A 57671-nucleotide genomic window follows, 5' to 3' on the forward strand; every position below is an offset into this window, starting at 1 on the left:
ACAGCACGGGGCTGTAGCCGCAGCGGATCAGGAACAGGGCGAGGACCGGGCCCGTGATACCGCATCCGGCGATGAGGGCGCGTCGCTCACCGGGCACGGGGGACACGGGTGTTTCAGGCATGACGGACTCCTCATTCTCCGCGGACCGCGCCACGGGTGACGGAACTCCTGGGCATCGGCGGGGCGTTGGCCTCAGCCGGCGACGAAACCGCGGAACTTGCGCACTGTCACGAACGCGCACAGCACGCTCACGCCCACCGTCCAGGCGAGGGTGGCGAGCACGGGCACCAGCAGGGGCCCGCCCTGCGACAGCCCGACCAGCGCCTCGACGGCGGTCGAGACGGGGTTGGCCGCGACCACGGGGCGGATCGCGGAAGGGAAGGCGTCGGACGGCATGTAGCCGGAGGACAGCATGGTCAGGGCGAGCGTGGGCATCTGCACCCAGCGCATGATGACGGGCGGATACGGCGCGGACAGTGCCGCGACCACCGCGATGGAGGTGCACATCAGCCCGAACAGGGCGACGAGCAGGAAGAAGCCCAGCACGGCGGCCACACCCTGCCGGAAGCGGAACCCGGGCAGCTGTGCGATCAGCGCGACCAGGACGGCGATGCCCAGGCTGCGGACCAGGTCGCCGAGCATGCGGCCGAGCAGGACGGACAGGGCGTTGATCGGCATGGCCCGCAGCCGGTTGAAGACGCCGCTGCGGATGTCCACCCAGAAGGCGATGGCGCTGGAGCCGATCGCGGAGAAGGCGGTGACGAGGATGATCAGCGGGGCCAGGCGGACGACGTAGCTCTCCCCCAGGGTGTCCCGCACGATGATTTTGAAAGCGGCCAGCAGCATGAACAGTTGCAGCAGCGGAAACCCGAAGGTGGACAGCAGCATCATGGGGCTGCGGACGAAGTGCTTGAGCACCCGGCCACCGATGAGCGTGGACTGCGCCCACAGTCCCGTCGTCGACATCTGGACGGGGGTCGGGCTGGTCGCGGTCACTGGGTCACCTTCCGGAACGCGCGTGCGGTGGTCCATCCGAAGAACAGGGTTAGTCCCGCGCACCAGAGCACGGCCGGCACGATCCGTCCGGACGTGGGGTCGCCGGTGGACAGCGCGCGCAGCGCCTCGATCACGGCGGACACCGGCGAGTTGCGCACCACGGGCTGGAGCCAGCCCGGGAAGAGCGATGCGGGTACGAACCCGGTGGAGACCACCAGCAGGGGCAGATACGGCAGGAAGAGCGCGGCGGCCAGCGCCTCCTGGTTGCGCAGGCTCAGCCCGAGGGTGGCGGTGACGGCGGCCAGCGCGACCGTGAAGGCGATCGCCACCAGGAGGAAGCCGATCGCGGCGGCCGCCCCGGCGTGGAACCGGAATCCCGCGAGGTGCGCGACGAGGCAGATCACCACGGTGGAGGTCAGTGCCTCGGCGGCGACGACCAGCAGCCGGGCGGCGCCCAGGGCCGAACTTGCGATCGGCATGGTGCGCAGCCGGCTGAACAGCCCGCTGCCGCGGTCGGTGGCCAGTGACATCGCGGAGGCGATGGCCACGAACATCAGGGCCTGCACGATGATGGTCGGGGTGACGAAGCGGCCGTAGTCGATGCCTTTGGCGTCCAGCATCCGGCTGAAGGTGGCGTAGAAGATGCCGAAGAACATCAGCGGCTCCACCACGGTGCCGACGAGCGCGCCCCGGCTGAAAGAGCGCCGGAAGTCCCGCTCGGCGAGGACCCGTACGTCGTGGACGAGTCCGGGTGAGGAGACCGGGGCGGGCGCGAGGGCGGTCATGCGCGGGCCTCCGGGACGGGGCGGTCGGCCGTGGGACCGGTGGTGCCCTGGCGGTCGGCGGTGAGGGCGAAGAAGACGTCGTTGAGCGTGGGCGCGTGCACCGCGACGTCATCGGCGCGGATCCCGCCGGCGTTCAGGGCGTCGATGATCCCGCCGAGGTCCTCCATACCACCCACGGGTATGACGAGGCAGTCGTCGCGGACATGGACCGCGGTGGAGGCGCCCAGGAGTTCGGCCGCGCGGGCACGGGCGGAGTCGTCGGCGACGATCACCTCGCAGACCGACCCGCCCGTCTGCTGTTTCAGCTCCCGGGGGGAGCCTTGGGCGATGACCCTGCCGTGGTCGATGACGACGATCCGGTCGGCGAGGGCGTCGGCCTCGTCCAGGTACTGGGTGGTGAGCAGGATCGCCATCCCGTCGGCGGCGAGGGCCCGCACGGCGTCCCACAGGGTTTCGCGGCTTCGGGGATCGAGCCCCGTCGTGGGTTCGTCGAGGATCAGGACGGGGCGCGGGACCACCAGCCCGACGGCCAGGTCGAGTTTGCGTCGCATGCCGCCCGAGTACTGCCCCACGGGCCGGCCGGCGCTCTCCGCCAGCCCGAACCGGTCGAGGAGTTCCTCGGCCCGGGCCGCGGCGCGCGGCTTGGACAGGCCGAGCAGCCGGGCGAAGAAGACCAGGTTCTCGCGGCCGGTGAGGCTCTCGTCGACGGCCGCGAACTGCCCCGTGACCGCGAGGCACGCACGCACCCCGTGCGGGTCGGAGAGCAGGTCGTGACCGGCCACGCTGGCGGTGCCGCCGTCGGGAGTGAGCAGGGTGGTGAGGCAGTTGATGAGCGTGGTCTTGCCGGCTCCGTTGGGCCCCAGCAGTCCCACCACGGAACCGGCGGAGACGGAGAACGAGACGTCGTCGACGGCTGTGGTCGGTCCGAAGCGTTTGCGCAGCCGTTCGATGGAGATCACGGCGTCGGACACGTGAAAGCCCCTCTCTTCACGCCGGAAGTGCGCCGGTCTCGGGCGAGCGCACAGAGCCTTCCGAACCTAACGATGTGTGCATGTCCACTCCGGTCTCCTGTCAGAGTTCTTTCGGTGGCCGGCGTTCCGCGGGTCAGCCCGCCACCAGCTCGTTCTGCTCGCGCAACTGCCCTACCACGTAGGCGATCACGTCCTCGGAGGTGGCGATCTTGCGGCCGGTCTCCTCGTCGATGGGCGGCAGGTCGAAGTCGTCCTCGATCGCGAAGGCGAGCTCCAGCAGGGCGAGGGAGTGGTAGCCGAGATCGTTGACCAGATGGGCGGGGCCCTGTTCGGGGAATCCCTCGGCGTCCGGGGCGAGTTGGCGGATGATACTCAGGATGGTCTCGCGGACCGCGCTTTCGGTGTGGGCCATGTCTCTCCTAGGGCTGAGGGTGGTCTGCCGCGTTCTCGACGAGGGTGTGCCAGATCGTGCGGCGCCGCGGCTTGCCGCTCGGGGTGCGTGGGAGAGCACCACGCGCCACCCTGAGCAGCAGGGTGTCGGCTCCTGGGACCGTGTGGCGCAGCAGCCGGCGTACGGCGTCGTCCGCGGCCGGGTCCGGTGTGCCGGTGCCGTCCTCGACGACCAGGGCGGCGACCGGGCCGGTCGCGTCCTCGCCGAGCACCACGACGGCTCGCGCCGGCAGCAGACCGGCGCGGCCGAGGGCCTGTTCCACGTCCTCCGCGAACACCCACTGGCCGCGCAGTTTCAGGCCGTCTCCGATCCGGCCGTGCACGAAGAGCTGCCCGTCGGCGAGGAAACCCGCGTCGCCGGTGCGCAGTTCGCCGTCGGTGATGCGGGTGTCGCGGACGTCGTCGCCGAGGTGGCCGAGGGCGAGCTGCGGTCCGCGTACGGCGATCTCGCCCACCGTGCGGTCCGGCAGGTCCCGGCCGTCGTCGTCGACGATGCGCACGGTGGTGCCGGGCAGCGGGCTGCCGCAGCCGACGACCGACTTCTCCTCGGTCCACTGCTGCCCGTGCCGCAGACCGGTGACGGCGAGCGAGGCCTCGGCCAGCCCGTAGGCGGGCAGCAGCGCCCCGCGGCGCAGACCGTGCAGGCCGAGCAGCGCGTGGAAGTCGCGCAGGGTGGCCGGCGGGATGCGTTCGGCGCCGACCACCAGGGAGCGCCAGCCGGCGAAGTCCAGGCCGGTCAGGTGCTCGGGACGGACCTTGCGCAGGATGTGGTCGAGACCGAAGGCGGGGGTGGCGCTGATGGAGGCGCCGCGCAGGCCGAAGCAGCGCAGGTATTCCAGCGGCCGCCGCACGAAGGCCTCCGGCCGCATCAGCCACAGCTCGTCCTGGGCGAGGACGGCACCGAGCAGGCAGCCGACGAGTCCCATGTCGTGGTGGACGGGCAGCCAGCTGGCCCACACGGCGCCCGGTGCGGCCTCCAGCCAGTCACGGATGGCGGCGACGTGACCGGCCAGGGCGGTGGCGTCGAGGGCGACGCCTCGGGCGCGGCCGCCGGAGCCGGAGGTGAACTGCACCAGTCCGCGCGCGGCCGGAATCCGGCCGGGACCGGTGTCCCGCTCGTGCGCCGGGTCGAGCAGGCCGGCGCTGTCCAGCAGGTGTATATCCGCCGGGAGGTGATGTCCGGGGGTACGGTCGGCGATCACGGCTCGTGGCCGGGCGGCCGTCAGGAGTGCGGACATCCGGTCGTCGTAGCCCATCGCCGCGGGCGCTCCGTCGACCGGGGGTGCCAGCGGTGCGGGAGTGGCGCCGGCCAGCAGGGCGCCGAAGAACGCGGCGAGGAAGGCGGGCGACGAGGGCAGCACGAGGGCGACGATGTCGTCGCGGCCCACTCCGGCGGCGGTGAGCGCGTGGGCCGCCCGACGGCTGAGCCGGGCCAACTCGTCATAGCTGTACCGGTGCCAGCTTCCGTCCGGGGTGCCGAAGTTCACGCCGGTGCGGGTGCTGGGTGCTTCGAGCCAGGTGAGCAACGTGGGAGCGGACACGGCCGGTTCACCTCCGATCCGCCGTGGACATCGGCGAGCGTAGAGGCCGTCCGGACAGGGCCGGCCGATGCTGTTGGGTGTCTTTCACCCGGCTGCGCCACGCGCGCGCCGCGATGGATGCTGGTCTTCCCGCCGTGCGGGCTCTCGTACCGTGCCCGCCCGGGGCCGCATCCCGGTCCGGCCGGACGGGTCGCCTCATCGGCTCCCCGCCCGTGGCCCGCGACGCGCGCCGGCCGCGCCGGACCGGGCAGCCCCGCACGGCTCAGCACGTCCAGAGGGAGGCGTTCCATGCTGGAAGGCTTTGCACCGTGGCCCGCCGAGTTCGCCGAGCGCTACCGCAAGGAGGGTTACTGGCAGGGGCGTACTCTGTACGACCTGCTGCGGTCCGCGGAGCGCGGAGGCCGGGAGCGGACCGCCGTGGTCGCGGGCGACCTGCGGCTCACGTTCGGGCAACTGGTCCGCCAGGTAGACGAGTTGGCCGCGGGCCTGTACCGGCTCGGGGTGCGGGCCCGGGACCGGGTGGTCGTCCAGCTGCCCAACCAGGCGTCCTTCGTCGGCCTGAGTTTCGCGCTGTTCCGGCTGGGCGCCGTGCCGGTGATGGCGCTGCCCGGGCACCGCCGCAACGAGATCGTCCACCTGTGCCGGCACGCGGAGGCCGTCGCCTACGTGGTGCCGGACCGCTTCCAGGGCTTCGACTACCGGGTTCTGGCCCGGCAGGTGCGCGCGGCGGTGCCGGGGCTGCGCCACGTCCTGGTGGCGGGCGACGCCGAGGAGTTCACGCCGCTCGACGAGGTGCGTGGCGCCCCGGTGGACCTGCCGCCGGTCGACTCCTCCGAGGTGGCGCTGCTGCTGCTGTCCGGCGGTACGACCGGGCTGCCCAAGCTGATCCCGCGCACCCATGACGACTACGCCTACAACGCGCTGGCGTGTGCCAGGGCCCTCGAAATGGACGAGCGCGGGGCGTACCTCGCGGCCACCCCGGTGGCACACAACGCCGCGCTCGGCTGTCCCGGGGTGCTGGGCACCCTCCTCGTCGGCGGCAAGGCCGTACTCGCCCCGAACCCGAGCCCGGAGGAGGCGCTGCCGCTCGTGCTGCGGGAGGGCGTCACCCTGACCACACTGGTCCCGCCGCTGGTGATGATGTGGCTGGCGGATCCCGAGGTGGCCAAGGCGGACCTGTCGGGGCTGCTGCTTCAGGTGGGCAGCTCCAAGTTCCAGCCCGAGGTGGCCCGCCGGGTGACGGCCACCCTGGGGTGCCGGCTCACGCAGTGGTACGGCATCGGGGAGGGTCTGCTCACCCATACCCGGCTGGACGATCCCGAGGAGGTGGTCCTCACGACGGAGGGGCGCCCGCTCTGCCCGGCGGACGAGATCCGGGTGGTGGACGACGCGGGACGGGACGTACCGCGGGGCGAGGTCGGCGAGTTGCTGGCGCGCGGCCCGTACACGATCCGCGGGTACTACCGGGCTCCCGAGCAGAACGCCCGGGCGTTCACGCCCGACGGGTTCTTCCGCACCGGTGACCTGGTCCGGCTGACTCCCGAGGGGAACCTGGTGGTGTCGGGGCGGGTGAAGGACATCATCCACCGGGGCGGCGACAAGGTGTCCGCGGAGGAGGTGGAGAGGCATCTGCTGACGCATCCGGCCGTGCGGGACGTGGCGGTGGTCGGGCTCCCGGACGAGCGGCTCGGTGAGCAGGTGTGCGCCTTCGTGGTGCCGTCGTCCCCACCCCTGGACGGGCAGCCCCTGCGGCTGGGGCGCCTCAAGGCGTACCTCACCGAACGCGGGCTCGCCGCCTACAAGCTCCCGGACCGGCTGGAGCTCGTGGACGGCTTCCCGAAGACACCCGTGGGGAAGGTCGACAAGAAGGCGCTGCGGGCCCGTGGCGAGGGCTGAGGGACCGCTGCTGCGTGCCGTGCTGCCGCCCTGGGCGTGCGGTGCGGCCCGCGTCGGCGATGTGGCGCCCGGTGAGCTGTTCGAGCAGGAGGCGCTCGTCTGCGCGGACGCCGGACCGCGCCGCCGGGCCGAGTTCACCGCGGGGCGCTGGTGCGCGCACCGGGCGCTGGCCGCGCTGGGCGGGGCGCCTGCGGCGGTGCCGCGCGGTCCGCGTGGCGCGCCCGTCTGGCCCGCGGGTGTGGTGGGCAGCATCACGCACTGCGCCGGCTACCGGGCGGCCGCGGTCTGCCGCGACACGCGGGGGCTGGGGCTGGGGCTGGACGCCGAGCCGGCGGAACCGCTGCCCGCTCGCGTGCGTGCCCGGCTGCTGACGGCGCGGGAGAACGCACTGGCCGGTGAGATGGAACGGCGGCTGCCCTGGCTGCCCGTGGACCGCCTGCTGTTCAGCGCGCGGGAGGCGGCCTACAAGGCATGGCCCTCCCCTCGGGAAGGACCGCCGCCGTTGCGCGCCCTGAGTGTCGAATCGGTCACCGGGCCCGGACCCGGTCCGGCGTCGGGCGGCTTCGTGGTGCGGCTTCCGGACGGGTACGCGCTGCCGGGCGACCCGTGCTTCCACGGCAGGTGGCACGCCGCAGCGGGCCTGCTCGTGACCTGCGTGGTGATTGCACGGCGGTCGCCCGAGTGGTGAGTGTCGCGCGGGATCCCGGCCCGCGCGGGCCGGTCGGTCACGACAGGTCGGGTTGTGCCTCCAGCACATAGCCACGGCCCCACACGGTACGGATGGAGAGTCCGAGCGGCTGGATCCGGTCCCTGATCCGCATCATGTGCAGATCCAGGGCGTTGCGCGTCCGGGATCCGCTGACCTGACCCAGCCGGAACCGCAGGGCCTCGCGGGGCACCACCTCGCGGTAGCGTGCCACGAGCAGTTCCAGCAGCTCCGCCTGCGTGGGCGAGAGGGTGACGGAGCGGGAGCAGAAGTGGAGGACACCACTCTCGTCCAGGTAAGGCAACCGGTTCAACTGGTATCTGCGGCTCAGGGCGTCCACCCGGGCCTGCAGATCATGGGCCGGGATCGGCGCCCGCACCCAGTCCTCGCACACGTCCTCGCATATGGGGGCCGCCGCGCCCGCTTCGACGACCAGTATCCTGGGCAAGCCCTTGGACCTACATCGGTCACGCAATTCACGCTGTGCCGGCCATCGCAGGAGCCGGACTTCTTCACGTGCCAACTACGCGCTCCCTCCACGCGCTTGCTGATGCACCACACACCGGCCCCCGTGGCTCTTGCCGCCGGACATCTGGGCAGCGTTCAACGGGCACCCGCGGCACGTCAGGTGGGCATGCACAACCGTACTGCCGAATCCGGCGGATGAAACGATTCCGTCCCGTGCTCATCCCGACTGGATCGGGTAGGCACCTACGTCGGCACGCTCGTGCACCACCCGAGAGGTGGTTTAGTTTCGAATGAAATTGCCCGGCCTCGTGACGCGCAGGCGCGGGGGCGACAACGCACCGGCCAGGACTCCGCCCAATCCATGGCATGACCACACGTACACGGCCATCACTCCCCCGTGGACAACCGAATGATGATCAAGTCCCGCCGGGAATTCGGGACGGGGGCGCACGACGGCTGGTTCAGCCCGTCCGGCCTCCCTGGAATTCCCACAGCCAATGTACGGTCCGGGACCATTGCGGACGGTCAAATCTGTCAGTTGTGTTTCGGCCAGGTTCAGCGCAGCGCGACCGGCACGCTGCGATAGGAGCGGAAGGTGACGCTCGGCCTGCGGACGATGTCTCCCGCCGCTTTCAGCGCGGGCGCGTGCCGCAGCAGCCAGCCGATCGCCGCCTGCCCCTCGACCCTGGCCAGGTTGGCGCCGAGACAGTGGTGGGCGCCGCCGCCGAAGCTGAGGTGGGGATTGGGCGCACGCCCGACGTCGAGCCGGCCGGGGTCGGCGAACCGGCGCTCGTCGTGGTTGGCGGACCCCAGCAGCAGCACCAGAACCCGCCCGGGTCGCACGGTTCGCCCGCCCACCTCCACCGGCTCGCGCACGAGACGCGCGGTGGCCTGGATCGGCGCGTCGTAGCGAAGGAACTCCTCCACCGCGCTCGGCAACAGGCCCGGGTCCTGGCGCAGCCGGGCGGTCTGCCCGGGATGGTCGAGCAGCGCCGCGACGCTGGTGGCGATGAGATTGGTGGTGGTCTCGAACCCGGCGAAGAACAGGAAGACCGTGTTGTCGACGATCTCCTCGGCGGTCAGCCGGGCACCCGGCTCCTCGGCGTCCTCGGCGACGATCATCCGGGAGAGCAGATCCTCCCCCAGCGACGCACGCCGTTCGCGCAGCAGTTCGCCGATGTACTCCCGCAACCAGGCCACCGCCCCGTGGGCCGCGGCCCGGTCCTCTTCCGCGACGTACAGGGCGAAGGCCTTGGCGAGGTCGATGGCATGCGGTCGCACCAGGTCCCGGTCGACGGCCGGGATGCCGACCAGCTCGCACACGACGGTGACGGGCAGCGGGAAAGCCAGCTCCGTGACCGCGTCGAAACTGCCGCGGTCCAGAGCGGGGCGGAGCAGCAGGTCGACCTGCCGCTCGATGTAGTCGTGCATCCGCTGCAGCAGACGCGGGCTGAAGGCCTGCGCCATCAGCCGGCGCAGCCGGGTGTGGTCCGGTGCGTCCCGATCGAGGAGGATCCGCTGGAAGAACGTCTGGGCGGGCCCCTCACCCGTACTGAATTCGTGGTACTCGGGGGGGTATTCGTGACTGAGACGGCGGTCCCGCAGGAGCGGCGCGACATCGTCGTACCGGCTCACCACCCACTGGCCGGGGCCGCCCCTGCTCAAACCTCCGGAGGCGCGCAGCTCCGCGTAGATCGGATAGGGGTCCTTGAGTACCGCGGGGTCCCTGGAATCGAATTTCAAGGGCAGATCGGAAGACATTCCACTCCCCCAGGTCGAGAAATTCCTCCGGCTGGCGCAGCCTACCATCGGGAAGACGAGGTCACGACGTTCGGAACTGAACTTCAGCAGTGCGCGCAATTCCCTGTCCAACCCCTTTCAGAACGTGCCATGAATACTTCCGAATCAGGCATCCTCTGCCCTGTGACCGAGGCAATGGACACACAACTCCCCAGGTTCGTCCTGGGTGATCCCGAATTCCTGCGAGACCCTTACCCGGTTTACCGGGAACTGCGTGCGCGGGGGCCGCTGTGCCGGGGCGGCCCCGCCCAGTGGGTCGTCACCCGCCATGCGGAGGTCTCGGCCCTGCTGCGCGACCGCCGGCTCGGCAGAGAGTTTCCCGAGGAGTTCCAGAACCTGTCGGTGGGCCCGGGACCCGCGGTGGACTTCCTGCGGCGCATCGTCATCGACCGGGATCCCGAGGAACACACCCGGCTGCGCCGGCTGCTGACCCGGGCACTGAGCCCACCCGTGGTGCGCTCGCTGGCAGAGCCGATCGCGGCCATGACCGACGATCTGCTGGAGCGGGCCGTGGCGCACGGGACCTTCGACGCGGTCCGGGATCTCGCCCAGCCCCTGCCGGTGCAGGTGATGAGCACCCTCCTCGGCATCCCCCAGGAGGACCGCGACGCGGTGATGGAACGCTCGATCGATGTCTCGAAGGCCTTCGCCGTGTTCATCCCTGAGGCGGAGCGCGCCGCCGCGCACGCGGCGGTCGTGTGGCTTCGGGACTACTTCCGCGATCTGATGCGCCGGCGCCTGGCCGATCCGGGCGACGACCTGCTCACCGCCATCGCCACCGCACGGGAGGGCGACTGGCGGCTCACCGAGGAAGAGGCCGTCGACAACGCGCTGTTCCTCTACTACGCCGGCTTCGAGACGACGACGAACCTGATCGCGACCGGCTGCGCGGCCCTGGCCCGCCACCCGCGCGAGCAGAGCAGGCTGCGCGCCGACCGCTCGCTGCTGCCGACCGCGCTGGAGGAGTTCCTGCGCTGGGACGCACCCATCCACACCACGACCCGGCTCACCCTGGAACCGATCGAGGTGGGCGGACGCACACTGCGCCGGGGCCGGGTCGTGGTCCTGCTCCTGGCGTCGGCCAACCACGACGAGCGGCGGTTCACCGACCCCGGCCGGCTCGATGTGGGCCGGCACCCCAATCCCCACCTCAGCTTCGGCGGCGGGGCCCACCACTGCCTCGGGGCCATGCTGGCACGGGTGGAGGGCACGGCGGTTTTCGGACGGCTCCTCGACCGCTTCGCGGAACTCGAGCCCGCGGGGCCGGCGGACTGGCAGCCCAGCGGGGGCGGCTTCCGATTTCCCTATTGTGCCTATCGCAGCGTCCCGCTCCGGGTGCGCTGAAAACGCGGGACGGCCGGCGAGCCCCTTCGATACGGGTCTCGCCGGCCGTTTCACGCGGTGTGCGCCCCCGGTCCGTGGCGGGCGTCAGTCGGCCGGCACAATGTTGTGGTTCACCCGGAATACGTTCTCCGGGTCGTACTTCGCCTTGAGCGTCCGCAGGCGCGGATAGTTCACACCGTAGGCGTCGGCCACGCGCTGCGGACCGTCGTCGCCGAGGTGGTTCACGTACACCCCGCCGGTCGTGTACGGGAGGACGCGTTCGTACACGTTCTGCGTCCATGCGATGTTCTGCTCGTCCTCACTCTCGTCCTCCCACTGGCTGAGGACGCTGACGAGATATCCGTCGCGATGCGGGAAAGCCGTTGTCTCGGGTGGCAGTTGGGCCATGACGCCGCCCATGAGACCGCCACCGACCAGGGACAGGGGCGAGGGGTTGCTCGCGTAGCCGTCGCCGAGGATCTCCACGGCCTCGGGGTGCAGTTCGTCCATGTGGAAGGAGCGCGCGTAGAGCCTGCGGCCCGCCACCGTGTTGTCGTCCAGCATCCGCTGCACGGCGAGGTAGGGCATCCGGCCGACGTGGTTGAGAAGCGGCTTCTGGCCCAGCCCGGCCAGCGGCGCCACGGCCTCCTCCGCCCCGGCCGAGGTGTCGGCGTGGACGTATCCGAGACCGACCGCCGGTTCCCCGTCCACGGTGAGGAAGGCGAACGAGGTGGTCAGCGCGTCGGGCGCGGTCTGATTGAACTCCCCCAGCCTTCTGGCCACGGCGCCGGTCTCGGCGACGGGGAAGGCCAGCAGTCCGGCCAGGCAGTCGCCCTGCGGATGGAGCTTGTACTCGAAGGCGGTGGCCACGCCGAAGTTGCCGCCGCCCCCGCGGATCGCCCAGAAGAGATCGGCGTCGTCCTGCGGGCTGGCCCTGCGCACCTCGCCACTGGCCAGCACGATGTCGGCGGACAGCAGGTTGTCCACGAGCAGCCCCCGGTAACGGCCCAGCCAGCCCAGACCGCCACCGAGGGTCATCCCGCCGATGCCGATGTACGACTCCTGCGAGCCGGTCACCGCCAGCCCGAAGTGCATCGTCTCCGCGTCGAACTCGCCCTGCAGCAAGCCGGGTTGGGCCTGCACGGTGCGCCGCTCGGGGTCGACCCTGATCCCCTTGAGCGCGGAGGTGTCGATGACCAGTCCGCCCTCACAGCTGCCGGTGCCGGCGAAGCAGTGGCCGCCACCGGTCACCGCGAGCAGCACGTCGTGCTCCTTGGCGAACCGCACGGCGGTGATCACGTCGGCGGCGCCCCGGACCCGTACGATCGCACCCGGACGGCGTTCGAAGTAGGCGTTCCAGATGGCCTTGGCGGCCGGATACTCCCGGTCCTCCTCGGTGATGACGGAGCCGCGCAGCCGTTCGCGCAGCTCGATGACGGCGCGCTCCGGCACGCTTGCGCCCTGGGACGTGGTCAACCGCATCGCGTCTCCCGCACGGGTGGGTGTCTTGGCCTTGCCGGCCATTCAATTCCCGTCTGCGGTGTTCCGGCCGGGAGGGGACAGACCCCCGAAAGATGCGCCGGGCCGCTCGGTCCTCCGAGCGGCCCGGCGCCGCAACGACTAGGCTGGCCCGGTCCTCAGACGCGTCCGACCCGACCACCGGAGCCGCGAGATGCACGTCCGCCGAGTCGTCCCCAACGTCCAGTCAGAAGCCCTCGACGCGAGCTCGGAGTTCTACGGCGTCCTGGGCTTCGAGGAAGTCATGAACCACGGCTGGATCATGACCCTGGCGTCCACCGAGAACCCCGCCGTACAGATCAGCCTGATGACCGACGACAAGACGGCGCCGGTCGCACCGGACGTGAGCATCGAGGTCGAGGACGTGGACGCCGTGTACTCCGCCATGAAGGAGCGCGGCGCGGAGATCGTCCATCCGCTGACCGACGAGGAGTGGGGCGTGCGGCGGTTCTTCGTCCGGGACCCCAACGGCCGCGTCGTCAACGTCCTCAGCCACAGCTGACGCCGGGCGCCCGGCCGGCTCCGGCAGCCCCGAACGTCGCCGGAGCCGGTGGAACGCCTCCCCGCGCCTGCCGGCACGCCGAGCCCGAGAGGCCGCACGCAGCGCGAGGGCCGGACCGGCGGCCCGGTGACAGGGCGGCCTGACCGGCGAGGTCGTACCCGGGTACCCCACCGACCCGGGAAGAGCGCCGTGGTGGACGCCTGACCAGGCCTCTCGAACGCCTGCTCAGGATCGGCCGGTCGACAGTGGTTGTGCACGGGCGATGAGAAGGGCGACGTCGTCATGGCCGGCAGGGTGCCGCAGCTCCCGCAGGAGCAGGTCGCAGGTCGCCTCCGCGGACCGGTACGGCGGTGACAGCAGACGCAGGAGGTCTTCCAGGCGTTCGTCGATGGGGTCGTCGCGGGTTTCGACCAGCCCGTCGGTGTACAGGACGAGTTGGTCGCCGGGATTCAGGTCGAGGGTGGTGGCCTGGAAGGGTACGCCGCCGACTCCCAGGGGGATGCCGGTGGGCAGGTCGAGCAGTTCGGGTGGCCTGCCCGCCCGCACCAGTACCGGGGGCAGATGGCCGGCGGAGGCCACGTGCAACCGCGCGTGATGCGGGTCGTAGACCGCGTACACACAGGTGGCCAGATAGGGGTCCAGGCCCCGAGTGATCTTGTCGAGGTGGGTGAGGATCCGGGCGGGGTCGAGGTCGAGGTCGGCGAGGGTGGAGGTGGCGGTGCGCAGGCGGCCCATGGTGGTGGCGGCCGGGATACCGCTGCCCATGACGTCGCCCACCGCGAGGGCGGTGCGGTCACCGTCCAGGGGGATGACGTCGTACCAGTCGCCGCCTACCTCGCTGAAGGCCTGCGCGGGCCGGTACCGGGCGGCGACCTCGAGACCGGGATGCCGGGGTGAGAGCTGCGGAAGCAGGCTGCGCTGAAGGGTTTCGGCGGCGCTGCGGATGTGCTGGTGCAGGATGGCGTTGTCGATGCTCAGCGCGGCGGACGAGGCCAGTTCGCAGGCGAGGGTGAGGTCGTCCTCGTCGAACGGCAGGGGGTTGCGGGCACGGGCCAGGTCCATGACGCCGATGATCTGTCCGCGGGCGATGAGAGGGACGGCCATGTCGGTGTGCACACCGGCCTGGGCGAGCAGGCGGGCGGCGTCGGAGTCGGCGGCGACGCGGGAGAGGTCGCCGCTCTCCAGGTGGGTGATCAGCAGGGGGCGGCGGGTGCGGATGCAATGGGACGCCGGGTGGTCGGCGTGGTAGGCGGTGAGGCGGCCCGGCGGAACGATCGCTTGAGCGGCGTCGGTGGGGTAGGCGGTCTTCACTGCCAGGGCCCGGAACATCGCCGGACCCTCGCCCACGTCCATGCGCCCCGTCTGCAGCACGCAGTCCAGGAGGTCCACGGCGACCATGTCGGCCAGGTCGGGCACGAGGACGTCAGCCAGTTCCTGTGCGGTCCGCTCCACCTCGAGGGTGGTGCCGATGCGGGCCGAGCCGTTGGCCACCAGGCGCAGGCGCTGCTGGGCCCGGTCGGCCTTTCTGGCTGCCTCGTACCGGTCGGTGACGTCCACCACCACGTTGGCGATCCCCAGCACGTGCCCGTGGTGGTCCTCCAGCCGATAGAACGACACCGCCCAGGCGTGGTCATGGTCGGGGTCGGCGGCGGTACGGCCCACCACCTGCTGGTCCACGACGGGGACGCCGGTCTCCAGGACCTTCCGCATGGCCGCCTCCGCGGCCCGGAACCGCTGACCGGGCAGGACCTCGTGGAAACCCCGGCCGACGTGGTCGGCCTCGGGGGTGCCGTGCATGGCCGCCAGGGCCGGGTTGACGACCAGGTACCGCAGTTCGGTGTCCAGGATGGACAGCCCGATCGGGGCCTGGGTGACCAGCCGGGTGGACAGGGCCACGTCGCGCTCCACCTGGCGCAGCGTGGACCGGTCGGTGGCCAGCCCCAGGGCGTAGTGGTCGCCGAGGTTGTCCGTCAGCCGCATGTTGCGGAACTCGACCATTCGGGTGCTGCCGTCCTTGTGCCGGACGGGGAAGGACCCCGCCCAGCCCCGGCCGGTCTCCATGACCTCGGCGAACAGCCTGATCGCCGCATCCTGGTGTTCGGGGTGGAGGAGCAGCGGCCCCGCGTACTGCCCGACCGCCTCGCTGCGGGCATAGCCGAACAGTGCCTCGGCCTGCGGGCTCCACATGTCGATCCGGCCGTCGGCCTCCAACAGCACCGCAGCGACACCCAGCAGATCCATCAACCCACTCGGGCCCGACGCCTCGTCCTCCGGGCGATCCGCCTGCCCGGGCCGCTGCTTCGCTCGGCTCATCGCACTCGCTCCTTCCACCTGCCGGCCTCACCGGCGCGCCCGCCTCAGCGCGCGGAGCCGGCGAAGCGGTCTCTCGGCAGGTCAGCAGCCCCATCCACGATGCGGCACGGGAACTACGGTGGCCAGGTGGACGCGCCGGGGAGAGCACCGCGTCCGCAGTTGATCCCCGCATCCCGAACGACCATCACCAGATCCATGGTGTGCTCACCTCACTGCTGCGGTCATCACTCCACTCCTACCCCCTCCCCGCCGCCGACGGGCCGTTTCCGACGCCCTCATCGCGCCGGGCCGGGGGGAGGTGACGCCCGGCCCATCGCCCGAGTGGCACTCATCTCCAGGTGACCGCACGGGCAGCCCGTGGCCGACACGGGCTGCCGTGAGCGCTCAGATCTCGACGGGCTTTGCCGGACCGGGCACGTTACGGAAACGGAACGGCTCGGGGTCGCGGCCGGCCTGAATGAACCAGCACTCCCCGGTGCCGTCGCCGGTGACGATCCGCAGCACCGTGTCCGCCACGACCTCGGCCGGGATGACGGGCAGTCCCTGCCCGGAGAGCATGTCGCGCAGGTGATCGATGATCCGCGACTCGGCGAACCCCGGGCAGACGGCGTTGAAGCGCACGTTGTCCGGCGCGAGAGCCGGTCCCAGGGAGCGTGCGAGGCCCACGACCGCATGCTTGTTGGCGGCATACAGCGGATCCAGCGGTACCGCCGCCAGCCCGGCCAGGGACGCGGTCGCCACGATCGTGCCTCCGCCACGGGCCCGCAGCGCGGGCAGCACCGCATGGGTGCCGAAGACCACGCCGTCGAGGTTGGCCCCCATCGCGCGACGGTAGCGGGCCGGATCGAAGTCCTCGCCGACGCCGCATCCGGTCGCCACCCCCGCGTTGAGCAGTGCGATGTCGACACCACCGCACTGCTCCCGGGTGAAGTCCACCAGCGCACGGTTGGCATCGAGGTCGGAGACGTCGCAGGCACGGAAATGGCCGCCGGCCATCTCGGCCACCTCGCGGCCGCCGCGCGCGTCGAGGTCCGCGACCACGACGCGCGCCCCCGCCTTCGCCAGTGCCAGCGCCGTGGCCCGGCCCAGTCCGCTGGCACCGCCGGTGACGATCGCCACCTTGCCCTCGAGCGCGGCCCCGCCCTCGGCGGCCGTCACGCCAGCTCCAGGACGAGCTTGCCGACGTTCTCACCGCGGAAGAGCATCTGCAACGTCTCGGGGAAGTCGTCCACGGTCCCCCTCACCACGTGTTCCTTGACCTTGATACGGCCGGCGCCGATCCAGGCGGAGATCTGCTCGGCGGCCTCCGCGTAGCGCTTGGCGTAGTCGAAGACGACGAAGCCCTCCATGCGGGCACGGCGCACCAGCAGTGACAGGTAGTTCGAGGGGCCCTTGACCGGGGTGGCGTTGTTGTACTGGCTGATCGCACCGCAGACCACGACGCGCGCGTGCATCGCCAGCCGGGTCAGGGCGGCGTCGAGGATGTCGCCTCCCACGTTGTCGAAGTAGACGTCGATGCCGTCGGGGGCGTGCCGGCGCAGCGCCTTCCTGACGTCGTCGGCGTGGTAGTCGATCGCCGCGTCGAATCCCAGCTCGTCGGTGAGCAACGCGCACTTCTCCGGCCCCCCGGCGATGCCCACGACCCGGCAGCCCTTGGCCTTCGCGATCTGACCCGCGATGGTCCCGACCGCGCCGGCCGCCCCCGACACGACGACGGTCTCGCCGTCCTTCAGCGCCCCGACGTCCAGCAGGCCGAAGTAGGCGGTCATGCCGGGCATGCCCAGCGCACCGAGATACGTCGAGGGCGGGGCGAGGGAAGTGTCGATCTTCATGGCGCCTTTGCCGTCGGAGACCACGTGCTCCTGGACGCCGAACACTCCGACCACGTGATCACCCGGCTGGTAGTCGGGGTGGTTGGAGGCGGTGACCTCGATGACCGATCCGGCGCGCATCACCTCCCCGATGCCCACCGGCGGCAGGTAGGAGGGACGGTCGTCCAGCCAGCCCCGCATCGCCGGGTCCAGGGAGATGACCCGCGTTCGGCCCGCGAACCAGCCCGGTCCCGGCTCGTCGACGGGCCCCGCACAGTGCTCCCAGTCCTCGGGTTTGACCTCGCCCACGGGGCGGGCTGCCAGACGTATCTGGCGGTTGGTCGCAGACATCGCGCCTCCTGTCGTTCGCAGCTCCCCGTGACCATACCGACCAGTAGGTACGTGGGTAGGTGTGATTTTCACCATACGCCACCCGCCCGTCGGAGTACCCAGGGTCCGGAGGCCGCCGACCGCCGGCCCCGACCTGCTCCCGACCGGCTCCCGCATCGAACTCATAACAGGACGCTCAGCACTCTTATCAGCCATTCCAACCAGTCGGTACCGTGCGCCGCCGAACGTTCCGCACAGCCCACCTCCCACGGAACCGAGCCGCACCGGAAGGCCAGCGATGACATACCCCGACGACAACCGGTATCCGCCCCCAGCACCGCCGGGATGGTCGCAGCCGCGGACCGAGCCCCGTGGGCAGGCCCCTCGCTACGACTCGTACGGCTACGGCGCCTTCCCGTACGACGCGCACGAGGAACATCCGCGGCTCCAGTCGTACGCGCCCCAGGCCTCCGCCCATACCGCCGACCTCGCCGCCCTCCGCTCGGCCTACCGCGTGCTCCGCAGGGTCTCCACCCTCACCGCGCTCGGCTCCTTCGTGGTGTACGTGGTGCTGTCCTGCTGCGCGCGGGACCTGATGGGAGCCAAGGTCGCCGGAGAGATGAGCCTGGGCATGGCCCTGGGGATCCTCCAGCTGGTCGTCACCTTCGCGGCCGTCTGCTGGTACGGACGCAGCGCACAGCGCTCCGTGGACCCGCTGGCGCGGGTCGTCAGGGAACAGGCAGTCCGACCGGGCCGGGACGTGGGAGCGGCGCGATGAACGACTTCGGCTCAGGGACGCAGGCCATCGTCCTGATTCTGTTCAGCACCCTGGTCACCCTGACACTGCTGATGTGCGTGATGGCGGGACCGGACCGCGACGACCTGACGAACTTCTACACCGGCTACCTCTCGCTCACCCCGCTCAAGAACGGCCTTGCCATCGCCGGCGACTACATCTCCGCGGCCACGGTACTGAGCACCACCGGCATCATCGCGCTCGCCGGATACGACGGCTATGTCCTTGCGGTCAGCACCGCCTTGTCCCTGGTGCTGCTGATGTTCCTGCTGGCCGAACCGCTGCGCAACGCCGGCAGGTTCACCATGGGCGACGTCCTGGCCCGCACCATGCCCGGGCGGGCCGTCCGCATCGCCTCCTGCGTGGTGACGCTCGCGGCGACCCTCCCCTTCCTGGTCGTCCAGCTCTCCGGGGCCGGGTCGCTGCTCACCTTCATCCTCGGCATCCCCCACGAGGCGGGCGCCAGGACGACGTGCATCGTTCTCGTCGGCAGCCTGATGATCATTTACGCGGCGATCGGTGGCATGCGGGGCACCGCGCTCATCCAGATGATCAAGATCGCGGTCCTGCTGGCCACCAGCGTCACCGTCGCCGTCCTGGTCCTGAACCGCTTCGACTGGAGCTTCGGCGACCTGCTCCGGGCCGCCGAGCGCGGGAGCGGCGCGGGGCCCGCCTTTCTCCAGCAGGGCCTGCAACTGGGCACCTCGGCCGGCAGCCGGCTGGACTTCGCAAGTCTCCAGATCACCGTGATCCTCGGCGCGGCCTGCCTGCCGCACATCACGATGCGCCTGTACTCCGCGCGGGACGTGCCCGCCGTGCGCCGTTCCATGTCGTGGGCGGTCGGCACGGTCACCACGTTCTGCCTGCTCGTGATCATCATGGGTACGGGCGCGACGGCCCTGGTGGGATCGCAGTACATCGCCGCGGCCGACTCGCACGGCAGGACGTCGGTCCTCATGTTGTCCCGGGCGCTCGGCGGCGCCACCTCCGCGGGCACGACGATCCTCTACGCGGCCGTCGCCGGCACGGTGTTCATCACCCTGCTGTCCTCGGTCGCGGGCATGACCCTGGCCGCGGCCTCGTCGCTCGCCCACGACCTGTTCGCCCATGCGGCGCGACGGGGACGGGCGGCGCCGCGTACGGAGATGACCGTGGCGGCGTGGACGAGCGTCGCGGTGGGAACCCTCGCCATCGTGCTCGCCAGCCTGGTCCAGAGCTGGGACGTCGGCGTGCTGACCACGCTGGCGATCTGCATCGGGGCGTCGGCCGTGGCCCCCGCGCTGACCTACTCCCTGTTCTGGCGGGGACTCACGCGCACCGGCCTGCTCGCCGCCCTCTACGGCGGTACGGCCTGCGCGCTGGTGCTGATGGTCTTCTCCAAGGCCGTCTCGGGCACGCCGTCCGCCGTCTTCCCGAACGCCGACTTCCACTGGTTCCCCATGCAGTCCACCGGCCTGGTCTCCATCCCGTTCGGTTACCTGGCGGGCTGGCTGGGCAGCCGTCTGGACCACCGGCGCCGCGCCGCCGACAGCCGAGAGAGCCGGCAGATGTACGAGGAGAACGAGGCACGTCTGCTCGCCGCGGCCGAATGACACGGTGGCGAGGGCGGACCGGGCAGGCGGCCTCGGTGCCGCCGCCGCGGTCCGCCCCGGGGGCAAGACCATCGCCACGGGCCCCCGGGCAGCCGTATGCCGACGCGCACGCTGCGGTGCGTCGGCACCCGATGGCATGTGCGGTCAGGTGAGCGTGCCGGCCAGTGGTTGCTCGGCCCACACGGTCTTGCCCTCGCGGGTGTAGCGGGTGCCCCAGCGTTCGGTCATCTGCGCCACCAGGAACAGGCCTCGGCCGCCCTCGTCGGTGGTACGGGCGCGGCGCAGGTGCGGTGCGGTGTGGCTGGTGTCGCTGACCTCGCACACCAGAGACCGTTCACGGATCAGCCGCAGGGTCACCGGGCCACTGGCGTACCGGTAGGCGTTGGTGACCAGTTCGCTGGCGATCAACTCGGTGCTGAACGCCAAGTGCTCCAGACCCCATTCGGTCAGCTTGGCGGAGGTCAATTCCCTGGCGTGGGCGGCGCTGGCAGCCTCCAGCGGCAGCTGCCAGGAGGCGACATCGCCCGGTGGCAGCATGCGCGTGCGGGCGATCAGCAACACGATGTCGTCGCTGGGACGCGCGGACACCAGCGAGTCGACCACACCCTGGCAGGTCCGTTCCAGCGCGTCCGCGGGGCGGGTCAGCGCTGCGCACAGCTTGGCCAGGCCGATGTCCGCATCGAGGTGGCGTTCGCCGATGACTCCGTTGGTGTACAGGCACAGCAGGCTTCCCTCGGCCAGCTCGAGCTCCCGGGCCTCGAACGGCAGACCGCCCAGGCCGAGCGGTGGGCCCGTGGGCAGGTCGAGCAGTGCCGCCTGTCCGTCGGGAGCGGTCACCACCGGCGGCGGGTGGCCGGCGCAGGCCACGGAGCACCGCCGGGAGACCGGGTCGTACACGGCGTACAGGCAGGTGGCACCGACGACCTGCTCCCCCACGGGCCGCTCCCCGGACGCTTCCTGTTCGGCCGCCAGCAGGGCGACCAGGTCGTCCAGGCGGGAGAGGACCTCGTCCGGTTCCAGATCGAGGCTGGCGAGCGTGTGTACGGCGGTACGCAGCCGGCCCATCGTGGCAGCGGCGTGGATGCCGCGTCCCACCACGTCGCCGACGACGAGGGCGACCCGAGCCCCGGACAGGGGAATGACGTCGAACCAGTCGCCGCCCAGGCCCGGGGCCGCGCAGGCAGGCAGGTACCGCAGGGCCACCTCGACGGCCGACTGGTCCGGAACCGCCCGGGGCAGAAGGCTGCTCTGCAAGGTGAACGCGGTCTGCTGCTGCTGGGTGAAGCGCCGGGCGTTGTCGATGGCGACGGCGGCGCGCGAGGCGAGTTCCTGGGCGAGGGTGAGATCGTCCGCCTCGAAGGGATCCGGGTGGCGGGAACGCCACAGGGTCAGCACTCCCAGCACCAGGCCACGGGCGGCGAGAGGCACCACGATCAGCGAGTGGGCGCCCAGGTCCGGGGCGCAGGCCCCCTGGCGTCCCGCGAGCGAGAACGAGTCGGGCGGCAGAACCGCTTCCAGGACGGGACGTCCTTCGGCCAGGCATCGTGCCTGGGGTGTGCCGGGTGCGAACTCCACCGGCGCCCCCTGGGGGTGGGGCGGGCCGGGCTGCTGGGCGCCGACGCCGCAGGTCCCCACTCGTACCACAGGTCCTGCCACCGCCTGCGCCGGTTCGTCACCGACGGTCACCGGCTGAAGCAGGTCCACCGACGCGTGGTCGGCGAGGTGAGGGACCATCACCTCGGCGAGTTCCCGGGCGGTCTCGGCCACGTCGAGGGTGGTTCCGATACGGCTGCCCACCTGGTCCAGGAGCGCGAGCCGCCGCTGGGCCCGATGGCGCTCGGTGATGTCCTCGATCAACTCGGCCACACCCAGGATGCGGCCGGAGGGATCCTCCAGCCGGAAGGACGAGACCAACGCCACCCGCTCTCGTGCCGGATCCTTCTCGAGGCGAGCGAACTGCTCGGAGTAGATCAACGGTCTGCCGGTCTCCATCACCTGGCGTACCCGGTCCACGGCCCTGCGCGCGTCGTCGGGAAGGAGCATATGGCCGATGGGCACACCCCGAAAGTCCGCTGCCGGAACGCCGGTGAAGCGCTCGATGGCCCGGTTGACCCGGAGAACTCTCAGGTCGGGGCCTTGGACGACCAGGCCGATCGGGCACCGGCGGAACAATCCGTCGAGGATCGCGCGGTCCCTTTGCCACTCCAGGACGTCGGCCGCGAGTGCCCCGGCGACGAGCCACTCACGGACCCGGCCGTCGCGGGAGAACGCGTGGGCGCTGAGCCCCATCTCCACGAGCCGTCCGTCACGGTGCCGCACCTTGAGCACCCCGAACCAGCCGCCGGCCTTCCGGCAGCTCGCCGCGGCCTCCCTGACGGCCCGCAGATCGCGCGGATCGACAAGGGCCTCGCATGCCGGACGACCGATCACGCCCGTGCCCGGATGGCCGAGCAGCTCCTCGGCCCGCCGGTTCCACCCGACCACGGCCCCACGGTCGTCGAGCACCGCCAGGGCGGCGAGGTACGGGGCGAACGGATCGTCGTGGGTTGCGCTGAGTTCCGTCATCCGCTTCTCCACCGATGGCTGGCCTGCCGGTACACGTAAGCCTAGTGAACCCGGCGGGGCCACGGCGGCGCCCGCCGTGGCACACGGCGTGGCGGGCACGGGTGGTCACGGCAGGCCTGAGGGCCCGGTTCCGGTACCGGGGCGGGGGCGGTCCCCAGGTGTCGGGCATCGACGGGGACCGCCCCCGCCGGCTCACTTCGCCGCCGGGCCGAACTCCTTCCGGGTGTCGACCGGCTTGCCGAACAGCCGCCACCGCTCGCCCTTGAACCGCATCAGCTGCATCGTCTCGATCGGGAAGGCGTCGCCCTGACCGGTGGACATGGTGACCCCCGGCAGCAGCAGTCCCACCTTCACGTCCTTCAGACTGCGCACCGCGTCCCGCAGCCCTTCCCTGGTGGGGCACTTCATGGCGTCCAGGGCCTGGTGCAGGCTGGAGGCGACGGCCCAGCCGTAGGCGTTGAACTGGTTGGCCGGGTCGGCGTCGGGTGCGTACTCGTGCAGGGCCTGCTTGTACGTCCTCACCTCCGGATCGTCGGCCCACTGCGGATCGGCGGGGTCCTTGAAGTAGGTCGCCGAGACCACGCCCTGGACGTTCTTGAACCCGACGGGCTGGAGCACGGCGGCGGACGACGCCACGTTGTTGACGATGTGCAGCGGGTTCCACTTGGTGTTCTTGGCGTCGGCGGCGAGGGCCTGACTGCCGAACTTGGGGGTGGTGACGTCCAGCAGCACATCCGCCTCGGAGCGGGCGAGGCTCGCCATCTGTGCCGACACGGAGGGCGCGGTGACCTCGTAGCTCTCCTCGGCGACGACCTTGACGCCGCTGCCGGCGACGGCCTTCCTGAACCCGCCGAGCAGGTCCTTGCCGAAGTCGTCGTTCTGGTAGAGGACCGCGACCCTGGCCTTGGGCCTCGCGTCCTCCAGGTACTTGGCGTACACCCGTGCCTCGGCCACGTAGTTGGGCTGCCAGCCGATGGTCCAGGGGTGCTTGTCGTCCGTGCCCCACACGGAGGCACCCGTGGCGACGAAGGGCTGCGGCACCTTCTGCTTGTCGAGGTAGTCCCACACGGCTGCCGTGGACGGGGTGCCCAGGGTCTGGAACACGGCGAAGACCTTCTGCTGCTCGACGAGTCTGCGCGCCTCCTCGACCGCCTTGGGCGGCTGGTAGCCGTCGTCGCGGACGACGAACTGCACCTTGCGGCCGTCTATACCGCCCTCGCCGTTGACGTACTTGAAGTAGGCGGCCACGCCCTTGCTGATCGTGCCGTACGCGGAGGCGGGGCCGGACAGCGGGTAGATCCCGCCCAGCTTGATGGTCTTGTCGGTGATGCCGGTGGTCTGCTGGCCCTTGCACGCGCCACCGGCGGCGGTGGTCTGGTCGTCCTGCCCTCGCTGGCTGCTGCAGGCGGTCGCGGTGAGCAGGGCGGCGGTCGCGGCCGCGGCCGCCCGCAGAGCGGTCGTCTTGCGCATGTGATTCATTCCTTTTCCGTGCGGGGCGGTGCGCCCACGGTTTCGGCATCGACAACTGCGGGGTCCGCAGGGGTCAGGGGCGCGGAGGGTCCGGATCCGTCCCCGGACCCCGGCCCCGGGTCGGGGGCGGGGGCGGGGGCGGATGCGGCCTCGGGTGTCCGGTCGAGGGGGGCGGTGGGGCGGGGCAGGCGACGGGTGACCGAGCCCAGGACACGGCCCGGCAGACCGGCCAGTCCCGTCGGGGCCACGAACATCACCGCGATGATCAGCAGGCCGAACACCACTCCCGGTGCCGCCTCGCTGACGTCCTGGGACACGCTCGGCACGTACATCACGAACGCCGCGCCCAGCAGGGGCCCGTACAGCGAGCCGAGCCCCCCGACCACCAGGCCGGCCAGCAGGGTGATGGACAGCACGAAGCTGAAGGAGTCGGGCGAGACGAAGCCGATCACCCAGGTGTACAGACATCCGGCGACACCCGCGAACATCGCGCTCCACGCGAAGGCGAGGGTTTTGTGCAGCGACAGCCGCACGCCCATGACCTCGGCGGCGCTCTCGTTGTCCCGCACGGCGAGCAGTGCCCGGCCGACCCGGGACCGCAGCAGGTTGCGGGCGAGCAGCAGGACCAGCGCGGTGACGGCGAGGACGACGAAGTACATCCACTGGTCCTCGGCCAGCCCGCTCCACGCGGGCGGCCGCAGCTTGTCCACGGTCAGCCCCATGGAGCCGCCCGTCACCGGTTCGAGCCGCTTGAGCAGGGGCGGCAGGAACACCGCGAACGAGAGGGTGACCAGGGCCAGGTACAGCCCGCGCAGGCGCAGCGCGGGCACTCCGAACCCGAGTCCCAGCAGGAAGCATCCGGCGGCCGCGACCGGCAGCGTGGCCAGGTGACCGGTGTCGTACCGGTCGAGCATGACCGCCGCCGTGTAGGCCCCCGCCGCGAAGAACGCGCCGTGCCCGAGCGAGATCTGCCCGCCGAAGCCGACCAGCAGGTTCAGGCCGGACAGCGCCACGGCGTACAGCAGCACCATGGTCAGCTGGAAGACCTGGAAGGGGGCGAAGTAGAAGGGTGCCCCGACGGCGACCGCCGCCGCGACCAGCACGGTGAGCGCGGCCCGCAGCCACCGGCCCCGGTCGGTGCCGAGTGCCGCTGTGATCGTGTTCATGCGCGCTCCACCGCCGCCCGTCCGAACAGGCCCTGGGGCCGTACCAGCAGCACCGCCAGAATGATCACCAGGGGTACCCCCACCTTCAGATCGGCGCCGATGACGTCCACGTACGCCCCGGTCAGCGTCTCGGCGACGCCCACGAACAGGCCGCCGACGACCGCACCGACCGGGCTGTCGAAGCCCCCGAGGGTGGCCGCCGCGAACGCGTAGATCAGCACCCCGCCCATCATGTTGGGCTCCAGGAACAGCACCGGGGCGACGAGCACGCCCGACACCGCGCCGACCATCGCGGCCAGCCCCCAGCCGAACATCAGCACCCGGCCCACCCGGATGCCCGACAGCCGGGCGGAGGCCGGGTTGCAGGCGACCGCCCGCATCACCAGGCCGATGGAGGTGTGCTGGAACAGCAGATACAGCAGGCCCATCACGACGGCCACCACGCCGATGATCCCGAGTGTCGACCAGTCCATGCGCACGCCGGCCAGGTCGAGCCCGCCGTCGGGGAAGGGCTGTGGGAAGTCCTTCACGGTGAACGACCAGATCAGGCCGGCCAGCGCGTTGACGAAGATGAACAGGCCGACCGTGACGATGACCACCGTCAGCTCGGGCGCGCCCTGCACGGGCCGGATGACGATCCGCTCGACCAGCATGCCGCCGGCGAAGGACACCGCGAGGGTGACCGGCAGCGCCAGCCAGAACGGCATCCCGGACGCCACCAGCTGCCAGGCGACGTACGTCGAGAGCATGGCCAGCTCGCCCTGTGCGAAGTTGACGATCCCCGTGAACCGGTGGATCAGCACCAGGGCCAGCGCCAGGCTGGCGTACACCGCGCCGGAGCCCAGTCCTTCCACCACTTGCTGAAGCACATCGATCACGGCGCTCACCCGGTCTTCCGGGAGAGGACGGAGACACCCAGGTACACCTCGGCGACCTGCCCGTCCTGTCGGATCTGTGCGGCCGGTCCGGACAGCACCAGGCGGCCGGCCTCCAGTACGTGGGCCCGGTGCGCGATGTCCAGCGCGAGCTGGGCGTTCTGCTCGACGACGACCACGGTGGTGCGCTCCTCCTCGTTGACGGCACGGACGATCTCGAACAGCTCACGGGTGACCAGCGGCGCGAGCCCGAGGGACGGCTCGTCCAGGAGCAGCAGTGAGGGCCGCAGCATCAGCGCCCTGCCGATGGCGAGCATCTGCTGCTCGCCGCCGCTGAGGCTGCCGGCGGCCTGGCCGGACCGCTGACGCAGCTTGGGGAAGTAGCCGTGGATTCGTTCCAGGTCGGCCGCCACCGCCGCGCGCTCGGCGCGGCCCCGCCGCCCGGGGCCGGTGCGCAGGTGGGCGCCGATGCGCAGGTTCTCCTCGACGGTCAGATCGTTGAAGGTGCCCCGGCCCTCGGGCACATGCGCCACGCCGAGCCTGGCGGCCTGCTCGGGCGAGCGGCCCAGCAGTTCCGTGCCGTCCAGGGTGACCGAGCCGCGGCCGCGGACCATGCCGCACAGGGCCCGCAGCGTCGTGGTCTTGCCCGCGCCGTTGGGTCCGAGGATCGCGCACACCTCACCGCGGGCCACGGAGAAGTCGAGGCCCTGCAGCACGCGGGCCTGGCCGTAACCGGCGTGCAGGCCGGAGACCTTCAGGAAGCCCGGCTCCGCACTCACCGCCTCGGCGCGGTCGGTGGTGGGCTCGCTCATGCGGCCACCCCCAGGTACGCCTCGACGACCGCCGGATCACGCTGGATCTCCTCCGGCGAGCCCTCGGCGATCTTGCGGCCGAAGTCGAGGCAGACCACCTTGTCGCACAGGCCCATCACGAACCCCATGTGGTGTTCGACCACCACGAGCGTGAGGTCGAACTCCTGGCGCACCGACCGGACCAGATCCGCGAATTGGTCGACCTCGCCGTGGCTGAGCCCGTTGACGGGTTCGTCGAGCAGCAGCAGCCGGGGCCGTACCGCGAGTGCCCGGGCGAGTTCGACGCGTTTGAGCGTGCCGAACGGCAGGCCGGAGGCGGCGTGGTCGGCGACCTCCGCCAGGCCGAGCCGCCGTAGCAGGTCGTCCGCCTGGTCATGTAGTTCCCTCTCTTCCCGCCGGACGCGGGGCAGCCGGAGCGCCGCGGCGAGGTGTCCGGCGCGCCCCCGGCTGTGGGCGCCGACCATGACGTTCTCCCGGACCGTGAGCCGCGGGAACAGGCCCAGGTTCTGGAAGGTGCGGGCGATGCCGCGCCCGGCCACGGCGTGCGGGGGGAGGACCAGCAGGTCCTCGTCCTCGAACCGCACATCTCCCCCGTCGGGAGTGCAGCGCCTGGTGAGGCAGTTGAACAAGGTGGTCTTGCCGGCTCCGTTCGGCCCGATGAGCCCTACGGCGGTGCCCGGCTCGACAGTGAAAGCGACACCGTCCAGTGCCGTGATTCCGCCGAATCGCACGGTGATACCGTCGACCGCGAGCATGAGTGACGCCCCTTCCGACGTGCTGGGGGGTGGGAGAGCGTCACAGTAGGCGGGGGCGTTCCACGCGCACATTGGGTGTGAGCACCCAACTTCCCGGTCGCCGAACTGTGCGCCGCGCACAGGTGCCGGCAGGTGTCTCACGCCGAGCCTGTTGACGGCGCACGATGCGGGCGGCGACGATCGGCGTCATGCCTCGCGGTCCCGCCCTGGGCGCTCCCCCACTCTCCGAACCGCTCCGCCGGGAGCGGCAGCGGATCCTGCACGCCGTCCACGACCGGGTCGAGGAGGTGGCGGAGACCGCCGTCGAGGTGATGCGCGCGGAGATCCCGTCGTACGCACTGCAGGACGAACGGTTCTTCGACGACGTACGGGAGCAGGTGCTCGAGCACTACCGGATGCAGTTGGCGGCACTGGCCGGCGACCGCGACATGGCCCCCGAGGACCTGGTTTTCAGTCGCGCGGCAGCGCTGCGCCGAGCACGTGCGGGGTTCGCCCTGGAGGACTGGATCAGTGCCTTCCGGGTGGGCCGGCAGGTGCTGTGGGACGCGCTGCTGGACTGCGCGGGCACGTCCGCCGAGGCCCAGCAGGCCGCGCTGTCCCTCGTCACCCCGCTGATGCGGTACGTCGACTACGCCAGCACCCATGCCGCGCAGGCCTATGTCGAGTACCAGCAGCACGTGGTGGCGGACGCGGACCGGGAGCGCCGGGACCTGCTGGACCAGCTCCTGACCGGCGTGGTACCGACGCGCGGTCCGCTGTTCGCCGCGGCACAGGCGTACGGCATCGGACCGCGCTCGCCGATGATGGCGGTCGTGGCGGTGTGCGTCGGCGACACGCGCAGCGGGGACCTCACCACGGCCGAGAACGGGTATGCCACCAGCGCGTCGATCAGCGTCGCCGGGCCCTGGGCCGGCAGGACCCTGGTCGTCGTGCGCCACGGTGAGGTGGTGGCCGTGCCCGTGGTCCGGGCCGGCATGAACGCAGAGGACATATGCGCCCACTTCGAGGCCGTGCAGCGGCGGCTCGCGCGCGGCGGAACCATGCTCTCCATGGGAATCAGTACGGTCGCACAGGGCGCGTGTGAACTGCCGCGCGCCTACCAGGAGGCGCGGGCCGCCCTCGATCTGGTGCCCGGCGGGGGCGGGGTGGCGGCGCTGCCGCGGCTGTCCCCGTTCGACTATCTGGCGCTGCGCGCCGACGACCTCGCCCGTCAGCTGGTGGATCCCCGGGTGCGGGCGCTGCTGGAGGAGGACCGCGGACGAGGCGACCCGCTGGCGGCCACCATACGGGCGTTCGCGGAGGCGGACCTCAATCTTCGGCTGGCCGCCGACCGGCTGCGGGTGCACCACAACACGGCGCACTACCGGTTGCGCCGGATCGAGGAACGCACCGGCCGCAATCCGCGCCGGATCGCCGACCTCCTGGAACTGTTGGTCGCCCTCGCCCTCCGCGACGGGGCCGGAGAAGGTGGGGATTGCCAGTGAGCGGCATCGTGGAGTCCGCCGGGACCGAGGCGGCTCGTCCGCTGACGGGCGGGCAGGGCGGCGTGGGCCTGCCGGAGGGGCACGCCGGGCAGGACCGAACGGTCCGGCGCGCGCTGCTGGAGGCCGCGCTGGAGGTGTTCACCGAGCGCGGCTACACCGACGCCGGTCTCACCGAGATCGCGGCCCGCTCCGGCACCCCGATGGGCAGCCTCTTCCAGCACTACGGCGGAAAGCGAGGGCTCTATCTCGCCCTGTGGGAGGAGTTCCGGGAGGAGCAGGAGCGCCGGACGGCGGCCACGCTGGCCTCCGAGCGCGGCCGTGGGGTGGAGGATCCCATCGCCCTCTTCGTGGCAGGAGCCAGGGCGTATCTGGAGGGCGCCTGGGACAACCGGCGGCTCGGCGGACTCCTCGCGGAGGACGACGGCCCCGCGGGCTTCGACGCGCTGCGCCGCCAGTGGGACCGCGCATGGGTACGGCGCAACGCCCGGCTCCTGGAGGTGGACGAGCGGCGACGCGCCGGACGGGTCCGGGTGAGCGTGCTGACCACCGTCATCGGAGGGGCGGCGCGCGAGCTGGCCGACTGCGGGGACGAGACGGAGGCCCGGGAGATCGTGGACGAGGTGTGCGGCATCCTGATCCATCTGTCGGCACCGCCCGGCTGAGCTGCCCGTGCATGGCCGGAGCGACAGGACCGGCCACCGCCCGACGACCCCTCACTCCCCCCGTACCCGGCACCGGGTGCCGCGCCGGGGCGGCAGCGGCCACGGGGGGGGTCGGCCGGCGAGTGTGTAATTGAATCTGGCTTCATGTCAACAGCCGGGCGCGCGGCCGCACGCGGCGGGAACGCAGATCACGGCTGCTTCCAGGTTCGGGGCCGGAATTCCGGACCCGGAAGCCGGGATCGATGCCGGCGGGGCGGTGCCGAACGCCAACGGCGGCGCTTCGGCCGCGCGTTGACCGTCCTCTCCGGTGACCGGTGACATGAGCCACGACCGCGGGGGTGACGGGAGCCGACCTACCGACCGGCTATAGTTGAATTCGGCGTCATGTTCAACCGTCGGGCGATCAGGGGGAGCGCCGGTCGGGGCCCGACACAGGCTGGCCGAAAACACAGGGCGCGACTGCCATTGCCTGGGTGGGCGCATGCTCGCGTCTTGACAGCCCCGCTTCCTACCTGAAGGCTACCGACCAGTCGGTATGAAGAGGTGGAACGTGGCCGAGCTGAGCATCTCCACGGGGGCGGGGGTATTCGACGCGATCGTGGCGGGTCCGCCCGAGGGCCGCCCGGTGCTGCTGCTGCACGGCTTCCCGCAGACGGGGCTGGTGTGGCAACGGCAGATGGCGGCGTTGGCCGCGCACGGCTACCGGGTGGTGGCACCCGACCAGCGTGGCTACTCCCCCGGGGCCCGCCCCCGGCGGCCCGAGGACTATCGCATCGGCCTTCTCGTCGACGACGTGGTCGCGATCGCGGAGGAACTGGGATGGGCGACGTTCGACCTGGTCGGCCATGACTGGGGAGGCGCGGTGGCCTGGTGGACCGGGCACGCCCACCCCGGCCGCCTACGCACCCTGACGGTTGTCTCGACCCCGCACCCCGGTGCTCTGGCCACCACTCTGCGCACCGATCTGGACCAGCGCGAACGCTCGCACTACATGATCGACTGGCGTGAGACACCCGCGACCGAGGAGCGCATGCTGGCCCACGACGCGCGAGAGCTTCGCGCCTTCTACGCCGGAAAGGTCCCGCAGGACAGCGCCGAGGCCTACGTGCGGCACCTCTCCCAGCCAGGCGCTCTCACCGCGGCACTGAACTGGTACCGGGCCGGCCGCCCCGACGGCGCGATCGGCGTCATCGACGTGCCCACGCTGTACGTCTGGAGCACGGAGGACAGAGCGTTCGGCCCCGCCGCCGCACAGGAGACCGGCCGGTGGGTCAAGGGGCCGTACCGGTTCGAAACCCTCCAGGGGGTCAGCCACTGGGTCCCCGAGGAGGCGCCCGAAACGCTGAGCCGCCTCCTGCTCGAACACCTGCGAGCGCACGGCGCGTACGGAACCCGCAGACAACACCCGTTCGTCGACTCTCCCAAGAGGTGACCCCATGAAGACAGCGCGCGCGGCCTGGCGCCGACTCGAGCCCGTACACGCCATGATCTACTTCGTCCCCGAGGGAAGGCGACGGTACGCGGCCCTCGGACTGAGTGGCCGCACCGGGTACTTCGCCTCCCGGAGTGCCGCGTTCGGCCCAGCCTCCGCCGAACTGGTCATCTCGACCTTCTACAACTTCAACCCCGATTTCGTCCGCCAGGCGATCGGCGGGGCCTGGGAGGCAACGACGCCACAGCAGGTGCTGGACGCGCGGTACGCCGCGGCGGCCGAGGCCCTGCGGCGAGCGGGAATCCACGAGTTGCCCGCCCTGGACGAGGTACTGACCCTGGCCCGCCGGGCCGCCGAGGCGGCCTGCGAACACGCGCAGGGCCGCCCGCTGTTCGCCGCACATGCCGCGCTGCCTTGGCCGGAGGAGCCCGTACTGCAACTGTGGCACGCCCAGACGCTGCTCCGGGAGTTCCGTGGCGACGGCCATGTCGCGTGCCTGCTGAGCGAGGGAGTCGGGGGCTTGGAGGCCCTGATTCTGCACGCCGCCACCGGTGAGGCTCCCGTCGACTTCCTCAAGGCGAGCCGAGCATGGCCCGAGGAGGAGTGGGCCGGCACCCGGGAGCGCCTGCGCGAGCGAGGTCTCCTCGACGGCGACTCCCTCAGCTCGGACGGCGTGCTCCTGCGTCGGCACATCGAGGACCGCACCGACCGCCTGGCCCTTCCCGCCTACGCCGCCCTGGGTGACGCCGGCTGTGAGCGTCTCGCCGAACTCGCGAGCCCCTTCGGCCACGCCGTCGTCGAAGCCGGCCTTCTCAAGTTCGGCTGACCGGGCCCCCGCACATGTGCGCCTGACATGCGCCTTCCTACCGTGTGCCGACACCTGCCCGTCTCCACCGCTCCCGCTCGGCTGCGTCCGGTCCGTGCAGGTGTCAACCGCCGCAGGCGGAGCGAATCCTGTAAAAAGCGCTCAGGTACTTCGAGTGGTAGGACGCGCTGGCGATCCGTACGAGCGCCTCATCGGCCGAGCGCAGCGACGACCCGGTCAGATTGGCACTGCCCGTGTAGACGCGCGGTGTCGTGTCGCCGTTGTAGTACCCGTCGATCAGGAGCTGCTTGTTGTGCGGACGGACGTCGATTCCCGGGCCGTTGGGAATGCGGCACCTGCGATGCTGGATGCCCGCGGTGTTCAGCTTGGTGGTGATCGTGCTGTCGCTCTCGGCGTAGATGAGGTCGATCCAGCAGCCCCTGCCGCGCAGCTGGGCCAGCTTGTCGGCCACCTGGACGCGCGAGCCGTAGAAGCTGTACATCACGATGCGGATGTCGCTTTGGTGCCGTAGCCCGTCCGAGCCGGTGTAGGTGCAGCTGATCTCGTTCAGCGCGTTGACGACGGTGTCACTGGCCGGGTTGTAGTACGAGGTGTCCCCGCGCGGGAAGAAGAAACCCCGGTAGGTCGAGCCGCTCGGTGTGGAGAAGTACGCGTTGTTGTCGCCGCGTGCGAGGGTGCGCCCGTGGCGGAGCTTCTCGTGGTACGAGGCGTAGCCGTCGTACACGGCGGCGTTCGCGAAGGTCACGGCGTCGTTGAAGGACTCGGTCTTGTACCAGTCCGAGAGGTTCGAGGAGGTCTGGAAGACGACCTTCGAGTAGCTGGTGCCGTCGTCGAACGGCCCGATCCTCGAGAAGATGAAGAACTTGTTGTGGTTGTAGGCCGGTCCGGGTGGGGCGACGCTCAGGCAGCCGCGCTGGACGTCATCCACGCCGTCGGTGTCCTCGAACCTGTCGTCGCAGACGACGACCCAGGAGCGGGCGGCGTCATTGGTGCCGAGCCCGGTCCTGAGGGACTGGTAGGCCGGGTTGGCGTACTCGGCGCCGTTGGCGCCCACATAGGTCGAGTCGTCGACGATGAGCTTGACGTCGACGCCGCGCCGGTGGGCGGCGAGCAGCGCGTTGGCGACCTCTTGGTCCCGGAACTCGTACATCGAGCCGCGGATCTGCGCCCCGGCGGGCGTTGCGTCGATCAGCTGGACGAGCTGGGTGAAGATGGCCTTCCGCTGCGTCGGCGTGCCCAGCGGGTCGTTGAACACGGGCCCGTTGACGATCGGCTTGGTCAGTGCGGCGGCGGGTGTCGCGCCGCCGAGGAGGAGGGCGGCCACCAGGTACAGGACGACGGCGGTGGGCGGCAGCGTACGGAGGTAGCGGGCGGGATGCGGGCACACATCGGAACGGGTCATCTTCGCTTTCCTTGAGGTGAGTGCACGGGCGATTCAGGCATGCACAGCGCAGTCGGTGGGCGAAGGGCATGGCGTGGGCGGGCAGGGAGATCATGAAAGCGGCAAGATCACTTTGTGTCGTCGGGTCCCATGAGGCCAGTGGGGACCAGGCATTCGGGGCATTCGGTGAGCCCTACGAGTGGCGAGCGCGCACACATCCCGGGCGTTTGACGCGGAACTGGAGGGGCTGCCCGCCTCCGGGGAGCACGATGCCGGACGTAGCCCGGAGCGTCGAACGCCGCCGGGGTCCGGTCGAACGTCGCGTCATCGGAGTTTGACGGAGGCGGGTTGAACGTCCAGATGAGCTTCGCCAGATCGTGCCGGTTCTCCCGCGGCCCAGCTCGCCCCCGCCCCCGCCGCGCCGCATCTTCGGTCCGGCACTCTGGACCGGCGCGCCCAACCCGCGGCTTCCATCCCAGGACACCAGGTACGAGGAGGAGTCCCCGCCGCCGGCATCGGAGCCCTACCCCGGGAGGGGCATGCGGGTGCGCACATACTCCGTGAACCGGAGTGCGTAGCCCAGGTCGCGAGGGGCGCCGGAGAGGTCGCGGATCAGGCGGTGTCCGGAGCCCGGCGGGCGTCCGGGTCCACACAGGCCGCCGGGTCCGGCAGGTAGCTCGCCAGGCCACGCAAGATGATCTCCAGACCGATGTCGAACCTCTCGTCGGAGGAGTCCGTCACCATCAGCCCGGCCAGGGCGCGCAGGTGGGGAAAGTCCCCTGCGGGCAGGGAGGCGAAGTAGTTCTGCATCTCGTCGGCCATCTCGCGCCAGTCGGGGCGGGCCCGGGAGGAACCGCCGCCCGCCTGCTGGGCGGCCCGGTCCTGCCACATGCCCTCCTCCAGGACGAACCCGTCGATGTAAGTGGAGATGAGGTCACCGGCCTCCGCCGCGATGCGGTCGGGCAGCCCGGCGGTACGGAAGATCGCGAGCAACGCCTCGACGTGCGGCAGCAGTTCGGCGGTGAAGGGAACATGGGCCATGGAGATCCTCGCCATGTCCCGGTGGGACAGCAGGCGCTGCCGCCAGAAGCGGGCGTAGTCCCGCACCTGCTCCCGCCACCGCTCCGGATCGGGTTCCGGCGTCTCGTAGCGGTCGAAGAGCCGGGCGTACATCAGCTCCATGAGGTCGTCCTTGGAGCTGACATGGGCGTAGAGGGCGGAGACCGTCACCCCCAGTTCGGCCGCCACCTGGCGCATCGACAGCCCGTCGAGCCCCTGGCGGTCGAGCACGGTGAAAGCGGCCTCGACGACCCGTTCACGCGACAGCGGGGCGCGCGCGGGGGCCGCGTGGGCGCGAGCGGGACGCTTCCGCTCCCAGGGGGACGACGGAGGGAGTGCGGGGGTGTCGGCGGCCGCGTCGGTCATGAGGACAGTCTAGGTGCCGGGAGAACAGTGTTCTCCTCTGCGAGCGACACGTCAGCCGAACGCGATGTATCTTGACCGGCTCGGAGTCGCGCCATATCGTGACGAACACCGTTCTGCTGTGGTGAGCACTGTTCTGCTACGGTGAACAGTGTTCAGCGGCGCCAGCGCCACCGAGCCGGGAATCGCATCCCATCCACCCACCGCGCCCGCGGATCCGTCACCGCGGCGCGCCCCGTTCGCGAGGAGTTCCGATGTCCACCACCGGTGTCGCGTCCACCGAGACGCCCACCGACTCGCCAGCGCCCTACCGGTGGCGCTGGGCAGCGCTCTTCGTGATCCTGGCGGCCGAGGTGATGGATCTCCTCGACGCCGTCGTCACGAACATCGCCGGCCCCTCCATGCGGGCCGACCTCGGCGGCGGTGCCTCCACTCTGCAGTGGTTCGCCGCCGCGTACACCCTCTCGATGGCCGTCGGTCTCGTCACCGGAGGACGCCTCGGGGACATTCACGGGCGCCGCCTGATGTTCCTGGTGGGGGCCGCCGGCTTCACGCTGGGCTCGCTGCTGTGCGCGCTGTCCGCGTCGCCCGAGATGCTGATCGCCGCACGCGTCGTACAGGGACTGTTCGGCGCGGTGATGCTGCCGCAGGGCCTCGGCATGATCAAGGAGATGTTCCCGCCGAAGGAGTCACAGAAGGCCTTTGGCATGTTCGGCCCGGTCATGGGGCTGTCCGCGGTGTGCGGCCCGATCCTGGCGGGCTGGCTCGTGGACGCCGACTACTTCGGCACCGGCTGGCGGATGATCTTCCTGATCAACCTGCCGCTGGGTGTCGCTGCCCTCCTCGGTGCCCTGCGTTACCTGCCGAGGGGCCTGTCCGACAGCAAGCCGCGCCTCGACATCCCCGGCATGCTCCTGGTCTCGTCGGCCTCTCTGCTCATCATCTTCCCGCTGGTCCAGGGCCGTGAGTACGACTGGCCCGCGTGGACGTTCCTGATGATGGCCGCCTCGGTGGTCGTCTTCGTCGCCTTCGGCACGTACGAGTCGCGTCGCAGCAAGGCCGGCCGGGACCCGCTGGTCGTCCCCAGCCTCTTCCGCAAGCGTGGATTCAGTGGCGGCATGACCCTCGGACTGGTCTTCTTCTCGGCCATGCAGGGGTTCATGCTGGTCTTCAACCTCTACGCCCAGATCGGTCTCGGCTATTCGCCGCTCAAGGCGGGACTGGTGATGGTGCCCTGGTCGGGCGGCATGATCGTCGGCTTCGGGATCGCTCAGGGTGTCGCCCGGTTCGGACGAGCCGTACTGCAGGCGGGCGCGCTGGTCATGGGGGTCGGTGTGTTCGGAGTGTGGCTGACCCTCGACGTGGTGGGGGGCGGCGTCGGCCCCTGGCAGTTCCTGCCGTCCCTGCTCGTCACCGGCATCGGGATGGGCCTGCTCATGGCACCGTTCTTCGACATCGTGCTCGCCAGTGTCGAGCAGCACGAGACGGGATCGGCGTCCGGCACGATGACCGCGATGCAGCAGCTCGGCGGCGCCTTCGGCGTGGCCGTCCTCGGCACCGTGTTCTTCGGCCTGCTGGGCGGCGGGGTAGCCACCGCCGTCGACCACCACTCGGACGGCCTGCGGGGGCAGCTCGCCGCCGGGCACGTCGCGCCCGCCGCGCGGGAGCGCGTCGTGGCGGACCTGCGTACGTGTGCCTCGGACCGTGCTACCGCCGAGGATCCTGCCGCGACCCCGGCGTCCTGCGCACGCCTGGAGAAGGACACTCGCTCCGCCGTGACCTCACCTCAGGCCGGCGCCCGGATACCCGCCGCACTGGAGGCCACCACGTCGTCGGCCTTCCAGAGCGGTTTCGGCTCCGTCATGAAGACGGTGTTGTGGATCGTCGACGGCATGCTCGCCCTGACCTTCCTGCTCGCGTTCCTCCTGCCACGTCACGCGCGCCCCGAGGGGCCCGCCGGGCACTGAGCCCAGCCCGCACCGGCGATCCGACGGCCGGGCACCCCTGAGGAGGGGCTGCCCGGCCGTCCCGTTTCCGCCGGCACCCCTGGCGCCCGAGGATGACCGGCAGGGTTCCGGAAACCGCCTGGAATGTGCGTGGCGCGCGTCCACGCCCCGAAGGGCCAAGCCGATCTGGACCACCACCAGGTGACGCGCCGGCCCTTCCGGCGCCGGCGCGTCCCCCTGACCGTGCCGGCCCCGGCTTCCTCGCCGCCGGCTTGGTCGCCGCCACCTCAGCCCGCCCCGCAGACCCGACCCGCGCCCCCGCGACCGCCACCCGATCGACCTGACCGCCCCCGAGATCCCCACCTCACCGGCATGCTGTTCACGCCGACCACCAGTCCGCTCGCTGGCTCCCGCACTGGTCCGCCCGGCGTGGCACCCGCTCCCGATCGGCGGCGCGACACGGGAGACCGGCACAGTCCGCGCTCACCGGCCGTCGCTCAACGGCGCTCCAGAGCGGCGATCCGACGACTGCCCACGAAACCCGGGGGCCGGGCCGCGGAACGGCGCCGCTGTCCTCACGGCCGGGGGTTGGTGCGATGCCACCGTGGGCGCGCGTCACTGCCTCGGCGTCCGGCGACGGAGGCGCAACGCGGGCAGACGCGCCGTACCCGGTCCGCCGCCCCTCCTGATTCCGGGAACGTGTCTGTCCAGGTGACGTGCGGGAAGCGGGTCAGCTGGGAGCGGCTGAGCGACAGACCGCAGACCGTCTCATTCAGGCCCGGCTCCCAGGCGTGAACCTCACCGGCGGGTAGCCGACGGCGGCCCTCATCCTCATCGGTCCACTGTCCGGAGGCGGCGACGGCGTACTGCTTCGTGCGAGCCATGGCGAGCGCGGGCCGACCGTCAGCCGACCGCGTTGCCGACGCCGGGCCGCGCCGGCACAGTCGGCACAGTCGGCAGACGGACGACGTCCAGGGCGCCAGGCGCGGTTTCCCCCCTGATCGCGCGGGGGCATTCGAATGGAGTCATCACGGCACCGTCCTGCACTCGGCCTCGTCAGCGGCTCGCGTGCCCGGATCGCCGGATCCCAAACCCCTGGGACGAGGGCCGGGGCCTCTGCTCCCGCGTGATGACCGGCCGTTCACTCCGCGCTCTGCGGGAGGTAGTAGGTCTGCCTCAGGAAAGCGGCCATGTCTTCCAACGCCTGTACATAACCGGCCTTGTACCGTGCGTCGGTGTCAGTGCGTTGACTTTCGGCCATCGCCCATTGGTCCAGCTTCAGCGCGATCTGCAGGTGGTTGCGGTACAGCACACCGTGTTCGCCGTTGAGTGCGGTCCGGGCGCGTCCCTCGTCCCAGTCCTCGAGGGTGCCGGTGTCGAAGTCCAGCAGAGCCTCATCCATCTGCCGCACGATTCTCCTCCGCACGCGTCGCTCGGGTCAGGTGCCACGTCCGTCACCACAACCGAGTTGCACGGGCGCCGGAGACGAAACACCCGCGAAAAGGTCGAGCGGGCACTGGCCGCCCTGGACTATCGCCCCAATCTGTCCGCCCGCGACCTCCGCAAGGGCAGGACCGCAGTGATCGCCCTGGCGCTGCCGGAACTGGACGCGCCGCACTTCTCCGAACTCACGCGGTTCGTGATCGGCGCCGCCGGCGAGCACGGCTGGACCGTCCTGACCGAGCAGTCGGCCGGAGATCCGGACCATGAGCGGGAGGTCCTGGACGGGATACGGGAACAGCGCATCGACGGGCTCATCTTCAACCCCATCACCGTCGGCCCGGAGGAACTGACGGCCGAACGGACACCACCGAGCCGACGAGGTGCCGCCACCGGCGACGTGGCCGACCTGCGTACGAAGGAGCCCTCCGGCACGGACGACATGAGGGAACCGACGGATCCCCGCAGACGAACGACCATCAGAGGGGCATCGTCGGCCGACACGCCTGCGGGGATCCGGCGGCAGACAGCAGCGTGCCGTGCCGTCTGGAATCGAGACAACACCGGCCTGGTGTAAATATTCTGACGTGCTGTCAAGTCAGGGCGTGTCCGGTGCCGGATGGCGCTCGCATGTACGCCCAGTGCCGTCACCTCTCCGCTCCCGGACCTGAAGGCCACGAAGAAGGCGACTGACGAGGCATCAGAACATTGACACATTGCATCCTTTGTCAGCGAACGGCTTTCGATGCCACAGTCGTGACTCCCCGGATGCGCGCCACCGCCGACCCCATCGCGGTCGGCGGGGCCGCGGAACGTCGAAGGAGTCTGCATGAACGACGCGGCACAGTCGGCACCGTTCGAGTGGCGGGATCCCAAGCGCTATCTCTGGCTGTTGGGGCTCGCGGTGCCCACGCTGCCCTTCCAGGCCGGAGCCCTCGCTTCACTGACCGGACTCGCCGCGTTCTGGTGGTGGGGCCCCTTCTTCGCCTTCGTTCTCGTCCCCTTGCTGGACCAGCTCACCGGATCCGACGGGGAGAATCCCCCGGAGCAGGCGATGGCACGACTGGAGGCCGACCGCTACTACCGCTGGTGCACCTATCTGTATCTGCCGATCCAGTTCGGCGCGCTGGTGTGGGCATGTGGTCAGTGGACCCACGGTGACCTCTCGCTCACCTCGCGGCTCGGACTGGCTGCGACCACCGGCGTGGTCGCCGGCGTCGCCATCAACACGGCTCACGAACTGGGCCACAAGCACGAGGAGCTGGAACGGCGTCTCAGTCGCATCGCTCTGGCGCAGACCTGCTACGGCCACTTCTATGTCGAGCACAATCACGGGCACCACATTCGTGTGGCCACGCCGGAGGACCCGGCCAGTTCACGGATGGGAGAGGCCTTCTGGGCGTTTCTTCCCAGGGCGGTCGTGGGCAGTGCGCGATCCGCCTGGCGACTGGAGAAGCGGCGGCTGTCCCGGCGCGGACGCGCCGTGTGGAGCCGGCACAACGACGTGCTGACCTCGTGGTCGCTGTCGGCCATCCTGTTCGCGGCCCTGACCGCCACGTTCGGCTGGAACGTGGCGCCCTACCTCGTGCTGCAGGCCGTACTCGGTTTCTGCCTCCTGGAGAGCGTCAACTACATCGAGCACTACGGGTTGCTCAGGCGGCGTCGTCCGGACGGCCGGTACGAGCGCGTTGCTCCGCGCCACAGCTGGAACAGCAACAACACCGTCAGCAATCTCCTGCTCTTCCAGTTGCAGAGGCACTCCGACCATCACGCCAACCCTCTGCGGCGCTACCAGACCCTGCGCCACTTCGGCGAAGCCCCGCAGCTCCCCTCCGGCTACGCCTCGATGATCGTCCTGGCCTGGTGCTCACCGCTGTGGTCCCGGATCATGCACCCAAGACTGCTGGCTCACTACGACAGCGACGTGACGCGCGCCAACCTCCATCCGCCGGCCCGTGGGCGCCTCCTTCGCCGTTACGGTGCCGAGTCCAGTACCGCTGCCACCGTGCGGGCCCCCGGGTCCGCCACCGAGGCATCGCCGGCCGAGGGCACCCACCGGTGACTGGTCGTCAGGAGGACGCCCGCATCGGCCGCTTCTGCGGCGTGCGCCGGCGGCACGTCAGGGCGCACGGACGGCGGCGGTGCGTCCGGCCCACCGCGCACCCCCGTCAGTAGCGCCCTGATAAGCGGTGGTCGAGACCCTCCTCGAAAGCATGAGCCACCGCGCACCGTCATCTGCTGGACGCCAGGCCTGCCGGGGTGAGCCGGACCCGTTCCCCGGGGTATCACCTCGTGCCGTTTCATCCCTCCCGTCTCCCCCGGACGACGAGACGGGAGGCCGGATGCCGGAAGCGGTGCCGGGCGGACTCTCCGAGCGCGGCACCCGGCAGGACCCACCGGGCATCGGTACTCGCCGCTATCGCATCACTTTCAGCACCGCCAGGGAGAGCCGCTGCGCGGTGGGCCGGGGATCGGCTCCGGGCAGAAGGAGGTGGCTGATGGTCATCCGGACGGTGATGTCCGCCGCCATCTCGATGAGGTCCTCGTCCCGTCCGGGAAAACGCTCCGTGAGCCACGCGCGCAGCAGGCCCTGAGCCGCGTCGAAGATCGGGTCCGCACGTGCGGTGAGGTAGGGCAGCAGGCTGTCGGAACCCTCCCTGGCAGCCATGACGACAGCCCGTACGAGCGGGTTGCGATGGGCTTCGGTGAGGACGAAGAAGACAGCCGTCTCCAGGGAGGCACGGGTGTCCGGGAGCCCGGGGTAGAGGGCCTGGGCCACGCTTTCCAGGAACTCGCGTGTCTCCCTGACCACCAAGGCACGGCCGAGGCCCGCGCGGTTGCCGAACTCCTTGTACACCGAGGGACGGGACACCTCGGCCGCCGCGGCGACGGCCGACAGGCTCACCTGGTCCCAGCCCGAGGCACATGCCAGGTCGCGTGCGGCGTCCAGTACGCGCTGTCTCATGTGCTTGCGCCATGCGACGCGTGGCGGATCGGGTACGGCTGCGTTGTCGTCCAGGGATTCCGTCCTGCTCGTGTGTGCCGCCATGACGCCAGTCTGGCAGGAGCGTGTGCGGCGGGGGCACGCCGGCGGACGTACCCGCGGCCACGCGGCGTGGGGTCCGCCAACCCCGCGAGGGGCCCGGGTGGCGGGGTTCGGGATGAGATCCGGCGCCGTCAGGAGCGCTTGCGGCGGACCAGGAAGACGATCCCTCCGCCGAGCGCCGGCACGGCGGCGGCCACCCCGAGGGGTGCCGCCACGCCGGCTCCGGTCCGGGGCGGCGGTTCGCTGTCACCGGCGGCCGCGCGGGGTCACGCGCATCACGGTGACGCAAGGGCTTCTTGACCCCCGTGGCACCGCTCGAGCATGGCCGCCGACGGTGGCTGCCGGCCAAGCGCCGCCACGCTCCGGGAAGAGAACGTGAGCGGCGCCGAGAATCCGTTGCCGGGTCGCTTGTCGCGCGGCCGCGGTCCGAGCGCGGTCGGCGCAGGCGGCGGGACGGGGCTGAGCCGGCTCAGCCGAGCACTTGCGCGCTGCTGACCGGTTCCCGCCGCTGTTGGCCGTTGATGCGGTGCCGTTCGATGGACGAGCGCCGGTACACCTCCTGCCGCACCCGCTGGATCTCACCGACAGGCCGGTGCTCCTCGCGTGAGCGCCACGGCGTGATCGACGTGGCGTCGGCGGCCGCGACGTTGTCGTCCCCGCCGACGTCCTGGCGCGGAAGGTCCACACGGGCGACGGTCACCCAGGGGGACAGTTCCTCAGGCCACTTGACGGAGGTGTTGTCCACGGGCATGCGGGCAAGATCGGTGTTGAGCTGCACCTGGAGTGCGAAGGAGTGGCCCCGTTCCGCGGCCTCGGCAACCAGGGTGTGGCGGAACGCCTCGTTGTCCGCGCGCACGTCCACGATCTGGTGCGTGAGGGAGGCCAGGGACTCGGCCGTCGGCACGGTACGGATCTTGGCGATGTGGTCGCCGTACCGGAAGGCGCCCATGCTGTTGTAGGTGTACGACAGCAGGTTCCTGCGCGGGACCGTGGTGAACGACAGCATGGCGAACAGTTCGTCCCACAGCCAGCTGTCGGGATCGGTGAGCGTGCCCCGGCGGGTCAGGAACTCCGCCATCCAGGTCTTGCGGCGGGCCGGGTTCACCAGGGCCTCGGGCAGCTCCGCGAACAGCTCCTCGATGACCATGTAGTCGTAGGCGGTGTTCGCGAAGAAGACCTCGTTGTTGATCAGGTTGAGGTCGAAGGTACCGCTGTCCGGCTCGTCGTCCAGCAGTGAGGGGCCGGGGACCCCGAACAGTTTGATGCCCATGCCGCACGCCGCGCCCAGCTGGTGGTCGGGGCGCTGGTGCCCCAGGCCGTTGGAGTAGCGGACGACGGCGTCGTACACGGCGGGCCGGGCGAAGACGCCCTGGCCGTGGAATCCCTGGTTGTCACCGATCGTGACGGTGGCCTTGAGAAGACCGTAGGTCTTTCCGTGGGCGGTGCGGACGGCGCGGCCGACGGCCTCCCGCTCGACCGAGGCGCGGGTGCGCTGCGCCACCTGTGCGACCACTGCGTCCAACTCCTCCTGGTAGGCCGGACGTTCGGCGGGGCGGTAGTCCTCGTAGCGGACGGGGTCCATGGTGTTGCCTCCCTGTACGGTGATGTCGATTCCAGACGCTAGCCCGCTATTAAATTGTGCACAACATAACCGTCTGTGGTGAATCACACGTTGGCGAGCGCAACCGTGTGAGGGGCACCGCGCCGGCAGGGTCGATGCATGCGGTGCGCTGGGGGGCTGCTGACGTTCGTCAACGACCGTCGGCCACCAGCGACATCGACCTGGCCGAGGTGTGCGCCTTCCCGTCCGCCTGCCGGCACCACCCGGCTGAACACCCGGCACGGGCACGGCGCCAGGCGCACACACGCGGGTGCGCACGCTGCGGAGGCCCGACACCCGCCGAGCCGGCGGCAGCCGTCCCGCCCCCCGCTCCCTCTCCGGGGGGTTCGGACCGCAGAACCGACCCACCTGCGGACACTCCGCGCTCCGCCCTCCCGGAACGGTGGGATGCGCCTCCGGCCCCGCTCGCCGCGTCGCCCTCCGATGCGCCCGTGCCCCCGAAGCCCGTCCGCACGCCCAGGCGGCACGGAAGCCGGGGACATGGTCGCTTCATCGACCGTCGGCGCACCCCAGGTCGCCGGCGTCTTCGGATCGGGCACCGTGGGACGAGGGGGGCGCCGCCGGAGCGGTGGGCTCGCGAGGGCGGGAAGACCGGCAGGCCGTACCCGATCCCAGAAGCCGTACGGCATCCACGGGGACGAGAGCGGCGTCTACGCGGACGACACCCGCCTCGCCCTCATGCTGCGCACGAAGTAGTGGCCGACAGCCATGCGGCGGGCATCGGCCTCTTCCGGCAATCGTCGGCGAGGCCGGATGGGTGCCGCCTCGCATCCCGGCCGCACCCGCCGGTTCGGACCGCCCCGGGCGTCCTGGGCCCCTCAGGACTCCGGGGCGGCCGTCATCAGCGTGTCGAGCACCGAGTCCAGGTAGCGCCTGCCGTCCTCGCCGGCCGGAAGCGTCTCCGGCACCGCGTGCGTCAGCTGTGTATGCCCGAGGTAGCCGGTGTAGGCCAGCAGCGCACGGCGGCGCGCCTCGTCCGGAGGGAAGCCCAGTTCGACGAACAGCTGCGCCAGGTAGCCGACTCGACGCTCCGTCACCCGGCGCAGTACGGCGGCCACCCGCGGGTGTCCGGCCGAGGCCGGCAGGGAAACCTCCAGCGGGTCGTGGGCTGCGAGTTCGGACGCCGTGGAGAAGAGCCCGCGCAGCCGCATCTCCGGATCCGGCTCGGCCGCCAGCCCGGCGATGATCGACTCGGTGGACTTCTCTTCCCAACGGTCGAGCGCGGCCTCGATCAGCGACTCACGGTTGGCGAAATGCCAGTAGAAGCTGCCTTTGGTGGTCCCCAGACGAACGGCGAGCGGCTCGATGGCGACCGCCGTAAGACCGCCTTCACCCATGGCTGACAGGGCCGCGTCCGCCCAGTCCTTCGCTGTCAGCCGCTTCCGGCCACCCTCGCGAGCGACCTCGCCCCGCCGTTGCCCCATGCCCATACGCTACCGTATGGGCGACAACATACGGCAGCGTATGGAGGCGCGCTATGCGCAGGTTCCGCACCATCCGCAATGTCCACGAGCGCACGATCGAGGCTCCCGCCCAGGTTGTCGGGGCCCTGCTCGACCGCCTGTCCTCGGCCGACGACCCGGTCTGGCCCGCGCCGGCCTGGTCCCCGATGCGCTTCGACCGCCCCCTGGGCGTCGGCGCGGACGGCGGGCACGGCTTCATCCGCTACCGCGTCACCGCGTACGAACCCGGCCGCCGCGCCCGCTTCGACTTCACCCCACCCATGAGCGGCCACCATGAGTGCGTCATCGAACCGGTGGGACGGGAGCGATGCCGCCTGCGGCACACCCTGGAGCTGGAACGCCGCGGCCCGATGGTGCTGTGCTGGGCTCTGGCGGTGCGCTGGATGCACGACACGGTGATCGAAGAGCTCTTCGACAACGTCGAACGGGCCGCCACCGGAACGGCCGGCAGCCCCGTTCGCTGGTCGCCCTGGGTCCGGCTGCTCCACCGGCTCATGTGGGAGAGGGCCGCCGCCTGCGACCTCCCGGCGGGTGCCCGCCTGGCCCGTGTCGCCTTCGAGCGGACCCACTACAGCGACGCATGGCGGATGACGATGCGTCCCGGGATGCCCCGGGACCCCGAGTCCTGGCGGGGCGTCCTGCGCGGAGCTTCCTTCCCGGTGGTGGGCCGCGAGGGCGGCGAGGTGCTGCTGGGCGAGGACGCCGGCCACCTCGACTTCCGGGCCTCGATCCTCGTCGACGACCGTCAGGTCACGCTCAGCACGGTGGTGCGGATCCACAACTGGCGCGGCAGGTTGTACTGGGCCGTGGTCAAGCGCGTCCACCCCTTCATGGCCCGTACCATGCTCCGCCGTATCCACCGGCGACTCGCCCTCACAGCTCCCAGCGCCGCGGAGCGCGCACCGTCGGCACCCGTTCCCGCCGCTCCGCAGGGAAGTTGAGTGGGGACCGACACAGAGCCGCCTGCTGGGCAGGACAGTTCTGCTGGCGTGGAAGCGGTGTGTGCGCGGCTACCGACTCGATTCCGCCGGCATCGCGGCCTGTGCGGTGCCGTCACGCACGGGCCGCATCGACGAGGGGGCACCCCTGCGCATCGTCGAGCACCTTCGGGAACCTCCCTCCGCAAGTTGCCATCTGACAGGGCGCCATGCCACCGCCGACGGGTGAGTCCCGCGTTGCTCGGCCCGGTTGAGCGCCTCGGGAATGTCCGTCGTGGTGGCTCTTCGGAGATTGGAGACACCCCCCATGCGTCTTTCCACCGCCCACAGAACCGCGACCCGGCGGATCGCCTCCGCCGCGATCGCTGCCGGCGCGGTGCTCGGACTCCTCGGTACGTCCACCGGGGCGGCTGAGGCGGCGACACCGGCCCACCCCGGCCGCCCGGACCGTCCCATCATCGGCGGCACCGAGAAGCCCGTCGGCTCATATCCGTTCATGGCGGCGCTGCTGGCCAAGGGCCGGGGCAACCCGCACGACCGGCAGTTCTGCGGCGGCAGCCTGCTGGACCCGTACGTCGTCATGACGGCCGCACACTGCGTCGTCGGTGTGCAGCCCAAGCAGCTCGAAACGGTCGTCGGCCGCACCGTGCTGTCCAAGAAGAACCAGGGCCACCTGCGCAACGTCACCGACATCGTCGTCCACCCCCGCTACGCCAGGGGACAGGAGGCGTACGACATCGCGTTCCTGACGCTGGAGAAGCCCGTCACCGGTACCGCGCCGGTCAACCTGCCGACCGTGGGCACAGACGCACTCATCCGCCCGGGCGCCAGGGCCACGGTCATCGGCTGGGGCAACACCGACACGGAAGTGCCGAACTATCCGGACCGGCTGCGAGCGGTGGACGTCCCTATCGTGTCGCACATCGAGTGCAAGGCGTCCTACTCGAGCTACGACAAGAAGGTCAACGTCTGCGCGGGCGTCGAGGGCAAGGACTCCTGCCAGGGTGACAGCGGCGGACCGATGTTCCGGAAGCTGCCGGGCCGCCGCGGGGTCTACCAGATAGGCATCGTGTCGTACGGCGACGGCTGCGCCGCCCAGGGGGCTCCGGGCGTGTACACGTACACCGGTTCGGCCAAGCTGTGGGACACGCTGGACGAGTCCGCCAAGGGCAGGAAGGTGAAGCGACTGCTCGGCCGCTGATCGGGTGAAAGGATGCCCTGTTCACTCGGGGACTCGGGGAAACAGGGCATCCGCGGCGGCGGATCACGCAGGGCGCGGCTGGCCACCCAACGCGCCCTCGGCCCGCCCTTTCTCGCCTCGGCCGGTGACGTTTGCGAGAGCTGGGTCTTCGCCACCGCCTTCCTCACCCGGCCCGTGTCTCGGCCGCCACGTCCTTCGTCACCGCCTACCACGAACGCTTCGGAGCGGTGGCCCCGCCCTGGTACTCCGCGGAGCCTTACGACGCGACGCTGTTCGCGGCGCGGGCGATGACGACGCTGGGCGCGTCCCACGAAGAACGGGGCGCCATCGTGGGCAACTGCGCGCGACCGACTACCGACAGATCACCAAGCGGCTGCGCTACACGTCGTCGAGGACCGGGTACCCCATGAAGGCGATGTCCCTCTTCAAGGCGTCCGGCGGCCGCTTCCGCTTTCTCGGCCAGTACCAGGACGTGGCGACCTGAGCCGTGCACGGCCGGCGCGGACCGCCGTGACACGTCGGTCGGCGGACCTGAATCCCGTGGGACCGCCCGCTCGCGTCACGCGTCCTCGGTCATCCCCGCGAAGGCCCAGCCGTGCCGGATGTTTCCGCGTTCCCGGCGGTCGACGCGGGTGACCTCCGGCGCACCGTTGCTGCGCGTGAGCAGTCCGCTGATCAGCGTGCGGTACGCGAAGAAGAGTGTCACGGCGCCGGTCACGACGAAGGCCATACCGGGCCCGTACCCCTTGCCCGTGGCAGTGCGGATGACGTGGACGAAGCCGTAGCCGCCGAGGACCGTCGCCAGGGCGCACACCTTCCACAGCACACCGTGCAGGCGCCGTTCACGGCGCACTTCGGCGAACGACGGGAGGGCCACCCGGAGTTGTGCGCCGCAGTGCTCACACGTCTCACGGGTCTCGTTCCTGCGCTCCTCGAAACGCTCCAGCCGGCTGGTGGCGGCGTTGGTGACGGCAATCGTCCGGCTCAGCTTGTCCGTGACCTCTTTGGTGAGGGTGTGCATGATCCTGTACTCGAAGGTCCCCGGTACCTCTGCGGCCACGGCTTCCGCCCCCTTCTCTCCCCCGCCCCCGACACCCTCGATTCTCCTGCGGCGGCAGGCGACTTGCCGCCGGGGCCGCACCACTTGGAACCGCACTGTGACGAAACGGGCGCCCGCCGGGGGAGGGCACGGCCCCGTTGTGCACCCCGCCAGAGGTGCGCGGTCCGGTATGTCGTTCGAGGGCCGCAGCTCACTGCGGCGCAGCCGGAGCGCGGCTCCTGCGGGAGCCACCGCCGGCCGAACCTGAGAGGGACGAGGTGCGGCAGCGTGCCGGAACGCCCGAGCCGCTCTGGAACGCGCAGCGGAACGCGCGCTGCTCCCGGCCTGGATCGCCGTCGACCACCACTTTCCTTCCGGGACGCACCCCACGCTTCCTCTCCCCGCAGCCGGAAGGAGCCTGGTGACCGAGTGAGGGCCGACGGCGCCGGGCACGGCTTCGTCCCCGGGCGATGGCGGCGCGGAATGCCCGTCCCTGTCATGTTCTCGTTGCCTGCCTGGGATCCGACAGCCCGGATATCGCTGCACAGCTGGATGAAGAGCGAACTGCTCAAGATCTATCCCAGCCTCCGGCAGCTAGACTCCGATGTCGTTGCGCGGCTGGTGAGTACCCACCGCGTCCTTCCGGTCCTCGACGATTTCGACGGACTGGCTCCGCAGCTGCGACCGGCGGTGATCAAATCCCTCAATTCCTCGGTCGGCCCGAGCGACCAGTACCTCCTGCTGAGCCGTCGGCAGGAGTACGGCGACGCGGTGGCCGCCGAGCGCCCCCTGAAGAAGGCTTCCGTCGTCCTACTCGAAGGCCTCACGGTCGCGGATTACGCCGACTACCTTCCTTTGTCCGCGGTCAAGACGGGAGGCGGCTCCGGGACGCGCTGGGATCCCGTACTCGCCCGTCTGCGCAGCGAACCCGACGCTCCGGAGACCGGTGCGCTGCGGGGCGTGTTCTCCACGGCGCTGGGTGTGTCGCTGGCCCGACGTGTCTACAGCGACGCCACCGGCGCGGCGGCGAACGACCCTGCCGAACTGCTCGATCCGGAACGCTTCCCGGATCAGACCCGCCTGCAGCACCATCTGCTCAGCGCGTTCGTCGACGCGGCATACGAGCAGCCCCTCGCCGACGACCAGCCGGCAGCACACCGGGCCGGGTACCCCGTCGCGAAGGCCAGGCAGTGGCTGGGCTGGCTGGCAGCGGACCTGAACCGACGGGAGACGCGCAGCCTGGCATGGTGGGACCAGAACAGCAGGCTCCCCCGACCGCTCTTCGCCCTGACCGGGTTGCTCCACACGATGGCGACCATGCTCCTGAGCGGCTACGGCGCTTCCCTTGTCGGCATCGACGCACACATGCCCGCGTTCGCGTACCTCCCGCTGGTCGCTGTGCTCTACTGGGCGCACTTCCCATACGCGCAGCGCCTTTCGACGACGTTCATCCAGACGGCGAAAAGGCAGCCGAGAAGCGGCTTCCATCGCCGGCTTGTGGTCCGCTCGCTCTTCAGCGGCGTCTTCATGACCATAGCGACGCCGGTCCCCCTGATGCTGATCTTCGAACACTTCTCCGCGAAGGACATCGGTTTCCCGGCCGCGTGTCTCCTGGGGCTCGGGGCAGGCATCTGGTCCTTCGGCAAGAGCTGGGTCGACGCTTCCATGGAGCCGGTGAACATCGCCGGATCCCCGAATCCATCCTCTCTGCTGCGGACGGCACGCTGGAGCTTCCTTTACAGTCTGAGCACTGTCTGGCTGTCCGTTTTCCTCTGCAGCTTCGTCGCCGTCCTGGCGCTCGGCTCGACGACGCCGACCGGCATTCTGCGTTCCGTCTCGGTGACGCTCTGGTTCTGTGTCGTCGCCCTCACCCTGCTGTTCCTGATCTGCCCGTGGGGATTCTTCGTCCAGACGCGGCTGTGGCTGGCCCTCACGGGTCGTCTTCCGCTGCGCTTCATGACCTTCCTCGACGACGCGCACCAACGGGGAATCCTGCGGCAGAACGGAGCCGTGTACGAGTTCCGGCACGCCTACCTTCAGGAGTACCTGGCGGCGGGCGAGTAGGACGCGTATCGCGTCGTGATCCCGGCCGGTCGTGGCGGCCGGCCGCCGGCCTGGTCCTCCCCCACCGTCGCGAACGTGGCCAGGTAGAACCCGACGAAATCTCCCGCGACTGCCGCCTCGGCGACGGCGTGCACCACGCCACGCCGCGGCATTCCCTCACTGCCGCGATCCGCTGGTGTGGGCGAAGCGACCCCGGGTGTTATTCAATGAGGTGTGCGGTCAGGGATCTCGGGGCCCCGTCGCACGGGTCCGAGTACGGCCCCGGCGCTGCGCCGGGGATTGCTGAGAGAGCCGCATGGACTCCACGCCCTCCCCCTCGTCCTCATCGCCGTTCGACCTGGTCAGCAGGGCCCTGGGGCGCTACATCCCGGTCTCCGGAGCGGCAGCGGCCGCCGCTCCTGCCGACGCGCAGGACGACCGCACCACCCGCCGACGCGTACCCGACGACCCGGAAGCCAGCCGTCAGGACCAGATTCTCGGCGCGATCAACCTGGACGGGGATCTGAGAATCACCCGCTGCAATCTGGACGCCCCCGTATTCGCGGGTCTGGACGCCGTGGCCGGGTGTCCTTTCGTCGATCTCCTGCCCCCCGGGGACGTACCGACGGTGACACGGCGGTTGCGGCAGGTCCTGGAGACCGGTGAGGCGCACGTCGCCCGGATCCAGCGCCTGCGGCGCGGCGACGGGTCGGAGCTGGTGGTCTCGATGAGCATCCTGCCCGCCGCGGCGCCTGAGGAGGGTCTGACCATCTCCGTGATCGCCATGGCCAGGAGGCTGCACCTGTACGCCGCCGAGACCGCGGTCGGCACCTCGCTGGACATCGGCGAGACCGCGCAGTCGCTGGCGGAGTCCCTGCTGGCCTGGGGAGACGTGGCCGCCGTCGACCTCGACCTCGCCGTGTGGACGGGCGAGGGAGTCACCGAGCAGGCGCAGGGGCGCATCCGGCTACGGCGGGCGGCACTGGCGCCGGACCGGGCGTGGCCCGACGGCTACGTGACTCCGGGCGGCGATCTTCCCAGCGACGCGAGTCGGCTGCTGGCGCAGGCGGTACGGCGGGACGATGCCCCGCAGGCCATCGTCATACCCGACCGGGAGGCGGTCGAACGGGTACTCGGCAGTCCGCAAGTGATGCGTGCCCTCGTGCCCGGTGACCGGTCGGGGGGTGTGGCGTGTGTACCGCTGGTCTTGGACGGCGCGCCGCCCGTCGTACTGGGCGTGGCGGAGGTCTGGCGGCGGGCGGACTGCCCCTTCCGCGACAGCGAGCTGTTCGACCTGCAGGAACTGGTGGCCAGGACCGCCCATCACGTCGACCTGGCCCGTCAGCACCAGCGCGAGCACACGCAGGTGCTGGCGTTGCAGCGCCGGCTGCTGCCCCGGACCGGCGGCGACACCATCGAGATCGCCAGCGTCTACCAGCCCGCCAGCCCCGACAGCGCGGGCGTCGGCGGCGACTGGGTGAACAGCTTTCCGCTGCCGGACGGCCGTACCGCGCTGGTGGTCGGTGACGTCGTCGGGCACGGCCTGGGAGCCGCGGCAACCATGGGCCAGCTGAGCATGGAGGCCCGCGCGCTGCTGTCCGCGGGGCTGGCGCCCGACGAGGTGCTGGAGCACCTGGACGAGACCGTGACGCTGCTGGACGACACGGAGTCGGGGCTGACGGCCGGCTACAGCGCCCTCGGGTCGACCTGCTGCATCGCCCTCTACGACCCGGTCAACCACCACGTGGCGCTCTCCAGCGCCGGCCACCTCCCCCCGGTCCTGGTGCTCCCGAACGGGCACGCGGGCCCGCTCGCGGTCCGCCCCCACCCCGGCCTGGGCGCCGAGTTCGCGCTGCGGGAGCCGTTCGACGTGCACGTGTTCGGTGCGCCCCCGGGCTCCCTGCTCGCCCTCTACACCGACGGCCTGGTGGAGGATCCGGCCGTGACGATCGACGAAGGCATCAACAGGCTGGCGGACACCGTGTCCACGGTGCACCCCTGGGACGCCCTGCAGCAGGCCGCACGGCACGTCGTCTCCGCGCTGGCACCTGTGCGCCAGCGGGACGACGTGAGCCTGCTGCTCGCGCGCATGATCGGCTACCGCAAGGGGGACACCGCCACCTGGCGGCTGCCCGCCCGCGAGGACGCGCCCGCCCGTGCCCGCGCGCACGTCTCCGCGCGGCTGCGGCAATGGCGCACCAGGGACGACACCCGGGACAACGTGTCGCTGCTGGTCAGCGAGCTGGTCACGAACGCGGTGCGCTACGCCACCGGTCCCGTCACGGTACGACTGATCAGGGCCGGTCACGGCCTGCTGTGCGAGGTGGGCGACACCGGCAACGGCAGGCCACGTCTGAGCCGGGGCGGCGTCCTCGACGACGGCGGTCGTGGCCTGCACATCGTGCACAGGCTCACCACCCGGTGGGGGGTGCGGTGGACGGACACCGGCAAGGTGGTCTGGGCGGAGGTCGCAAGGTGACGCGGCCGCGGGGCGGGGCGCGGCCGCGTACGCGAGCGCGGCGAGGGTGGGGGCGGCGTACGCGTCAGCCGACGTCACCGACGGTACGGACGACACCCTCAGCGGTACCGGTGGCGTGACCGGTGATGCGGGCGGCCCGTTCGCTGGTACGGGTGGTGCGGACCCGTACTACAGCCACTCCCCTTCCAGTGCGGTGGCGGTGAGGCCCGGTGCCGCCGCGTACAGGACGGCACGATTGCCCGGCTTCTGCCCGGCATCGCGCGCCCGCCTCAGGATGTCGAACACGGCGGCGCCTCCGCGGTTGCCGCTGGTGTAGCTGTCCCGGCTGTAGTCCAGCAGCCCCGACGGCCACGCGTCGGGCATCGTCTGCTCCATGTACTCCAGCACCCGGGTCCCGCCGGGGTGCGCGAGCAGCACGTCGGGGTGCCAGGAGTCGGGGTCGTCCTGGTAACGCACGCGCAGCCACTCCCACATCGCGGTGACCGTCTCCTGTACGGCGCGCGGCCCGCGCCGGTCCATCACGAAGTGGGTGCCGTCCGCCCGCGTATCCAGGCGGTGCAGGTCTTGGGTGCCGGGCAGGGTGTGGTGCCAGGCGGCATCCAACCGCAGCACCGACTCGCGCCTCTGACGGCCTGTGACCACCGCGGCGACCGCGGTGTCCGCAAACAGCAACCGGACGATCAGGGACTCGAGGGTGTCGTCCGCGGGCTGGTAGGTCGTGCTCAGCGCCTCCGCGATCACGACCAGGACCACCCGTTCGGGATCCGCGGCCACGAGATCCGCCGCCAGCGCCAGCGAGCGGGTCCCTGCGACACAGGCCCACTGCGTGGCCGGCAACAGCATCACGTCGTTGCGGAGCGGAAGCTTGTTGGCCAGGGCGATGTCCAGACCCGGCAGCGCCGGGGTGGTGGAGTGGCTGGTGATCAGGCAGTCGATGTCTGCCGCGTCCAGCCCGGCGATCTGCAGGGCCCCGCGCGCCGCACGTTCGCCGTAGGACTGCACGGCCTCCCAGGCCGGCGCGGTGCGCTCCTGGACGGTCTGCGGCGCGGGAACCGCCTCGAGGGCGGCGATCACGCGGTCCACGTCCTGCTGTGTGAACCCGTCTCGTGCCAGCGCCTCTTGGGCGGGCCCGATGCCGACAGCCCGCAGGCCGCTGCCGTTACCGGGCGCGACGGCGGTCTCCAGCGGCAGCATCCACCCGCGGGTCGCGATGCCCGTACTGGCCGCGATGCCGTCGATCCGCGGCGCCCACGCCGCGTGCGGGTGCCGGTCGCGCACCTCCGCCACGATCTGGCTGGTCTCCACGGCGTGCTCGCCGGGTATCACGGCAGGAGGACAGAGGTAAGCGGCCATAATGGGCACCTTTCCGAGGGAAAAAGGAGGAACGTCACGAAGGCTGCGTCATGGGCCACTTTGAAAGTTCGCGCCCAAGAGGATGCCGATGAGACCCACTTCGGGAGTGGACATCCCTTTCGAGCATGGACGCTAAATGGACATTTGCGCTGTGATGCAGACAACTTGGGCAGCCCTTGAAGGCTGTGATCCGGCACACACCGCCAAACGGGGGTCCTCGGAGCGGCTCCCCTGACTTACCGTCACGCGTTTTGATCCGAACAAGCATGGGCGGGACGGGGACGGGACGAGTGGCCTCGGCATCCTGACCCACGCCAACTGCTCTACTTCGCCGGGGACAGCACCGGCGGCTCAGCCGCTCCACGTGGTCGCCGGTGGCGCTCAAGGCGTCCTCTCGGTGGGAGCGTCACACCTGCTGCGCGGTGAGCCGGTGGACCGGCGGCCATGCCGTCACGATGCGCATCGTGCCCTTCCCGCCCAGACCTGCCGCCTCTGAGCGCGGCCCTCGCGACGGCCGCGACCATCGCCCTGGCCACGGGCAGGGGCGAACTACCGGCTCGGGGACTCGCAGCTGCAGTACTCGACGTCGGAGAACACGACCAACGCGACCATCGGCAACCGGGACGTTGAGGCCGGGCGCGGTCTGCTACGACCTGATGTTTTGCCGAGTTCGGCCCTCGGAAGTCAGCACCGAACCAGCACCGGAAACGTCGTGCTGCCGGGCGGCTGCAGGGAACCCGAGATCGACCGGCCAACGACGACGGCGTCGTGATTCTCCTGGCCTGCCGCCCAGCCCGTGACCGGTTGACTCTCTTGCAGTCGGCTCTCGTGGGGCGCCGCCCGTGACACGGGGCAGGCCTGTGCCGACTCTAAGCCGCCCTGGCTGCCTCGCGGGTATACGGACCGCGAGGCAGCCGGGCGCGCGGCCGGTGGATCAGCCTTGGACGACGAACGTCCTGGCCTTACCGGAGCGGCCGGAGCAGGACCGCCTCTCCTCAGCGGTCATCTTCCTGGACTTGACGACCACCGCGTTGCTCTGGCCGTCCGTCCCGTTCGGGGCAGGGCCGGTGATGACGTCGGGGACGAACCAGAAGTAGTGACCCCACTTCCGGTCGTCGTAATGCGTCTGCCATGTGCCGGAGACGGTCTGCATCACCTGCGCACGGGAGATCCAGCCGACTTCACCGGGCTTCACCGTCATGTTGACGGAGCTGGTCTCCGAGTGCGTGCTCGACCAGGTGTGACTGTAAGTCGCCGTAACGCTGAGGTCGATGATTCCCGCTATCTTGCCGCCGGCGGTCACGGACACGCCCGCCGAGTCCGTGGAACCGACCGTGTCGGACCAGGTCATCGACTGGGTGGCGGGCGAGGTGCTGCAGTTGTAGAGCGAGTCGGAGACCCGGTGGAAGTCTCCGAGATACGCCTGGCCCAACTGCGGTTCGTTGAAGGTGCACTTTCCTTCGCCCGAGTCGCAGTCCGCTATGAGCTGTGCCCGCGTAGGCTGGTCATCGGCCGAGGCCGGAACGGCTATCGCCGCGACCATGCCCAGGGCAGCCGCTGAGAGCGCCAGCATCCGTCCGCCGTGGCGCATCCTGCGGTTGTTCGCCATACATGTGCCTTTCGCTGTGCATGAGGGGGGTCGGTGATCGCAGGAAGAGCGACTGCGCTTACCGCGATCACCGCCTGTTGCGATCTAGGAGGCGCAACAACTGATCTATCTACACCACTAGTTGATGGAATCCCAGTCGTGCGCGATCTCCCGCCCGTAACTGATCGGCGGGACCTGCTCCACCTCCGCGACGACGTGCCACTCTCCCCGGCCGACGACCACGGCCGACCGCTTGACCGGCCAGACGCCGTGTGCCGCGTGGCTGCCGGTGGGGCACAGCCCGGAGGCCTGGACGCGGATGCGCCCTGGCCCGGGGCGGGGCTCGGGGTCGGGGCGGTCCTCGATGACCAGGGGCTCGCCGAAGGCTCGTTCGGCCGCTGCCTTCACGCTCTCTTCGCTGCAGTGGTAGTCAAGGGTGCATCAGTCGTGTGCGACGACGGCCGGGGGCGGTGGCGTGGCGCGGGACGGCGTGGGTGAGGGCATCGAGGTGGGTGCCGTCGGAGGAGCGGCGGATACGCCGGCCGACGACGACCGGCGAGTCCTCGCGGAAGGCATCGATCAGGAGGAGCGAGGGAGCAGCGGGACTCCGTGACGATCACGACGTCGGGGTACTACTGCCGCCGAAGGCTCAGCACCTCGGTCAGGGCTGCGGCATCGCTCTTCGCCACCATCCAACGGGCGAAGTACCCCCGCAGACTCGCTGGCCGGGCGCCGGCCCGGCTACTGGGGCAGCTTCGTGTCCGGGCGCGCCGGTCCAGCAGCGCAGCAGGTCCCGGCTTCCGGGACCTGGTAGAGGGGTAGGCATCGAGGCCGGGACGGAGGTCTTCCACAGCTGCGGACAGCTCGATGCCAACTTGCAGACCATCATGGTGGCTTGAACAGCCGACTGTGTTCGACGGCTCTTCCGTCACCGCGCAGGCCCGCTACTGTCCCGTACGACGAGCGCCGTGATGCCGGCGAGCGGCGGGCGCACGGCGTCAGACGCCGAGTCACTTAGTCCGCGAAGGGCAGATCGTCGAGGCCGACCACGCTCGGCGTGGGGCGGTCTGGCGGTGAACATCATCGAGTGCTGACCGGCGGCGCGGCTGGTCGTAGACACCATTCGGATATCTCCGCATGGTGCACTCAAGCGGCGCAGGTCGACGAGCGGCGATTGCCAGATGGTCAGGCGCCCGGAGGCTTCCGGTGTGCGAGGGCATCGGGGTTGGCGCCCTCGGCCTTGGCTGCGTCGGCGAGCGCCGCGGCAGCGGCTTTTTCCGCCTGAGCCTTGTCATTGGCGGCCTGGGCGACCCCGTCGTCCGAGGGTTTCTCGCGGGTGGCCGGTGACTGGGGCAACACCTCGGTGAAGGCGCGGGACACGCCCTGGAGTGCGGAGGTGATCTCGCTGGGGATCACCCAGAAGTTGTTGCCCGAGCCTTGCGCGAGTTGGGGCAGCGTCTGGAGGTACTGGTAGGCGAGCAGCTTGGGGTCGGGATCGTTGCGATGTACGGCCTGGAACACCTCGTCGATGGCCCGCGACTGGCCCTCGGCCTGGAGGATCGCAGCGGTACGGTTGCCCTCCGCGCGCAGGACGGCGGCCTGCTTGTCCCCTTCGGCGGTGAGGATCTGCGACTGGCGCTGCCCCTCGGCCCCGAGAATCGCGGCCCGCTTGTCCCGCTCGGCTCGCATCTGCTTCTGCATCGCGTCCTTGATGGACTGCGGAGGGTCGATGGCCTTGATCTCCACCCGGTTGACCCTAAGCCCCCACTTGCCGGTGGCCTCGTCCAGCACACCGCGCAGCTGGCTGTTGATGGTGTCCCGTGAGGTAAGCGTCTTTTCCAGGTCCATGGATCCCACGACATTGCGCAAGGTGGTGACGGTGAGCTGTTCGACCGCCTGCAGGAAATTCGCGATCTCGTAGAAAGCCGCTCGCGGGTCGGTGACCTGGAAGTACAGAACGGTGTCGATCTCGACGACCAGATTGTCCTCGGTGATGACCGGCTGCGGCTTGAAGGAAACGACCTGTTCCCGCAGATCGATCACCGGATGAACGCGGTCGATGTAAGGAATCACGAGACTGAGGCCGGGACTCAGGGTCCGGTGGTAGCGGCCGAGCCGCTCGACATTACGAGCGCGTGCCTGGGGAACGATGCGGACCGCCCGCACCACGGTGAAAACCGCGATCAGCGCGACGATCAGGCCGGCAATGAGGAACGCCGAGGTTTCCATGGTCTCAGTCCCGGGGGTAGACGATTGCGGTGGCGCCGCTGATCTCCATGACGTCGACGGTCTTTCCAGCAGGAATGACCAGCGTCTCGTCGTAGGCGCGGGCCGTCCACTCCTCACCGTCGATGCGGACCCTGCCGCCCAGGCCCGTCACCTCTGAGACGACATAGGCAGCCCTGCCGACCAGTGCGTCCACGCCGAACCGCTCCGCTTGGGGCCGGAGAACGTGGCGCAGCGCAATGGGGCGCACGAACAGCACGCTGACTACGGCGATGACGGTGAACACCAAGAACTGCAACGGCAGTGACAGCCCGACCGCGGCGGACCCCGCCGTGACCAACGCGGCCGCGCTCAGCATTCCGAGCGCAGCGGTAAGGGTGGAGATCTCCGCCGCAGCCAACACGGCTGCGACGATCAACCAGATCAGCCATGGATCCATTGCGTGCCTCTTCTGACCGGTGTGGGTGCGGAAGGGCCTGACTCCCGCCGTTGCACCCCGATACGGGACAGCCGAAACCTCTGGCAAAGGAAACCCTGCCGAACGATCGGAGGTGTACCGGTGCAATACGCACCCGGGCAAGCCATTTCATTTACGACGATTTTACCCATAGAGGAAGATCCGCGAACTCCTCAGCGCGGG

48 protein-coding genes and 1 pseudogene (1 of these 49 only partly in view) are annotated in these 57671 nt (G+C 70.6%); 18 read left to right on the forward strand and 31 right to left on the reverse strand.

Annotated elements, in window-relative coordinates; translation table 11 throughout:
• The 6 genes from ABZ079_RS15830 to ABZ079_RS15855 form a co-directional block, all read right to left on the reverse strand.
• A protein-coding gene (locus ABZ079_RS15830; protein WP_356940002.1) for an NAD(P)/FAD-dependent oxidoreductase crosses the window boundary here: on the reverse strand, nt 1–121 show its beginning. The gene continues 1091 nt to the left of window position 1, outside the view; only the first 121 of its 1212 coding nucleotides appear in the window; it begins with the start codon at nt 119–121; the stop codon falls past the left edge of the window.
• A gap of 71 nt (nt 122–192) precedes the next feature.
• Nucleotides 193–996, reverse strand: a complete 804-nt coding sequence (locus tag ABZ079_RS15835; protein ID WP_356940003.1) for an ABC transporter permease — start codon at nt 994–996, stop codon at nt 193–195.
• Complete coding sequence (locus tag ABZ079_RS15840; RefSeq protein WP_356940004.1) at nt 993–1781, reverse strand: ABC transporter permease; 789 nt, start codon at nt 1779–1781, stop codon at nt 993–995. The genes ABZ079_RS15835 and ABZ079_RS15840 overlap by 4 nt, the downstream gene beginning before the upstream one ends.
• Complete coding sequence (locus ABZ079_RS15845) at nt 1778–2752, reverse strand: ATP-binding cassette domain-containing protein (protein ID WP_356940005.1); 975 nt, start codon at nt 2750–2752, stop codon at nt 1778–1780. The genes ABZ079_RS15840 and ABZ079_RS15845 overlap by 4 nt, the downstream gene beginning before the upstream one ends.
• Nucleotides 2753–2885: 133 nt before the next feature.
• On the reverse strand, nt 2886–3164 hold the full coding sequence (locus ABZ079_RS15850; protein ID WP_356940006.1) for a hypothetical protein: 279 nt from the start codon (nt 3162–3164) through the stop codon (nt 2886–2888).
• A gap of 7 nt (nt 3165–3171) precedes the next feature.
• A complete protein-coding gene (locus ABZ079_RS15855) occupies nt 3172–4743 on the reverse strand; it encodes an AMP-binding protein (RefSeq protein WP_356940007.1) in 1572 nt (523 codons plus the stop codon).
• A 288-nt stretch (nt 4744–5031) separates the two neighbouring features.
• Here ABZ079_RS15855 and ABZ079_RS15860 point away from each other — a divergent pair, with 288 nt between their 5' ends.
• Both ABZ079_RS15860 and ABZ079_RS15865 read left to right on the forward strand, forming a co-directional pair.
• Nucleotides 5032–6639 (forward strand): AMP-binding protein, encoded by a 1608-nt coding sequence (locus ABZ079_RS15860; RefSeq protein WP_356940008.1) that lies wholly within the window; start codon nt 5032–5034, stop codon nt 6637–6639.
• Nucleotides 6626–7327 (forward strand): 4'-phosphopantetheinyl transferase superfamily protein, encoded by a 702-nt coding sequence (locus ABZ079_RS15865; protein WP_356940009.1) that lies wholly within the window; start codon nt 6626–6628, stop codon nt 7325–7327. Before ABZ079_RS15860 ends, ABZ079_RS15865 begins: the two co-directional genes overlap by 14 nt.
• A 37-nt stretch (nt 7328–7364) precedes the next feature.
• On the opposite strand, the gene ABZ079_RS15870 is transcribed toward ABZ079_RS15865, so the two are convergent.
• Both ABZ079_RS15870 and ABZ079_RS15875 read right to left on the reverse strand, forming a co-directional pair.
• Complete coding sequence (locus ABZ079_RS15870; RefSeq protein ID WP_356940010.1) at nt 7365–7793, reverse strand: winged helix-turn-helix domain-containing protein; 429 nt, start codon at nt 7791–7793, stop codon at nt 7365–7367.
• 575 nt (nt 7794–8368) lie between these two features.
• Nucleotides 8369–9556 (reverse strand): cytochrome P450, encoded by a 1188-nt coding sequence (locus ABZ079_RS15875; RefSeq protein WP_356940011.1) that lies wholly within the window; start codon nt 9554–9556, stop codon nt 8369–8371.
• Nucleotides 9557–9736: 180 nt separating this feature from the next.
• Here ABZ079_RS15875 and ABZ079_RS15880 point away from each other — a divergent pair, with 180 nt between their 5' ends.
• Nucleotides 9737–10957 carry a cytochrome P450 gene (locus ABZ079_RS15880; RefSeq protein WP_356940012.1) on the forward strand — a complete coding sequence of 407 codons (1221 nt, stop codon included), beginning with the start codon at nt 9737–9739 and terminating at the stop codon, nt 10955–10957.
• Nucleotides 10958–11041: 84 nt separating this feature from the next.
• Here ABZ079_RS15880 and ABZ079_RS15885 read toward each other — a convergent pair whose 3' ends face one another.
• Nucleotides 11042–12418 (reverse strand): FAD-binding oxidoreductase, encoded by a 1377-nt coding sequence (locus tag ABZ079_RS15885; RefSeq protein WP_356940013.1) that lies wholly within the window; start codon nt 12416–12418, stop codon nt 11042–11044.
• A gap of 190 nt (nt 12419–12608) precedes the next feature.
• On the opposite strand from ABZ079_RS15885, the gene ABZ079_RS15890 reads away from it, so the two are divergent.
• Complete coding sequence (locus ABZ079_RS15890; RefSeq protein ID WP_356940014.1) at nt 12609–12956, forward strand: VOC family protein; 348 nt, start codon at nt 12609–12611, stop codon at nt 12954–12956.
• A 225-nt stretch (nt 12957–13181) separates the two neighbouring features.
• On the opposite strand, the gene ABZ079_RS15895 is transcribed toward ABZ079_RS15890, so the two are convergent.
• From ABZ079_RS15895 to ABZ079_RS15905, 3 genes are all read right to left on the reverse strand, one after another.
• Nucleotides 13182–15269, reverse strand: a complete 2088-nt coding sequence (locus tag ABZ079_RS15895; RefSeq protein ID WP_356940015.1) for a SpoIIE family protein phosphatase — start codon at nt 15267–15269, stop codon at nt 13182–13184.
• 384 nt (nt 15270–15653) lie between these two features.
• On the reverse strand, nt 15654–16427 hold the full coding sequence (locus tag ABZ079_RS15900) for an SDR family NAD(P)-dependent oxidoreductase (RefSeq protein ID WP_356940016.1): 774 nt from the start codon (nt 16425–16427) through the stop codon (nt 15654–15656).
• Entirely contained in the window at nt 16424–17431 is a 1008-nt protein-coding gene (locus ABZ079_RS15905) for an NADP-dependent oxidoreductase (protein WP_356940017.1), read from the reverse strand. Before ABZ079_RS15905 ends, ABZ079_RS15900 begins: the two co-directional genes overlap by 4 nt.
• A gap of 277 nt (nt 17432–17708) precedes the next feature.
• On the opposite strand from ABZ079_RS15905, the gene ABZ079_RS15910 reads away from it, so the two are divergent.
• Entirely contained in the window at nt 17709–18188 is a 480-nt protein-coding gene (locus tag ABZ079_RS15910; RefSeq protein ID WP_356940018.1) for a DUF485 domain-containing protein, read from the forward strand.
• Nucleotides 18185–19798: a cation acetate symporter gene (locus ABZ079_RS15915; protein WP_356940019.1), complete on the forward strand. Its 1614-nt coding sequence runs from the start codon at nt 18185–18187 to the stop codon at nt 19796–19798. Before ABZ079_RS15910 ends, ABZ079_RS15915 begins: the two co-directional genes overlap by 4 nt.
• A gap of 144 nt (nt 19799–19942) precedes the next feature.
• On the opposite strand, the gene ABZ079_RS15920 is transcribed toward ABZ079_RS15915, so the two are convergent.
• The 6 genes from ABZ079_RS15920 to ABZ079_RS15945 all read right to left on the reverse strand — a co-directional run bounded on the left by ABZ079_RS15920 (nt 19943) and on the right by ABZ079_RS15945 (nt 27441).
• Entirely contained in the window at nt 19943–22363 is a 2421-nt protein-coding gene (locus ABZ079_RS15920; protein WP_356940020.1) for a SpoIIE family protein phosphatase, read from the reverse strand.
• Between the two features lie 192 nt (nt 22364–22555).
• On the reverse strand, nt 22556–23833 hold the full coding sequence (locus tag ABZ079_RS15925) for an ABC transporter substrate-binding protein (protein WP_356940021.1): 1278 nt from the start codon (nt 23831–23833) through the stop codon (nt 22556–22558).
• A gap of 5 nt (nt 23834–23838) precedes the next feature.
• A complete protein-coding gene (locus ABZ079_RS15930) occupies nt 23839–24999 on the reverse strand; it encodes a branched-chain amino acid ABC transporter permease (protein ID WP_356940022.1) in 1161 nt (386 codons plus the stop codon).
• Nucleotides 24996–25877 carry a branched-chain amino acid ABC transporter permease gene (locus ABZ079_RS15935; RefSeq protein ID WP_356940023.1) on the reverse strand — a complete coding sequence of 294 codons (882 nt, stop codon included), beginning with the start codon at nt 25875–25877 and terminating at the stop codon, nt 24996–24998. Before ABZ079_RS15935 ends, ABZ079_RS15930 begins: the two co-directional genes overlap by 4 nt.
• 5 nt (nt 25878–25882) lie before the next feature.
• A complete protein-coding gene (locus tag ABZ079_RS15940; RefSeq protein WP_356940024.1) occupies nt 25883–26686 on the reverse strand; it encodes an ABC transporter ATP-binding protein in 804 nt (267 codons plus the stop codon).
• A complete protein-coding gene (locus ABZ079_RS15945; protein WP_356940025.1) occupies nt 26683–27441 on the reverse strand; it encodes an ABC transporter ATP-binding protein in 759 nt (252 codons plus the stop codon). Before ABZ079_RS15945 ends, ABZ079_RS15940 begins: the two co-directional genes overlap by 4 nt.
• Nucleotides 27442–27629: 188 nt before the next feature.
• On the opposite strand from ABZ079_RS15945, the gene ABZ079_RS15950 reads away from it, so the two are divergent.
• The 4 genes from ABZ079_RS15950 (at nt 27630) to ABZ079_RS15965 (ending at nt 31845) form a co-directional block, all read left to right on the forward strand.
• Nucleotides 27630–28925, forward strand: a complete 1296-nt coding sequence (locus tag ABZ079_RS15950) for a helix-turn-helix domain-containing protein (RefSeq protein WP_356940026.1) — start codon at nt 27630–27632, stop codon at nt 28923–28925.
• The gene (locus ABZ079_RS15955; protein WP_356940027.1) at nt 28922–29587 is read left to right on the forward strand and encodes a TetR/AcrR family transcriptional regulator; all 666 of its coding nucleotides are present in this window, start codon (nt 28922–28924) and stop codon (nt 29585–29587) included. Before ABZ079_RS15950 ends, ABZ079_RS15955 begins: the two co-directional genes overlap by 4 nt.
• Before the next feature lie 550 nt (nt 29588–30137).
• Nucleotides 30138–31019, forward strand: coding sequence for an alpha/beta hydrolase (locus ABZ079_RS15960; RefSeq protein ID WP_356940028.1), 882 nt, complete (start codon nt 30138–30140; stop codon nt 31017–31019).
• 4 nt (nt 31020–31023) lie between these two features.
• A complete protein-coding gene (locus ABZ079_RS15965) occupies nt 31024–31845 on the forward strand; it encodes a hypothetical protein (protein ID WP_356940029.1) in 822 nt (273 codons plus the stop codon).
• A 103-nt stretch (nt 31846–31948) separates the two neighbouring features.
• On the opposite strand, the gene ABZ079_RS15970 is transcribed toward ABZ079_RS15965, so the two are convergent.
• Nucleotides 31949–33247 carry a phospholipase D-like domain-containing protein gene (locus ABZ079_RS15970; protein ID WP_356940030.1) on the reverse strand — a complete coding sequence of 433 codons (1299 nt, stop codon included), beginning with the start codon at nt 33245–33247 and terminating at the stop codon, nt 31949–31951.
• 591 nt (nt 33248–33838) lie between these two features.
• A complete protein-coding gene (locus ABZ079_RS15975; protein WP_356940031.1) occupies nt 33839–34651 on the reverse strand; it encodes a TetR/AcrR family transcriptional regulator in 813 nt (270 codons plus the stop codon).
• Between the two features lie 251 nt (nt 34652–34902).
• Here ABZ079_RS15975 and ABZ079_RS15980 point away from each other — a divergent pair, with 251 nt between their 5' ends.
• Complete coding sequence (locus ABZ079_RS15980; protein ID WP_356940032.1) at nt 34903–36615, forward strand: MFS transporter; 1713 nt, start codon at nt 34903–34905, stop codon at nt 36613–36615.
• A 554-nt stretch (nt 36616–37169) separates the two neighbouring features.
• On the opposite strand, the gene ABZ079_RS15985 is transcribed toward ABZ079_RS15980, so the two are convergent.
• Both ABZ079_RS15985 and ABZ079_RS15990 read right to left on the reverse strand, forming a co-directional pair.
• Nucleotides 37170–37478 carry a hypothetical protein gene (locus ABZ079_RS15985; protein ID WP_356940033.1) on the reverse strand — a complete coding sequence of 103 codons (309 nt, stop codon included), beginning with the start codon at nt 37476–37478 and terminating at the stop codon, nt 37170–37172.
• Nucleotides 37479–37735: 257 nt separating this feature from the next.
• Nucleotides 37736–37996, reverse strand: a complete 261-nt coding sequence (locus tag ABZ079_RS15990) for a hypothetical protein (RefSeq protein ID WP_356940083.1) — start codon at nt 37994–37996, stop codon at nt 37736–37738.
• 66 nt (nt 37997–38062) lie between these two features.
• On the opposite strand from ABZ079_RS15990, the gene ABZ079_RS15995 reads away from it, so the two are divergent.
• Together ABZ079_RS15995 and ABZ079_RS16000 are read left to right on the forward strand one after the other, a co-directional pair.
• Nucleotides 38063–38611: a hypothetical protein gene (locus tag ABZ079_RS15995; RefSeq protein WP_356940034.1), complete on the forward strand. Its 549-nt coding sequence runs from the start codon at nt 38063–38065 to the stop codon at nt 38609–38611.
• Nucleotides 38612–38863: 252 nt separating this feature from the next.
• Nucleotides 38864–40096: an alkane 1-monooxygenase gene (locus ABZ079_RS16000; protein ID WP_356940035.1), complete on the forward strand. Its 1233-nt coding sequence runs from the start codon at nt 38864–38866 to the stop codon at nt 40094–40096.
• 354 nt (nt 40097–40450) lie between these two features.
• Here the strand turns inward: ABZ079_RS16000 and ABZ079_RS16005 are convergent, their stop codons facing one another.
• On the reverse strand, nt 40451–41083 hold the full coding sequence (locus tag ABZ079_RS16005) for a TetR family transcriptional regulator (protein WP_356940036.1): 633 nt from the start codon (nt 41081–41083) through the stop codon (nt 40451–40453).
• A gap of 466 nt (nt 41084–41549) precedes the next feature.
• Nucleotides 41550–42662: a catalase family protein gene (locus ABZ079_RS16010; protein ID WP_356940037.1), complete on the reverse strand. Its 1113-nt coding sequence runs from the start codon at nt 42660–42662 to the stop codon at nt 41550–41552.
• 519 nt (nt 42663–43181) lie between these two features.
• On the opposite strand from ABZ079_RS16010, the gene ABZ079_RS16015 reads away from it, so the two are divergent.
• Nucleotides 43182–43397 carry a hypothetical protein gene (locus ABZ079_RS16015; protein WP_356940038.1) on the forward strand — a complete coding sequence of 72 codons (216 nt, stop codon included), beginning with the start codon at nt 43182–43184 and terminating at the stop codon, nt 43395–43397.
• Between the two features lie 122 nt (nt 43398–43519).
• On the opposite strand, the gene ABZ079_RS16020 is transcribed toward ABZ079_RS16015, so the two are convergent.
• The gene (locus ABZ079_RS16020) at nt 43520–44125 is read right to left on the reverse strand and encodes a TetR/AcrR family transcriptional regulator (RefSeq protein ID WP_356940039.1); all 606 of its coding nucleotides are present in this window, start codon (nt 44123–44125) and stop codon (nt 43520–43522) included.
• 53 nt (nt 44126–44178) lie between these two features.
• Here ABZ079_RS16020 and ABZ079_RS16025 point away from each other — a divergent pair, with 53 nt between their 5' ends.
• Nucleotides 44179–45105: a DUF2867 domain-containing protein gene (locus tag ABZ079_RS16025; protein WP_356940040.1), complete on the forward strand. Its 927-nt coding sequence runs from the start codon at nt 44179–44181 to the stop codon at nt 45103–45105.
• 304 nt (nt 45106–45409) lie between these two features.
• Nucleotides 45410–46303 (forward strand): serine protease, encoded by an 894-nt coding sequence (locus ABZ079_RS16030; protein ID WP_356940041.1) that lies wholly within the window; start codon nt 45410–45412, stop codon nt 46301–46303.
• A gap of 559 nt (nt 46304–46862) precedes the next feature.
• On the opposite strand, the gene ABZ079_RS16035 is transcribed toward ABZ079_RS16030, so the two are convergent.
• Nucleotides 46863–47363 (reverse strand): hypothetical protein, encoded by a 501-nt coding sequence (locus tag ABZ079_RS16035; RefSeq protein ID WP_356940042.1) that lies wholly within the window; start codon nt 47361–47363, stop codon nt 46863–46865.
• A 267-nt stretch (nt 47364–47630) separates the two neighbouring features.
• On the opposite strand from ABZ079_RS16035, the gene ABZ079_RS16040 reads away from it, so the two are divergent.
• Together ABZ079_RS16040 and ABZ079_RS16045 are read left to right on the forward strand one after the other, a co-directional pair.
• Nucleotides 47631–49406: a hypothetical protein gene (locus ABZ079_RS16040; protein WP_356940043.1), complete on the forward strand. Its 1776-nt coding sequence runs from the start codon at nt 47631–47633 to the stop codon at nt 49404–49406.
• A gap of 295 nt (nt 49407–49701) precedes the next feature.
• On the forward strand, nt 49702–51864 hold the full coding sequence (locus ABZ079_RS16045; protein WP_356940044.1) for a SpoIIE family protein phosphatase: 2163 nt from the start codon (nt 49702–49704) through the stop codon (nt 51862–51864).
• A 168-nt stretch (nt 51865–52032) separates the two neighbouring features.
• On the opposite strand, the gene ABZ079_RS16050 is transcribed toward ABZ079_RS16045, so the two are convergent.
• From ABZ079_RS16050 to ABZ079_RS16070, 5 genes and pseudogenes are all read right to left on the reverse strand, one after another.
• The gene (locus tag ABZ079_RS16050) at nt 52033–53217 is read right to left on the reverse strand and encodes a type III polyketide synthase (protein ID WP_356940045.1); all 1185 of its coding nucleotides are present in this window, start codon (nt 53215–53217) and stop codon (nt 52033–52035) included.
• Nucleotides 53218–54151: 934 nt separating this feature from the next.
• Nucleotides 54152–54826: a hypothetical protein gene (locus ABZ079_RS16055; RefSeq protein WP_356940046.1), complete on the reverse strand. Its 675-nt coding sequence runs from the start codon at nt 54824–54826 to the stop codon at nt 54152–54154.
• Nucleotides 54827–55057: 231 nt separating this feature from the next.
• A pseudogene (locus tag ABZ079_RS16060) lies at nt 55058–55213 on the reverse strand (zinc-dependent alcohol dehydrogenase); the annotation flags it as partial.
• A 777-nt stretch (nt 55214–55990) separates the two neighbouring features.
• Nucleotides 55991–57034, reverse strand: a complete 1044-nt coding sequence (locus ABZ079_RS16065) for an SPFH domain-containing protein (protein WP_356940047.1) — start codon at nt 57032–57034, stop codon at nt 55991–55993.
• A gap of 4 nt (nt 57035–57038) precedes the next feature.
• On the reverse strand, nt 57039–57470 hold the full coding sequence (locus tag ABZ079_RS16070) for an NfeD family protein (protein WP_356940048.1): 432 nt from the start codon (nt 57468–57470) through the stop codon (nt 57039–57041).
• Between the last annotated feature and the right edge of the window lie 201 nt (nt 57471–57671).

This window comes from Streptomyces sp. NPDC006314 (assembly GCF_040613075.1).
Classification (GTDB): Bacteria; Actinomycetota; Actinomycetes; order Streptomycetales; family Streptomycetaceae; genus Streptomyces.

Excerpts from the sequence above, each read along its gene's own strand:
- ABZ079_RS15840 (WP_356940004.1), bottom strand. The coding sequence starts at position 1,781 with ATGACCGCCCTCGCGCCCGCCCCGGTCTCCTCACCCGGACTCGTCCAC.
- ABZ079_RS15850 (WP_356940006.1), bottom strand. The coding sequence starts at position 3,164 with ATGGCCCACACCGAAAGCGCGGTCCGCGAGACCATCCTGAGTATCATC.
- ABZ079_RS15860 (WP_356940008.1), top strand. The coding sequence starts at position 5,032 with ATGCTGGAAGGCTTTGCACCGTGGCCCGCCGAGTTCGCCGAGCGCTAC.
- ABZ079_RS15885 (WP_356940013.1), bottom strand. The coding sequence starts at position 12,418 with ATGCGGTTGACCACGTCCCAGGGCGCAAGCGTGCCGGAGCGCGCCGTC.
- ABZ079_RS15890 (WP_356940014.1), top strand. The coding sequence starts at position 12,609 with ATGCACGTCCGCCGAGTCGTCCCCAACGTCCAGTCAGAAGCCCTCGAC.
- ABZ079_RS15895 (WP_356940015.1), bottom strand. The coding sequence starts at position 15,269 with ATGAGCCGAGCGAAGCAGCGGCCCGGGCAGGCGGATCGCCCGGAGGAC.
- ABZ079_RS15905 (WP_356940017.1), bottom strand. The coding sequence starts at position 17,431 with ATGTCTGCGACCAACCGCCAGATACGTCTGGCAGCCCGCCCCGTGGGC.
- ABZ079_RS15910 (WP_356940018.1), top strand. The coding sequence starts at position 17,709 with ATGACATACCCCGACGACAACCGGTATCCGCCCCCAGCACCGCCGGGA.
- ABZ079_RS15915 (WP_356940019.1), top strand. The coding sequence starts at position 18,185 with ATGAACGACTTCGGCTCAGGGACGCAGGCCATCGTCCTGATTCTGTTC.
- ABZ079_RS15920 (WP_356940020.1), bottom strand. The coding sequence starts at position 22,363 with ATGACGGAACTCAGCGCAACCCACGACGATCCGTTCGCCCCGTACCTC.
- ABZ079_RS15925 (WP_356940021.1), bottom strand. The coding sequence starts at position 23,833 with ATGCGCAAGACGACCGCTCTGCGGGCGGCCGCGGCCGCGACCGCCGCC.
- ABZ079_RS15930 (WP_356940022.1), bottom strand. The coding sequence starts at position 24,999 with ATGAACACGATCACAGCGGCACTCGGCACCGACCGGGGCCGGTGGCTG.
- ABZ079_RS15940 (WP_356940024.1), bottom strand. The coding sequence starts at position 26,686 with ATGAGCGAGCCCACCACCGACCGCGCCGAGGCGGTGAGTGCGGAGCCG.
- ABZ079_RS15945 (WP_356940025.1), bottom strand. The coding sequence starts at position 27,441 with ATGCTCGCGGTCGACGGTATCACCGTGCGATTCGGCGGAATCACGGCA.
- ABZ079_RS15950 (WP_356940026.1), top strand. The coding sequence starts at position 27,630 with ATGCCTCGCGGTCCCGCCCTGGGCGCTCCCCCACTCTCCGAACCGCTC.
- ABZ079_RS15965 (WP_356940029.1), top strand. The coding sequence starts at position 31,024 with ATGAAGACAGCGCGCGCGGCCTGGCGCCGACTCGAGCCCGTACACGCC.
- ABZ079_RS15970 (WP_356940030.1), bottom strand. The coding sequence starts at position 33,247 with ATGACCCGTTCCGATGTGTGCCCGCATCCCGCCCGCTACCTCCGTACG.
- ABZ079_RS15975 (WP_356940031.1), bottom strand. The coding sequence starts at position 34,651 with ATGACCGACGCGGCCGCCGACACCCCCGCACTCCCTCCGTCGTCCCCC.
- ABZ079_RS15980 (WP_356940032.1), top strand. The coding sequence starts at position 34,903 with ATGTCCACCACCGGTGTCGCGTCCACCGAGACGCCCACCGACTCGCCA.
- ABZ079_RS15985 (WP_356940033.1), bottom strand. The coding sequence starts at position 37,478 with ATGGCTCGCACGAAGCAGTACGCCGTCGCCGCCTCCGGACAGTGGACC.
- ABZ079_RS15990 (WP_356940083.1), bottom strand. The coding sequence starts at position 37,996 with ATGGATGAGGCTCTGCTGGACTTCGACACCGGCACCCTCGAGGACTGG.
- ABZ079_RS16000 (WP_356940035.1), top strand. The coding sequence starts at position 38,864 with ATGAACGACGCGGCACAGTCGGCACCGTTCGAGTGGCGGGATCCCAAG.
- ABZ079_RS16005 (WP_356940036.1), bottom strand. The coding sequence starts at position 41,083 with ATGGCGGCACACACGAGCAGGACGGAATCCCTGGACGACAACGCAGCC.
- ABZ079_RS16010 (WP_356940037.1), bottom strand. The coding sequence starts at position 42,662 with ATGGACCCCGTCCGCTACGAGGACTACCGCCCCGCCGAACGTCCGGCC.
- ABZ079_RS16015 (WP_356940038.1), top strand. The coding sequence starts at position 43,182 with ATGGTCGCTTCATCGACCGTCGGCGCACCCCAGGTCGCCGGCGTCTTC.
- ABZ079_RS16020 (WP_356940039.1), bottom strand. The coding sequence starts at position 44,125 with ATGGGGCAACGGCGGGGCGAGGTCGCTCGCGAGGGTGGCCGGAAGCGG.
- ABZ079_RS16025 (WP_356940040.1), top strand. The coding sequence starts at position 44,179 with ATGCGCAGGTTCCGCACCATCCGCAATGTCCACGAGCGCACGATCGAG.
- ABZ079_RS16030 (WP_356940041.1), top strand. The coding sequence starts at position 45,410 with ATGCGTCTTTCCACCGCCCACAGAACCGCGACCCGGCGGATCGCCTCC.
- ABZ079_RS16045 (WP_356940044.1), top strand. The coding sequence starts at position 49,702 with ATGGACTCCACGCCCTCCCCCTCGTCCTCATCGCCGTTCGACCTGGTC.
- ABZ079_RS16050 (WP_356940045.1), bottom strand. The coding sequence starts at position 53,217 with ATGGCCGCTTACCTCTGTCCTCCTGCCGTGATACCCGGCGAGCACGCC.
- ABZ079_RS16055 (WP_356940046.1), bottom strand. The coding sequence starts at position 54,826 with ATGGCGAACAACCGCAGGATGCGCCACGGCGGACGGATGCTGGCGCTC.
- ABZ079_RS16065 (WP_356940047.1), bottom strand. The coding sequence starts at position 57,034 with ATGGAAACCTCGGCGTTCCTCATTGCCGGCCTGATCGTCGCGCTGATC.
- ABZ079_RS16070 (WP_356940048.1), bottom strand. The coding sequence starts at position 57,470 with ATGGATCCATGGCTGATCTGGTTGATCGTCGCAGCCGTGTTGGCTGCG.